At 68.8% G+C, this 53511-nt stretch carries 67 protein-coding genes and 2 pseudogenes (2 of these 69 running past the window's edge); 18 read left to right on the top strand and 51 right to left on the bottom strand.

All coding sequences use genetic code 11. The features are described 5' to 3' along the window. The 4 genes from glmM to ACZ4VI_RS03900 form a co-directional block, all read right to left on the bottom strand. On the bottom strand, positions 1–841 hold the 5' portion of the coding sequence (gene glmM / locus ACZ4VI_RS03885; protein WP_467996379.1) for a phosphoglucosamine mutase. Its footprint begins 518 nt before the window's first position; the window shows 841 of its 1359 coding nt (coding positions 1–841); the start codon lies at positions 839–841; the stop codon falls past the left edge of the window. 163 nt (positions 842–1004) lie between these two features. Next, the gene (rpsI, locus tag ACZ4VI_RS03890; RefSeq protein WP_467996381.1) at positions 1005–1523 is read right to left on the bottom strand and encodes a 30S ribosomal protein S9; all 519 of its coding nucleotides are present in this window, start codon (positions 1521–1523) and stop codon (positions 1005–1007) included. A gap of 44 nt (positions 1524–1567) precedes the next feature. Further along, a complete protein-coding gene (rplM, locus tag ACZ4VI_RS03895) occupies positions 1568–2011 on the bottom strand; it encodes a 50S ribosomal protein L13 (RefSeq protein WP_467996383.1) in 444 nt (147 codons plus the stop codon). Positions 2012–2238: 227 nt separating this feature from the next. After that, positions 2239–3861, bottom strand: coding sequence for an ABC-F family ATP-binding cassette domain-containing protein (locus ACZ4VI_RS03900; protein WP_467996384.1), 1623 nt, complete (start codon positions 3859–3861; stop codon positions 2239–2241). A gap of 56 nt (positions 3862–3917) precedes the next feature. Here ACZ4VI_RS03900 and ACZ4VI_RS03905 point away from each other — a divergent pair, with 56 nt between their 5' ends. Continuing rightward, positions 3918–4886 (top strand): hypothetical protein, encoded by a 969-nt coding sequence (locus tag ACZ4VI_RS03905; protein WP_467996386.1) that lies wholly within the window; start codon positions 3918–3920, stop codon positions 4884–4886. Here ACZ4VI_RS03905 and ACZ4VI_RS03910 read toward each other — a convergent pair. The 38 genes and pseudogenes from ACZ4VI_RS03910 to ACZ4VI_RS04095 all read right to left on the bottom strand — a co-directional run bounded on the left by ACZ4VI_RS03910 (position 4832) and on the right by ACZ4VI_RS04095 (position 30344). Further along, complete coding sequence (locus ACZ4VI_RS03910; RefSeq protein ID WP_467996387.1) at positions 4832–6583, bottom strand: glycosyltransferase family 39 protein; 1752 nt, start codon at positions 6581–6583, stop codon at positions 4832–4834. The two genes, ACZ4VI_RS03905 and ACZ4VI_RS03910, sit on opposite strands and share 55 nt — an antisense overlap. Positions 6584–6603: 20 nt before the next feature. Further along, entirely contained in the window at positions 6604–8187 is a 1584-nt protein-coding gene (locus ACZ4VI_RS03915) for a glycosyltransferase family 39 protein (protein WP_467996389.1), read from the bottom strand. Beyond that, positions 8187–9161 carry a glycoside hydrolase family 26 protein gene (locus ACZ4VI_RS03920; protein WP_467996391.1) on the bottom strand — a complete coding sequence of 325 codons (975 nt, stop codon included), beginning with the start codon at positions 9159–9161 and terminating at the stop codon, positions 8187–8189. The genes ACZ4VI_RS03915 and ACZ4VI_RS03920 overlap by 1 nt, the downstream gene beginning before the upstream one ends. A gap of 35 nt (positions 9162–9196) precedes the next feature. Beyond that, entirely contained in the window at positions 9197–10702 is a 1506-nt protein-coding gene (locus ACZ4VI_RS03925) for a glycosyltransferase family 2 protein (RefSeq protein WP_467996393.1), read from the bottom strand. Between the two features lie 246 nt (positions 10703–10948). Then, positions 10949–11803 carry a tRNA pseudouridine(38-40) synthase TruA gene (gene truA, locus ACZ4VI_RS03930; RefSeq protein ID WP_467996395.1) on the bottom strand — a complete coding sequence of 285 codons (855 nt, stop codon included), beginning with the start codon at positions 11801–11803 and terminating at the stop codon, positions 10949–10951. A gap of 78 nt (positions 11804–11881) precedes the next feature. Further along, entirely contained in the window at positions 11882–12379 is a 498-nt protein-coding gene (rplQ, locus tag ACZ4VI_RS03935; RefSeq protein WP_361965454.1) for a 50S ribosomal protein L17, read from the bottom strand. A 139-nt stretch (positions 12380–12518) separates the two neighbouring features. Next, positions 12519–13541 (bottom strand): DNA-directed RNA polymerase subunit alpha, encoded by a 1023-nt coding sequence (locus ACZ4VI_RS03940; RefSeq protein WP_003966937.1) that lies wholly within the window; start codon positions 13539–13541, stop codon positions 12519–12521. Between the two features lie 146 nt (positions 13542–13687). Continuing rightward, complete coding sequence (gene rpsK, locus ACZ4VI_RS03945; RefSeq protein ID WP_006376016.1) at positions 13688–14092, bottom strand: 30S ribosomal protein S11; 405 nt, start codon at positions 14090–14092, stop codon at positions 13688–13690. Between the two features lie 66 nt (positions 14093–14158). Beyond that, positions 14159–14539, bottom strand: a complete 381-nt coding sequence (rpsM, locus tag ACZ4VI_RS03950) for a 30S ribosomal protein S13 (protein ID WP_007265919.1) — start codon at positions 14537–14539, stop codon at positions 14159–14161. Between the two features lie 187 nt (positions 14540–14726). Beyond that, a complete protein-coding gene (rpmJ, locus tag ACZ4VI_RS03955) occupies positions 14727–14840 on the bottom strand; it encodes a 50S ribosomal protein L36 (RefSeq protein WP_003956441.1) in 114 nt (37 codons plus the stop codon). A 62-nt stretch (positions 14841–14902) separates the two neighbouring features. Next, the gene (infA, locus tag ACZ4VI_RS03960; protein WP_003956442.1) at positions 14903–15124 is read right to left on the bottom strand and encodes a translation initiation factor IF-1; all 222 of its coding nucleotides are present in this window, start codon (positions 15122–15124) and stop codon (positions 14903–14905) included. Positions 15125–15288: 164 nt separating this feature from the next. Then, positions 15289–16125 carry a type I methionyl aminopeptidase gene (gene map / locus ACZ4VI_RS03965; RefSeq protein ID WP_467996397.1) on the bottom strand — a complete coding sequence of 279 codons (837 nt, stop codon included), beginning with the start codon at positions 16123–16125 and terminating at the stop codon, positions 15289–15291. Between the two features lie 125 nt (positions 16126–16250). Next, positions 16251–16901: an adenylate kinase gene (locus ACZ4VI_RS03970; protein WP_467996399.1), complete on the bottom strand. Its 651-nt coding sequence runs from the start codon at positions 16899–16901 to the stop codon at positions 16251–16253. Further along, on the bottom strand, positions 16901–18220 hold the full coding sequence (gene secY / locus ACZ4VI_RS03975; RefSeq protein ID WP_467996401.1) for a preprotein translocase subunit SecY: 1320 nt from the start codon (positions 18218–18220) through the stop codon (positions 16901–16903). The genes ACZ4VI_RS03970 and secY overlap by 1 nt, the downstream gene beginning before the upstream one ends. A gap of 212 nt (positions 18221–18432) precedes the next feature. Then, positions 18433–18888 carry a 50S ribosomal protein L15 gene (rplO, locus tag ACZ4VI_RS03980; RefSeq protein ID WP_315891601.1) on the bottom strand — a complete coding sequence of 152 codons (456 nt, stop codon included), beginning with the start codon at positions 18886–18888 and terminating at the stop codon, positions 18433–18435. 1 nt (position 18889) lies between these two features. Then, positions 18890–19072, bottom strand: coding sequence for a 50S ribosomal protein L30 (gene rpmD / locus ACZ4VI_RS03985; protein ID WP_005313525.1), 183 nt, complete (start codon positions 19070–19072; stop codon positions 18890–18892). Further along, the gene (rpsE, locus tag ACZ4VI_RS03990; protein ID WP_030201551.1) at positions 19072–19677 is read right to left on the bottom strand and encodes a 30S ribosomal protein S5; all 606 of its coding nucleotides are present in this window, start codon (positions 19675–19677) and stop codon (positions 19072–19074) included. Before rpsE ends, rpmD begins: the two co-directional genes overlap by 1 nt. 46 nt (positions 19678–19723) lie before the next feature. Beyond that, positions 19724–20107 (bottom strand): 50S ribosomal protein L18, encoded by a 384-nt coding sequence (gene rplR, locus ACZ4VI_RS03995; RefSeq protein ID WP_015035587.1) that lies wholly within the window; start codon positions 20105–20107, stop codon positions 19724–19726. A 3-nt stretch (positions 20108–20110) separates the two neighbouring features. Continuing rightward, the gene (gene rplF / locus ACZ4VI_RS04000; RefSeq protein WP_467996403.1) at positions 20111–20650 is read right to left on the bottom strand and encodes a 50S ribosomal protein L6; all 540 of its coding nucleotides are present in this window, start codon (positions 20648–20650) and stop codon (positions 20111–20113) included. Positions 20651–20671: 21 nt separating this feature from the next. Continuing rightward, entirely contained in the window at positions 20672–21070 is a 399-nt protein-coding gene (gene rpsH, locus ACZ4VI_RS04005; protein WP_467996405.1) for a 30S ribosomal protein S8, read from the bottom strand. A gap of 211 nt (positions 21071–21281) precedes the next feature. After that, entirely contained in the window at positions 21282–21467 is a 186-nt protein-coding gene (locus ACZ4VI_RS04010) for a type Z 30S ribosomal protein S14 (protein ID WP_003956452.1), read from the bottom strand. Between the two features lie 5 nt (positions 21468–21472). Continuing rightward, a complete protein-coding gene (gene rplE, locus ACZ4VI_RS04015; protein ID WP_137993931.1) occupies positions 21473–22030 on the bottom strand; it encodes a 50S ribosomal protein L5 in 558 nt (185 codons plus the stop codon). Next, entirely contained in the window at positions 22030–22341 is a 312-nt protein-coding gene (rplX, locus tag ACZ4VI_RS04020) for a 50S ribosomal protein L24 (protein WP_467996407.1), read from the bottom strand. Before rplX ends, rplE begins: the two co-directional genes overlap by 1 nt. A gap of 2 nt (positions 22342–22343) precedes the next feature. Then, on the bottom strand, positions 22344–22712 hold the full coding sequence (rplN, locus tag ACZ4VI_RS04025; RefSeq protein WP_003956455.1) for a 50S ribosomal protein L14: 369 nt from the start codon (positions 22710–22712) through the stop codon (positions 22344–22346). Between the two features lie 97 nt (positions 22713–22809). Next, positions 22810–23094: a 30S ribosomal protein S17 gene (gene rpsQ, locus ACZ4VI_RS04030; RefSeq protein ID WP_467996409.1), complete on the bottom strand. Its 285-nt coding sequence runs from the start codon at positions 23092–23094 to the stop codon at positions 22810–22812. Then, a complete protein-coding gene (rpmC, locus tag ACZ4VI_RS04035) occupies positions 23094–23318 on the bottom strand; it encodes a 50S ribosomal protein L29 (RefSeq protein ID WP_028797851.1) in 225 nt (74 codons plus the stop codon). Before rpmC ends, rpsQ begins: the two co-directional genes overlap by 1 nt. Continuing rightward, positions 23318–23737, bottom strand: a complete 420-nt coding sequence (rplP, locus tag ACZ4VI_RS04040) for a 50S ribosomal protein L16 (protein ID WP_015035580.1) — start codon at positions 23735–23737, stop codon at positions 23318–23320. The genes rpmC and rplP overlap by 1 nt, the downstream gene beginning before the upstream one ends. 5 nt (positions 23738–23742) lie before the next feature. Continuing rightward, the gene (gene rpsC, locus ACZ4VI_RS04045) at positions 23743–24576 is read right to left on the bottom strand and encodes a 30S ribosomal protein S3 (RefSeq protein WP_467996411.1); all 834 of its coding nucleotides are present in this window, start codon (positions 24574–24576) and stop codon (positions 23743–23745) included. Beyond that, entirely contained in the window at positions 24576–24923 is a 348-nt protein-coding gene (gene rplV, locus ACZ4VI_RS04050; RefSeq protein WP_058848120.1) for a 50S ribosomal protein L22, read from the bottom strand. Before rplV ends, rpsC begins: the two co-directional genes overlap by 1 nt. A 42-nt stretch (positions 24924–24965) precedes the next feature. After that, entirely contained in the window at positions 24966–25247 is a 282-nt protein-coding gene (gene rpsS / locus ACZ4VI_RS04055) for a 30S ribosomal protein S19 (RefSeq protein ID WP_019888752.1), read from the bottom strand. Positions 25248–25259: 12 nt separating this feature from the next. Then, positions 25260–26096, bottom strand: coding sequence for a 50S ribosomal protein L2 (gene rplB, locus ACZ4VI_RS04060; RefSeq protein ID WP_467996413.1), 837 nt, complete (start codon positions 26094–26096; stop codon positions 25260–25262). Between the two features lie 39 nt (positions 26097–26135). Further along, positions 26136–26459, bottom strand: a complete 324-nt coding sequence (rplW, locus tag ACZ4VI_RS04065; protein WP_467996414.1) for a 50S ribosomal protein L23 — start codon at positions 26457–26459, stop codon at positions 26136–26138. After that, the gene (gene rplD, locus ACZ4VI_RS04070; protein ID WP_385145136.1) at positions 26459–27109 is read right to left on the bottom strand and encodes a 50S ribosomal protein L4; all 651 of its coding nucleotides are present in this window, start codon (positions 27107–27109) and stop codon (positions 26459–26461) included. The genes rplW and rplD overlap by 1 nt, the downstream gene beginning before the upstream one ends. A 4-nt stretch (positions 27110–27113) precedes the next feature. Next, positions 27114–27758, bottom strand: a complete 645-nt coding sequence (gene rplC / locus ACZ4VI_RS04075; protein ID WP_361965481.1) for a 50S ribosomal protein L3 — start codon at positions 27756–27758, stop codon at positions 27114–27116. 13 nt (positions 27759–27771) lie between these two features. Continuing rightward, positions 27772–28080: a 30S ribosomal protein S10 gene (rpsJ, locus tag ACZ4VI_RS04080; protein WP_003948644.1), complete on the bottom strand. Its 309-nt coding sequence runs from the start codon at positions 28078–28080 to the stop codon at positions 27772–27774. A 418-nt stretch (positions 28081–28498) separates the two neighbouring features. Then, positions 28499–29215 carry a YoaK family protein gene (locus tag ACZ4VI_RS04085; RefSeq protein ID WP_467996416.1) on the bottom strand — a complete coding sequence of 239 codons (717 nt, stop codon included), beginning with the start codon at positions 29213–29215 and terminating at the stop codon, positions 28499–28501. A gap of 68 nt (positions 29216–29283) precedes the next feature. Then, positions 29284–29481 carry a DUF397 domain-containing protein gene (locus ACZ4VI_RS04090; RefSeq protein ID WP_467996418.1) on the bottom strand — a complete coding sequence of 66 codons (198 nt, stop codon included), beginning with the start codon at positions 29479–29481 and terminating at the stop codon, positions 29284–29286. Beyond that, positions 29478–30344 (bottom strand): annotated as a pseudogene (locus ACZ4VI_RS04095) (helix-turn-helix domain-containing protein). The gene ACZ4VI_RS04090 and the pseudogene ACZ4VI_RS04095 overlap by 4 nt, the downstream one beginning before the upstream one ends. Before the next feature lie 92 nt (positions 30345–30436). Between ACZ4VI_RS04095 and ACZ4VI_RS04100 the strand changes: the two are divergent. Next, a pseudogene (locus ACZ4VI_RS04100) lies at positions 30437–30738 on the top strand (ATP-binding protein); the annotation flags it as partial. 230 nt (positions 30739–30968) lie between these two features. Beyond that, complete coding sequence (locus tag ACZ4VI_RS04105; RefSeq protein WP_467996419.1) at positions 30969–31838, top strand: helix-turn-helix domain-containing protein; 870 nt, start codon at positions 30969–30971, stop codon at positions 31836–31838. Positions 31839–31847: 9 nt separating this feature from the next. Here ACZ4VI_RS04105 and ACZ4VI_RS04110 read toward each other — a convergent pair whose 3' ends face one another. Then, a complete protein-coding gene (locus ACZ4VI_RS04110; RefSeq protein WP_467996421.1) occupies positions 31848–33275 on the bottom strand; it encodes a hypothetical protein in 1428 nt (475 codons plus the stop codon). Positions 33276–33450: 175 nt separating this feature from the next. Here ACZ4VI_RS04110 and ACZ4VI_RS04115 point away from each other — a divergent pair, with 175 nt between their 5' ends. After that, positions 33451–34323, top strand: coding sequence for an RNA repair domain-containing protein (locus ACZ4VI_RS04115; RefSeq protein WP_467996423.1), 873 nt, complete (start codon positions 33451–33453; stop codon positions 34321–34323). 12 nt (positions 34324–34335) lie between these two features. On the opposite strand, the gene ACZ4VI_RS04120 is transcribed toward ACZ4VI_RS04115, so the two are convergent. Next, on the bottom strand, positions 34336–35349 hold the full coding sequence (locus ACZ4VI_RS04120) for a hypothetical protein (protein ID WP_467996425.1): 1014 nt from the start codon (positions 35347–35349) through the stop codon (positions 34336–34338). A 239-nt stretch (positions 35350–35588) separates the two neighbouring features. Between ACZ4VI_RS04120 and ACZ4VI_RS04125 the strand changes: the two genes are divergently transcribed. Further along, a complete protein-coding gene (locus tag ACZ4VI_RS04125; RefSeq protein WP_467996427.1) occupies positions 35589–37637 on the top strand; it encodes a PIG-L family deacetylase in 2049 nt (682 codons plus the stop codon). Positions 37638–37780: 143 nt separating this feature from the next. On the opposite strand, the gene tuf is transcribed toward ACZ4VI_RS04125, so the two are convergent. The 5 genes from tuf to ACZ4VI_RS04150 form a co-directional block, all read right to left on the bottom strand. Next, entirely contained in the window at positions 37781–38974 is a 1194-nt protein-coding gene (gene tuf / locus ACZ4VI_RS04130) for an elongation factor Tu (protein ID WP_467996429.1), read from the bottom strand. Positions 38975–39123: 149 nt separating this feature from the next. Next, positions 39124–41253 carry an elongation factor G gene (fusA, locus tag ACZ4VI_RS04135; protein WP_467996431.1) on the bottom strand — a complete coding sequence of 710 codons (2130 nt, stop codon included), beginning with the start codon at positions 41251–41253 and terminating at the stop codon, positions 39124–39126. Positions 41254–41292: 39 nt separating this feature from the next. Next, on the bottom strand, positions 41293–41763 hold the full coding sequence (rpsG, locus tag ACZ4VI_RS04140; protein WP_003966970.1) for a 30S ribosomal protein S7: 471 nt from the start codon (positions 41761–41763) through the stop codon (positions 41293–41295). 2 nt (positions 41764–41765) lie between these two features. Further along, positions 41766–42137 carry a 30S ribosomal protein S12 gene (gene rpsL, locus ACZ4VI_RS04145; RefSeq protein ID WP_003948652.1) on the bottom strand — a complete coding sequence of 124 codons (372 nt, stop codon included), beginning with the start codon at positions 42135–42137 and terminating at the stop codon, positions 41766–41768. A 475-nt stretch (positions 42138–42612) separates the two neighbouring features. Continuing rightward, complete coding sequence (locus ACZ4VI_RS04150; protein ID WP_467996433.1) at positions 42613–43065, bottom strand: helix-turn-helix domain-containing protein; 453 nt, start codon at positions 43063–43065, stop codon at positions 42613–42615. Positions 43066–43297: 232 nt separating this feature from the next. Here ACZ4VI_RS04150 and ACZ4VI_RS04155 point away from each other — a divergent pair, with 232 nt between their 5' ends. The 3 genes from ACZ4VI_RS04155 to ACZ4VI_RS04165 are packed head-to-tail and all read left to right on the top strand — an operon-like array spanning position 43298 to position 44503. After that, on the top strand, positions 43298–43585 hold the full coding sequence (locus ACZ4VI_RS04155) for a WhiB family transcriptional regulator (RefSeq protein WP_467996435.1): 288 nt from the start codon (positions 43298–43300) through the stop codon (positions 43583–43585). Continuing rightward, positions 43578–44306 (top strand): hypothetical protein, encoded by a 729-nt coding sequence (locus tag ACZ4VI_RS04160; protein WP_467996437.1) that lies wholly within the window; start codon positions 43578–43580, stop codon positions 44304–44306. Before ACZ4VI_RS04155 ends, ACZ4VI_RS04160 begins: the two co-directional genes overlap by 8 nt. Then, positions 44300–44503, top strand: a complete 204-nt coding sequence (locus tag ACZ4VI_RS04165; RefSeq protein WP_467996439.1) for a MerR family transcriptional regulator — start codon at positions 44300–44302, stop codon at positions 44501–44503. Before ACZ4VI_RS04160 ends, ACZ4VI_RS04165 begins: the two co-directional genes overlap by 7 nt. 52 nt (positions 44504–44555) lie before the next feature. On the opposite strand, the gene ACZ4VI_RS04170 is transcribed toward ACZ4VI_RS04165, so the two are convergent. Next, complete coding sequence (locus tag ACZ4VI_RS04170; protein WP_467996440.1) at positions 44556–44852, bottom strand: hypothetical protein; 297 nt, start codon at positions 44850–44852, stop codon at positions 44556–44558. A gap of 406 nt (positions 44853–45258) precedes the next feature. On the opposite strand from ACZ4VI_RS04170, the gene ACZ4VI_RS04175 reads away from it, so the two are divergent. The 4 genes from ACZ4VI_RS04175 to ACZ4VI_RS04190 all read left to right on the top strand — a co-directional run bounded on the left by ACZ4VI_RS04175 (position 45259) and on the right by ACZ4VI_RS04190 (position 47200). Further along, positions 45259–45666: a hypothetical protein gene (locus tag ACZ4VI_RS04175; protein ID WP_467996442.1), complete on the top strand. Its 408-nt coding sequence runs from the start codon at positions 45259–45261 to the stop codon at positions 45664–45666. A gap of 130 nt (positions 45667–45796) precedes the next feature. Continuing rightward, positions 45797–46408: a phage tail tube protein gene (locus ACZ4VI_RS04180; protein WP_467996443.1), complete on the top strand. Its 612-nt coding sequence runs from the start codon at positions 45797–45799 to the stop codon at positions 46406–46408. 88 nt (positions 46409–46496) lie between these two features. Further along, on the top strand, positions 46497–46787 hold the full coding sequence (locus ACZ4VI_RS04185) for a hypothetical protein (protein WP_467996444.1): 291 nt from the start codon (positions 46497–46499) through the stop codon (positions 46785–46787). A gap of 95 nt (positions 46788–46882) precedes the next feature. Further along, a complete protein-coding gene (locus tag ACZ4VI_RS04190; protein ID WP_467997250.1) occupies positions 46883–47200 on the top strand; it encodes a hypothetical protein in 318 nt (105 codons plus the stop codon). A gap of 45 nt (positions 47201–47245) precedes the next feature. Here the strand turns inward: ACZ4VI_RS04190 and ACZ4VI_RS04195 are convergent, their stop codons facing one another. Then, the gene (locus ACZ4VI_RS04195; RefSeq protein WP_467996446.1) at positions 47246–48061 is read right to left on the bottom strand and encodes a hypothetical protein; all 816 of its coding nucleotides are present in this window, start codon (positions 48059–48061) and stop codon (positions 47246–47248) included. 304 nt (positions 48062–48365) lie between these two features. Between ACZ4VI_RS04195 and ACZ4VI_RS04200 the strand changes: the two genes are divergently transcribed. From ACZ4VI_RS04200 to ACZ4VI_RS04225, 6 genes are all read left to right on the top strand, one after another. Continuing rightward, positions 48366–48560 carry a hypothetical protein gene (locus ACZ4VI_RS04200; protein ID WP_467996447.1) on the top strand — a complete coding sequence of 65 codons (195 nt, stop codon included), beginning with the start codon at positions 48366–48368 and terminating at the stop codon, positions 48558–48560. Positions 48561–48680: 120 nt separating this feature from the next. Further along, the gene (locus tag ACZ4VI_RS04205) at positions 48681–49355 is read left to right on the top strand and encodes a hypothetical protein (protein WP_467996449.1); all 675 of its coding nucleotides are present in this window, start codon (positions 48681–48683) and stop codon (positions 49353–49355) included. Between the two features lie 49 nt (positions 49356–49404). After that, positions 49405–50610, top strand: coding sequence for a phage tail protein (locus ACZ4VI_RS04210; RefSeq protein ID WP_467996451.1), 1206 nt, complete (start codon positions 49405–49407; stop codon positions 50608–50610). Between the two features lie 11 nt (positions 50611–50621). Continuing rightward, positions 50622–51857, top strand: coding sequence for a phage tail family protein (locus tag ACZ4VI_RS04215; protein ID WP_467996452.1), 1236 nt, complete (start codon positions 50622–50624; stop codon positions 51855–51857). Positions 51858–51915: 58 nt separating this feature from the next. Then, positions 51916–52842, top strand: coding sequence for a phage distal tail protein (locus ACZ4VI_RS04220; RefSeq protein WP_467996454.1), 927 nt, complete (start codon positions 51916–51918; stop codon positions 52840–52842). A 67-nt stretch (positions 52843–52909) separates the two neighbouring features. After that, a protein-coding gene (locus tag ACZ4VI_RS04225; protein WP_467996455.1) for a hypothetical protein crosses the window boundary here: on the top strand, positions 52910–53511 show its 5' portion. It continues 592 nt past the right edge of the window; 602 of the gene's 1194 nt are visible here — the first part of the coding sequence; the start codon lies at positions 52910–52912; its stop codon lies beyond the right edge, outside the window.

The raw sequence follows: 53511 nt of genomic DNA on the forward strand, positions 1-53511 counted from the left end.
GCGTCCCGGCCTCGCGCATGGCCAGCGCCAGTACGGCGAGGATCTGGTCGCCGTCGACCTCCTCGCCGGACGCGTCGACGGCGAGGCAGCGGTCCGCGTCGCCGTCGTGGGCGATGCCGAGGTGGGCGCCGTGCTCGACGACGGCGGCCTTGAGCAGCTCCAGGTGGGTGGAGCCGCAGCCGTCGTTGATGTTGAGGCCGTCCGGCTCCGCGCCGATCGTGACGACCTGGGCGCCGGCCCGGGAGAACGCCTCGGGCGACACGTGCGAGGCCGCGCCGTGCGCCTCGTCGAGGACGACCTTGAGCCCGTCGAGCCGGTTCGGCAGGACGGCGATGAGGTGGGCGACGTACTTGTCGAAGCCCTCGTCGTAGTCACGGACCCGGCCGACGCCGGCGCCGGTCGGCCGCTCCCATGGGGCGCCGGTGCGGTGTTCCTCGTAGACGGACTCGATCCGGTCCTCGAGATCGTCGGCGAGCTTGTGGCCGCCGCGGGCGAAGAACTTGATGCCGTTGTCGGGCATCGCGTTGTGCGATGCGGACAGCATCACGCCGAGGTCGGCGCCGAGTACCCCGGTGAGGTACGCCACGGCGGGGGTGGGCAGGACGCCGACGCGCAGGACGTCGACGCCCGCGCTCGCGAGGCCCGCCACGACGGCGGCCTCCAGGAACTCTCCCGACGCACGGGGGTCACGCCCGACCACCGCGGTCGGCCGATGGCCCTCGAAGGTCCCCGCCTCGGCGAGCACATGCGCCGCCGCGACCGACAGGCCGAGCGCGAGCTCCGCCGTCAGATCCGCGTTGGCAACACCGCGCACACCGTCCGTGCCGAAGAGTCGTCCCACAGCTGTCCTCCGAAACTGCTCCGAAAATGCGATCCCCTGAACGCCTGATGCCCGTTTTCACGTCACACCTGCCCGAAAAGGCCCAGGGGGAGGAAAAGACGTACGCCCCGGCAGCACGGGCAGTGCCGCCGGGGCGTACGTGCAAAGCAGACCGAGCAGGCGATTAGCGCTTGCTGTACTGCGGGGCCTTGCGGGCCTTCTTGAGACCGGCCTTCTTGCGCTCGACCGCACGGTCGTCGCGGGAGAGGAAGCCGGCCTTCTTCAGCGCCGGGCGGTTGTTCTCGACATCCGCCTCGTTCAGCGCGCGGGCCACACCGAGGCGCAGGGCGCCGGCCTGGCCGGAGACGCCGCCACCCGAGATGCGGGCGATGATGTCGTAGCGGTTGTCGAGCTCGAGCACCTTGAAGGGCTCGTTGACTTCCTGCTGGTGCACCTTGTTCGGGAAGTAGTCCTCGAGCGTACGCCCGTTGATCTTCCACTTGCCGGTGCCCGGAACGATCCGGACGCGGGCGATGGCGTTCTTGCGACGGCCCAGGCCGGCGGCCGGCTGCGGCTCGCCGAAGCGGGACGCCAGGGACTCCGAGGTGTACTCACCCTCGACGGGGACCTCGGACTCGAAGGTGGTGACCTCGGCGTAGGTCTCCTCGCCCTCGATGGGGTTCTCAACAGTGGTCTCGGCCACGATTCTCCTCAGATTTCTTTCGTTCTTAGGGGGTGTGGCCGGAACTACTGCGCGACCTGGGTGATCTCGAACGGGACCGGCTGCTGGGCAGCGTGCGGGTGGTTCTCGCCCGCGTAGACCTTCAGCTTCGAGAGCATCTGACGGCCGAGGGAGTTCTTGGGGATCATGCCCTTGATGGCCTTCTCGACGGCCTTCTCGGGGTTCTTCTCCAGCAGCTCGTCGTAGCGGACGGAGCGCAGACCACCCGGGAAGCCGGAGTGGCGGTACGCCAGCTTCTGGGTCTTCTTGTTGCCGGAGAGGTGGACCTTGTCGGCGTTGATGATGATGACAAAGTCGCCCATGTCCATGTGCGGCGCGTAGACGGGCTTGTGCTTACCCCGGAGGAGGTTCGCAGCCGTCGTCGCCAGACGGCCCAGGACAACGTCCTGCGCGTCGATGATGTGCCACTGGCGAGTGACATCGCCGGGCTTGGGGCTGTACGTACGCACTTCGTAGCCTTCGCTTCTTCAGTGGATGGAGTCCAGACACACCTGAAGCGATCATGCAGCTGGGGCCTGCACTGCCGGGAACACCGCCCGTATGCGAGCCACTGGTAACTGCTCCAGGGAACCTGCGTAAGGGCCCGTCGTGTGAGAACGACGAAGCCAATACGCATAACAAACCGCAACAGTACCCGCGCCGCCCCCGACGGGTCAAAACGGCGCGAGACACCAGGTCAGCGCACCCGCTCGACCCGTCGCTCGTCCCACACCGGCTCGGACGTCTCCCGTACGACCCCGTCCGACCCGAAGACCAGGAACCGGTCGAAGGACTTCGCGAACCACCGGTCGTGCGTCACCGCAAGCACCGTGCCGTCGTACGACTCCAGGCCGTCCTGCAGCGCCTCCGCCGACTCCAGGTCCAGGTTGTCCGTCGGCTCGTCGAGGAGCAAGGCCGTCGTGCCGGACAGCTCAAGCAGCAGGATCTGGAAGCGGGCCTGCTGGCCGCCGGAGAGCTTCTCGAAGGGCTGGTCCCCCTGCCCCTCCAGCTCGTACCGCCGCAGCACCGACATCGCGCCGCCCCGGTCCTTCGCATGCTCCGACCAGAGGATGTCCACCAGGGACCGCCCCTGGAGCTCCGGGTGGGCGTGGGTCTGGGCGAAGTGGCCCGGGACGACCCGCGCGCCCAGCTTCCACTCGCCCGTGTGGGCCACGGACGGGTCCCCGGCGAGCAGCCGCAGGAAGTGCGACTTGCCCGAGCCGTTCGAACCGAGGACGGCGACCCGCTCCCCGTAGAAGATCTCCAGCGAGAACGGCTTCATCAGGCCGGTCAGCTCAAGGTTCGCGCAGGTCACGGCCCGCACACCGGTCCGGCCGCCGCGCAGCCGCATCCGGATGTCCTGCTCCCGCGGCGGCTCCGGCGGCGGGCCGGCCTCCTCGAACTTCTTCAGCCGGGTCTGCGCCGCCGCGTACCGGGACGCCATCTCATGGCTGACCGCGGCCGCCTGCCGCAGGTTGATCACCAGCTTCTTCAGCTGCGCGTGCTTCTCCTCCCAGCGCCGCTTCAGCTCCTCGAAGCGGGCGAACCGCTCCCGCCGCGCGTCGTGGAAGGTCTCGAAGCCGCCGCCGTGCACCCAGACGTCCGACCCGGCCGGGCCCGGCTCGACCGCGATGATCTTCTGTGCGGCCCGGGCGAGCAGTTCCCGGTCGTGGGAGATGAAGAGCACGGTCTTACGGGTCTCCCGGAGCCGCTCCTCCAGCCACCGCTTCCCGGGGACGTCGAGATAGTTGTCCGGCTCGTCGAGCAGCAGCACCTCGTCCGTGCCGCGCAGCAGCGACTCCAGGACCAGCCGCTTCTGCTCGCCGCCGCTGAGCGTGCGGACCTCCCGGAACTGCGCCTTCTCGTACGGCACGCCGAGCGCAGCCATCGTGCACATGTCCCAGACGGTCTCGGCCTCGTACCCCTGGACCTCCGCCCAGTCGCTGAGGGCCTGCGCGTACTTCATCTGGGCGGCCTCGTCGTCGACCGTCATGATCAGGTGCTCGGCCTCGTCGACCGCCTTCGCGGCCTCGCGGATGCGGGGCTGGGCGACGGAGACCAGCAGGTCACGGACCGTACGGTCGTCCCGCACCGAGCCGACGAACTGCGGCATCACGCCGAGCCCGCCGCTCACGGTGACCGAGCCGCCGTGCGGCTGGAGCTCCCCGGAGATCATCCGGAGCAGCGTGGTCTTCCCGGCGCCGTTGGCGCCGACCAGCGCGACGACCGCGCCCTCCCCGACCCGGAAGGAGGCGTCCGCGAGCAGGACCCTCCCGTCGGGAAGGTAGTACTCCAGATGCGCGGCCTCGACATGTCCCATGAGGGGCATTGTCGCCGCCCGCACCGCTCTGTCCCAACCGGTTTAGGATGCGCGGCATGAGCTTTGGGGGACCCCAGTGGCCGCAGGAGCCGCAACAGCCGTACGGACAGCCGCAGTACGGGCAGCCGCAGTACGGGCAGCCGCAGGGACAGCAGCCGGGACAGCCGCCGTACGGGCAGCAGCCGTACGGACAGCAGCCGAACCCGTTTCCGGCCGCACCGGATGCGGGGACGCCCGACTGGGGCGCCCTCGCCGACGCCTCCGCGGCCGGCCGGCGCCGTAAGCGCCTGCTGGTGGTCGGCGGTGGCGTGCTCGCGGCGCTCGTGGTCGGCGCGATCGTCGCCACGGCGGTCGTGAACAGCAACCGGTCCACCACCACGGGCAAGAACGGCGAGGTCACCCCCACCGGCTCCGCCTCCCCCAGCGACTCCCCCACCCCCGGCCCGACGTTCTCCTCCGTCGCCCCGCCGCCCCCGCCCAACCCCAAGGACTTCATCTCGGACGAGAAGAAGGACAAGGCCCCGCTCAGCGCCGAGGGGCTCTTCCCGGGCAAGAAGCTGACGATGAACGGCCGCGCCTACACGAAGGGCGCGACCTCCTCCACGACGAACTGCGCAAGCGTCGCGCAGGGCGGTCTCGGCGCGGTCCTGTCGAAGAACGGCTGCGACCGGGTGATCCGCGCCACGTACGTGAAGGACGGGGTCGCCCTCACCGTCGGCGTGGCCGTGTTCCCGAACGAGGCGGCGGCGCTGAAGGCGAAGAACCAGGCGAGCGGCGGCATCGCCCCGCTCGCCGGGTCGGGCGTGAAGGACTTCTGCCGCGCGACGGTCTGTCTGCGCCGGGCGAACTCGATCGGCCGGTACGCCTACTTCACCCAGGCCGGCTTCACCGACGGCAAGAGGGTGACCACCTCCGACAAGGCCGTCTTCCAGGCCAGCGACGACCTGGGCACCTTCGCCTTCAACCAGATCTACGCCCGCGGCCGCGCCCAGGCGTCGGCGGCCGCGGGCGCACCGGCGGGCTGAGCCCGCACGCCCGCCGCGGGACGCGAAGGGACGGCCACGCCCGCCGCAGGACGGGCCGGGGCGGCCACGCCCGCCGCGGGACGCGAAGGGACGGGCCCCGCGGGACGGCCGGGGGCGGCCACGCCCGCCGCAGGACGGGCCGGGGCGGCCACGTTCGCCGCGGGACGCGACGGGACGGGCCTCGCGGGACGGGCCGGGGCGGCCGTACGCCGCTCCAGCAGCTGCACCGTCACATGGCGCAGCCGCTCGGTGCGGGCCACCGTGAAGCCGTCCTTCAGCGCCTTCTCCTTCGCCCGTGGCATGTACGCGTAGGCATCGCCGTCCCCGGGCGAGATGAACCACACGCGGGGGGTGCCGGCCAGGTGCTTGCCGGGCGGCTCGTACTCGTGTCCCCAGTACCAGCCGGTCTGCTGCGGCGCCCGCTTCATGAGGACGTCCTTGGGCCGGGCTCCGTCGCGGGCGTCGCGCAGCTCGTACGCCAGGGCCAGGCGCGAGTTCAGGGCGTGGTGGAAGACGATGCCGTCGCCGGGGCGCTGCCCGGCCTCCACGACGCGCGCCGCGCCCGCGTAGTCGGGCTCCCATTCGAGGTCCCGACGGGCCTTGTGCAGGGCGGGCAGCACGTGGACCACGACGACGGCCGACACCGCGGTCAGCACGAGCATGCCGCGCGCCCACCACCAGAGGCCCTTCCGGCCCGCTCCGGTGAGCAGGTCGTAGCACCGGACCGCGCCGGCCGCCGCGAGCAGCAGCCAGGCCGGGACGGTGAACAGCATGTACCGGGGCAGGAAGAGATGGAGCCAGGCCCCCGTGGCGGCGGTCACCACCGGCGGCAGCACCGCCCACGTCACCAGGAAGGCCCGGGTCGCCGGGAACGGGGCCCGGTGGCGCGCGGCCCACAGCCCCACGAGCGCGAGCACGGCCACCGTGCCGAACACGACGTCGGACCCGAACAGGTCCACCCCGTACATCCGCAGGTCCCTGTCGGTGACGTCGTTCCAGCCGATCTGGCCGCTCTGCGCCGCCCCCCGGTAGAGCATGGGCACGACGGCGGACGTCCCGGCCAGGACCGCGCAGCCGAACGCCCAGTGCGCGATCGGGTCCCCGCCCCGTCTGGCCCGCAGGACGGGCAGGACGTGCGCCGCGAGGACGGCGAGCGCGACCATGTGGCTGAACCCGGTCAGCGCGACCGCCAGCGCGTAGCCCGACCAGACGCCCAGGGTGGGCCGGTCCAGGGCGCGCAGCAGCAGGAGCGTGGCCAGCAGCGCGAAGAACATCGCGAAGGCGTACGGCCGCGCCTCCTGCCCGTACCGCGTGACCGTCGGTACCAGCGCGAAGATCAGCCCGGCGACGACCCCCGCCCGCGCGGAGAACAGCCGGCGGCCGATCAGGGCCACCAGACCCGCCGAGGCCGCCATGGCGAGGGCCTCGGGCAGCCTCAGGGTGGCCGCCGAGGCCCCCACCAGCCAGGTCCAGGCCCGCATCGCGGAGTAGAAGGGCACGAAGACGAGGTCGATGTTCCCGGTCAGCCGGCTGAAGTCCCGGTACGAGAGGGAGGTCGCCCACCAGGTGGCGTGCTCGTCGAACCACATCTGGCGGCGGCCGAGGCCGGGGACGATGACGGCCAGCGCGAGGGCCGTGGGCAGCAGGAAGTACGCGAGAGTGCCGCGCGGCGAGCTCCGTACCGCTGAGTTGGTCATCGCTGAGGTCATCGCTGAGGTCATCGCTTCACCCAGATTCGGTAGAAGCCCGCACTCCAGCCGCGCTCGTACGGGATGCGTCCGAGCAGGCGGTAGTGGGCGTTGTCCTTGAGGGCCTTGGCGATGACCCAGTCCCGCGGCGTGCGCCCGTCAAGGACGACCAGGTCGAACCAGCCGTCGGCGAGCGCCTTGCGGTAGCCGTCGTCACCGCGGTGCAGGGTGCCTCGGGCGTCGCGGTACCCGATGCCGTAGAGCGAGGTCCAGCGGGTCTGGTCGGTGATGTCCCGCAGGTAGTAGACGGCCACGTTCGGCTGCGAGGCGAGATAGCGCCCCGAGCCCGGGGTCACGAGCTGCCGGAGCGCCACGTTCAGCCGGTTCGACTCGGGCCAGGAGGCGAACCGCTCGGTCGACTGGGAGATGCCGAGGCAGAGCATGACGACCCACAGGGCGCAGGCCAGCTGTGGCTGGCGGAAGTGGGCGCCGACGAGCCGGGTCAGCCCGACGCCGGCCATGGGCGCGGCGAAGAGGAGCCCGAACCCCAGGTGCTTGTAGAGGGCCACGGAGGTGGCGAGGTGGATCTGGTAGGCCGGGGCGAGCAGAGCGGTGCCGCACAGCACCAGGCCGAGCAGCACGCGCCAGGTCCGGCCGGGGACCGGGACGCCCCGGGTCTGCGGCGATTCGTTCATGCGGCCGCGGACGGCGTACGCGACGGCGCCTCCGCACGCGGTCAGGAACAGCAGACCGCTCCACCACGCCGACTTCACCAGCAGGTCCAGGGCCGCGTCGGTGCCGTGCGCGCGCTGCGTGGTGGTGACCCGTACACCGTCGAGTACGTCCGTCAGGTACAGCCCCGCCACCAGCGGCCCGGCCACTCCGAGCCCGAACAGGACGGCCCGTACGACGCCCGCCGTGCCGCTGCGGTGCGGCCAGGCGACGAGCGCGGCGAGGAGCGCCAGGGTCGGCAGATAGAGCGCGGAGGCGTACTTGGTGCCGACCGCGAGCGCGGCGACCGGTGCGGCGAGGAGCACCAGTGCGGGGTGGGCCCGGGCGGTCCGTACGACGATCCAGGTCGCGAGGGCGAGCAGGAAGATCGCCGCCGCGTCGTACGTGGCGAAGTAGCCGAGCACGACGGTGGACTGGGTCACGGCGAACAGCGCGGCCGCGGCGAGCGCCGCCCGCTCGTTGAAGAGCCGCTTGGTCGTCGCGTACAGCAGCGTGGTGGCGGCGAGCATGAACAGCAGGCTGAGCACGCGGGCGCCGGCCAGACCGAACCAGCTGTCGACCAGGGCGGCGAGGACGGGGTAGAGGACAGGGGAGCCGGAGAAGTAGCTCGCGTAGTCCGTCGGCACCGGTGTGCCGTGCAGCAGATGGGCCAGCTGCACATGGCCGGAGCTGAGGTAGAGGGCCTCGTCCTGGAAGGCGGTGTTGTCCAGCCGGAGCGAGAGCACCGCCTGCAGGGCCAGGATCGCGAGCAGGACCACCCGGGCGACCCAGGTGCGCCGGGGGCTGCCGGCCGCGCTCCACGCCGCTTGCGGGGGTCTGGGGACGCGGTACGCGACGGGACGTGACTCTGTGGACGCCAGGCGTGCCTCTGTGGACGTCATCAGACCTTCCGCACGTCGAAGCCGTAGATGTCGGCGGCGGCCTGCCGCCGGAACTCGGTGAGGGCGGCCGGGGGGCCCGCCGAAAGACGCCAGTCGGCGCGGGGCGCCTTGTGGTCGAACCAGACGAAGCCGACGATGTCGCGGGCCGCCGCGACGCCCTCGAAGAGCTGGCGCACATCGGCGGGCCGGCGGCTGCCGGGCTCGGCCGCCGTCTCCAGGACGATCAGCGGCTTGGCGGTGAACGTACGGACCTGCGTGATGGTCGGCCCGAAGAGCTCGTCGAAGTCGTCCGGCTCCTCGTCATAGGTGAAGTAGCCGATCAGGCCGATCCAGTCGACGTAGGCGTCGCCGGGGTAGTACGGCTTCAGGGCGACGTGCTTCACCGGGTTGACCACGTTCGGCGACCAGGCCCAGATCACGTTGGCCGCGCCGACGTCGGTGAAGATGTCGTGGATGTGCCGCCAGGCCCTCACGTACTCCTCGGGTGTGGTGTTCTCCGTCCCCCACTTCTCCCAGGCGCCGTTCATCTCGTCCGCGAAGGTGATCGCGACGGGCAGGTTCAGCCGGCGCACCGCCCTGGCGTACTCCTCGATGTACGTGTCGGAGGCGCCGGCGGCGATCTCTCCGAGGGTCGTGTCGAACGGCTCCCAGGACAGGATCGTCAGCGCGCCGGACTGCCAGGCGTTGCGCACCCCCGTGATGTTGAACCCGTCGCCCCAGGCCGCGTAGTACTCGATGAGGTTGGGCCGCTTGCCCACCATCGCGGTGTAGTCGTCCACGGCCTTCATGTTGTGCGGGGCCTTCGGCACGGCGGTGCCGAAGTACTTCTTCGCCGGATGGATCAACGGCCGTACGTCGAAGGGAAGCTCGACGGCGGCCCGTGTCGGGCCGGCCGCCTTCCTCGGCGGCGCGGCACTCGGCCGCGGGTCCGCGGAACACCCGGTCAGGGCGAGCGTCACAGCGACGAGCAGCATGGCTGACGTCCGGACGCATCGGCGCATCAGGGGCATCAGTGCTCTCCTCCCGTCCGGGGCTGCACGAGGGCACGCCCGACGATCAGCGCGTAGAACAGCCCGGAGGACAGCAGGAGGGCGAAGTCGTACGCGTTCATGGTGAACATGCGCCAGACGGAGGCCACGACCCACAGCAGGGCGGTCCCCCCGCCCCACACCCACAGGCCGATCCAGAACCGTCTCGTCCCGTTCCGCTTGGCGTGGGACGACCCGGTGGCCTGCCAGCCCATACGGTTGCCGCCGAGGATGTCCCAGATCGCGAAGACGTGCGCCCAGCCGTACATCATGCGCACGGCCCAGGCCTCAAGGCGGTACGGGACCCGGTGCCACATCGGGAAGACGATCGTGGTGTAGACGACGCTGGGCAGCACCAGCCACAGGAACTCGGCCCTGGGCTTGTCGGGGAAGGCGAGGAGCAGCACGATCGGCACCAGCGGCGCGACGAAGGTGAAGAGCGCGGTGTGGATGTAGTAGAAGAAGCCGGACAGGTAGCAGAGCCGACTGGTGAACCGGAGCCTGGCCTGCCAGAACTTCTTGCTGCCCAGCAGGCTCATCGAGCCGGCGCACCAGCGGTACTGCTGGTTGAAGAAGGCACCGGCGCTGTCCGGGCACACCCCCGCCGACAGCGCGACCGGCACATAGCGCAGGTCCCAGCCGAGGCGCCGCAGGTCGAAGCCGGTGTGGACGTCCTCGGAGTGCTCGATCAGGGTGGTGCCGCCATTCTCCTCCAGCGCCGCGCGCCGGTAGACGGCGCAGCTCCCGACGCAGATGGCGCCGTCCCGCCGCTGCCGCGAGACCTGGACCGCCCGGTAGAACAGCTCCTGTACGGCTCCGGCCCCGCGCTCGATCCAGTTCTGGGCGTCGAGCACCCGGAAGAACTGCGGGGACTGGACGATGGCGGTCCGCTCGTCCGCCTCCATGTACGGAAGCAGCTCCTCGAGGAGGTCGGCGCGTGGGGCGAAGTCGGCGTCGAGGATGAGGATGTACGTGCCCTCCGACTGCCCGAAGCCGAAGTGGAGGTTTCCCGCCTTCTTGAACCATCCGCGGTTCGGGCGGCTGCCGTAGCGGAACCCGAAGTCGGCCGCCATCGCCCGCAGTTGCGGACTGGCCGAGTCGTCGAGGACGAACGGCTCGCAGACGCCCGGGTAGCGGTCGGCCATGGCCCGCACATGGGTCCAGGTGTTGTGCAGGACCTCGATGGACTCCCCGCACACCGGCAGGAAGACATCGACCGACGGGTGGAGCGCCGGGCGCCACTCCCGCACGAGCCGGCGGTGGCCCGCGAGGTCGAAGTCGCCGCTGAAGGCGTTCACCCTCAGCGAGATCAGGTAGTAGACGACCGTGAACGCGAGCAGCGGGGCGAACATCCACAGCAGCGGGGTGGAGGACGCCAGCCTGAACTGACTCACCGCCAGGCAGCTCATGCTGATCAGCGAACTGACCGTCAGCAACCAGAGGCGGCGTCTGGCATACCCGTATCGCTCGTCGTCCGATGGCGGCATGGGCAGTAGCCCGACCGGCCCCGCTCCCGGGCCATCCGCGACCGGCCGTGGTTCCGGCTGTCGCTGCCCTACGCCGACCCCGGCCACATGCCGGGCCTCAGTTGCACTCATCACAGACTCCCGCCCGCCGTCCTCGCACGGAACGAGGTGACGTGACGGGAATCTATGACGTTATGTGACAAACCCCACCGCGACGTGACTGCGGGAGAACGGCATTTAACCCGAAATGCCGGAAAAGCTGAAAAGTCAGCAGCAGCCACTTCCGGGCAGCGACCGCTTGTTCCTGGCCTCACGGTTCCGGGCGGCCAGCAGCCCGTCGGCCGGGTAGCCGACCTCCTCGAGGGTGAGCCCGTGCGGGCGGACGACGTGCACGGCCGAGTCCCGCACACCCGCCGCAAGGACCTTCGCGGGCCAGTCCACCGGGCGGTGTCCGTCGCCGACGAACAGCAGCGCGCCGACGAGCGAGCGGACCATGTTGTGGCAGAAGGCGTCCGCCTTCACGGTCGCCTCGAGGATCCCGCCGGGCCGCCGCTCCCAGCGGAGCTCCTGGAGCGTACGGATGGTGGTGGCGCCGTCGCGCTTCTTGCAGTACGCGGCGAAGTCGTGCTCGCCGACGAGCCGCTCGGCGGCGGCGTTCATCGCGTCCATGTCGAGGGTCCAGTCGTGCCACAGGACGTGGCCGCGCAGGAGCGGGTCGACACCGCCGGGGTTGTCGGTGACGCGGTAGGCGTAGCGACGCCAGATGGCGGAGAACCGCGCGTTGAAGCCGCTCGGGGCCTCGGTCAGCCTCCACACCCGTACGTCGTGGGAGAGCCGCCCGGCGAGCCGCCGCAGCAGCTTGTCCTGGTGCTCGGCCCACAGCTCGACGGGCAGATCGACGTGCGCGACCTGGCCGCGGGCGTGCACACCGGCGTCGGTGCGGCCGGCGACGGTCAGCTCGTACGTCTCCTTGGAACGGGTCACGGTCTTCAGGGCGTCCTCGATGTCGCCCTGGACGGTCCGCTGCCCGCGGGCCTGCTTGGCCCAGCCGGAGAAGTCCTTGCCGTCGTACGAAAGGTCGAGCCGAATTCGTACGAAACCGGGCTGCACGTCGTCACTCACGCGATAAATCCTCTCAAAACACGGGAGCGGGCCCGCACCCCTGAGGGTGTGGGCCCGCTCACGAGATCGTCAGAACGCTCAGGCGTCCTTCGACTCCTCGGCCGGGGCCTCAGCGGCGTCCTCGACCTTGGTGTCCTCGACCTTGGCGGCCTCGTCGGCCTCCTTGACGGCGCGCTTGGCGGCGGCCTCGGCCTCGGCGACGGTCGCCTTCTTGGCGATCTCGCCCTCGACCAGCTCGATCACAGCCATCGGGGCGTTGTCGCCACGACGGTTGCCGATCTTGGTGATACGGGTGTAGCCACCCGGGCGCTCGGAGTAGCGCGGGGCGATCTCGGTGAAGAGCGTGTGGACGACGCCCTTGTCCGTGATCGTCTGCAGCACCAGGCGACGGTTGTGGATGTCGCCCTTCTTCGCCTTGGTGATCAGGCGCTCGGCGACCGGACGCAGGCGGCGGGCCTTGGCCTCGGTCGTGGTGATGCGGCCGTGCTCGAAGAGGGACTTCGCCAGGTTGGCGAGCAGCAGACGCTCGTGAGCGGCGCTGCCACCGAGGCGGGCACCCTTGGCGGGACGCGGCATGGTGTTTCTCCTTGTGATCTGCACCGGCCGTATGAGGTACCGGTGTCAGTGTCCGAGCGAGCGGTTACCCGTCGGAGACCCCGCGCCCCATAGGGGCGCGGGGAACTGCGCGACCAGCCGAAGCCGGCCCGCAGACGAACTAGTACTGCTCGGTCTCCACGAAACCCGCATCCGCATCGTCGTCGGCGCCGAAGGCGTCCGCCGCAGCGGTCGGGTCGAATCCGGGCGGGCTGTCCTTGAGGGCCAGGCCCATGCCGGCCAGCTTCGCCTTGACCTCGTCGATCGACTTCGCACCGAAGTTGCGGATGTCGAGCAGGTCGGCCTCGGAGCGCGCCACGAGCTCACCCACGGAGTGGATGCCCTCACGCTTGAGGCAGTTGTACGAACGAACGGTGAGCTCGAGCTCCTCGATCGGCAGCGCCAGGTCGGCGGCCAGGGCGGCGTCCGTCGGGGACGGGCCCATGTCGATGCCCTCGGCGTCGATGTTGAGCTCGCGCGCCAGACCGAACAGCTCGACCAGGGTCTTACCGGCGGACGCCATGGCGTCACGCGGGCGCATGGCCTGCTTGGTCTCGACGTCGACGATCAGCTTGTCGAAGTCGGTGCGCTGCTCGACACGGGTCGCCTCGACCTTGTACGTGACCTTGAGCACCGGCGAGTAGATGGAGTCGACCGGGATACGGCCGATCTCCTGGCCCACCTGCTTGTTCTGCACGGCGGAGACGTAGCCGCGACCGCGCTCGACGGTCAGCTCCATCTCCAGCTTGCCCTTGCCGTTCAGCGTGGCGAGCACCAGGTCGGGGTTGTGCACCTCGACACCGGCCGGCGGGGCGATGTCAGCAGCGGTGACCAGGCCGGGGCCCTGCTTGCGCAGGTACATCACGACCGGCTCGTCGTGCTCCGAGGAGACGACCAGCTGCTTGATGTTCAGGATGAGGTCGGTGACGTCCTCCTTGACGCCCGGCACGGTGGTGAACTCGTGCAGGACACCGTCGATACGGATGGACGTGACAGCCGCACCCGGGATCGAGGAGAGGAGCGTACGACGGAGGCTGTTGCCGAGCGTGTAGCCGAAGCCCGGCTCCAGGGGCTCGATGACGAACCGCGAACGGAACTCGTCGACGACCTCTTCGGTCAGCGAGGGACGCTGAGCGATCAGCATGGTGTGAATCCTTCGGTTGTGGACGCCCACTATTTGACGTCCGACAGAGGTACTACCAAGGGTACGGGCGGCACGCCTCCGAAGAGCCGTACCGCCCAACCCTCAAACCAACCGTTACCGGTCGCCGTGCGTGAGACGCGACAGCGTCAGACGCGGCGGCGCTTCGGCGGACGGCAGCCGTTGTGCGGCGTGGGGGTGACGTCCTGGATCGAACCGACCTCGAGGCCCGTGGCCTGGAGGGAGCGGATCGCGGTCTCACGGCCGGAGCCGGGACCCTTGACGAAGACGTCGACCTTGCGCATGCCGTGCTCCTGCGCGCGGCGAGCGGCCGACTCGGCGGCCATCTGCGCGGCGAACGGGGTCGACTTGCGCGAGCCCTTGAAGCCGACGTGGCCGGCGGAGGCCCAGGAGATCACGTTGCCCGCGGGGTCCGTGATCGAGACGATCGTGTTGTTGAACGTGCTCTTGATGTGCGCGTGGCCGTGAGCGACGTTCTTCTTTTCCTTGCGGCGCACCTTCTTGGCAGCGCCCTGACGACCCTTGGGGGGCATCTATATCTCCTACGGGAGGTGGTCGGTCCTACAGCGAAGACCGTGTGGTCAAGCGTCCGCTGAGGACTACTTCTTGCCCGGCTTCTTCTTACCGGCGATCGCGCGACGCGGGCCCTTGCGGGTACGCGCGTTGGTGCTCGTGCGCTGACCGTGCACCGGCAGGCCGCGACGGTGGCGGATGCCCTGGTAGCACTGGATCTCGATCTTGCGGCGGATGTCGCCCTGGATCTCGCGGCGGAGGTCGCCCTCGGTGCGGAGGTTGGCGTCCACGTACTCGCGGATCTTGACCAGGTCCTCTTCGGCCAGGTCACGAACGCGGGTGTTCGGGTTCACGCCGGTGGAGGCGAGGATCTCCTTGGACCGGGTACGCCCGATACCGAAGACGTAGGTGAGTGCGATCTCCACGCGCTTTTCGCGCGGGATGTCAACACCGGAAACGCGTGCCATTCAATGGCTCCTGTGTGTTCGGGGGTCTGCCACAGAGCCGCTCCCGACGTGCCGTATGAGGTACAGGTCGGGTCCCCGGCCCCCGCCGGAGGTGCCGCCGACCCTTGCGGGCTGGGCGGGCTCTGCGTATGTACGTACTGCTATGCGTCGCGCGAAGAACTGCGAAATGCAGGTCGGTCGGCGTGCGTCAGCCCTGGCGCTGCTTGTGGCGCAGGTTGTCGCAGATGACCATGACCCGACCGTGGCGGCGGATCACCTTGCACTTGTCGCAGATCTTCTTGACGCTCGGCTTGACCTTCATGGGTGTGAGGTTCTCCGGGTCAGTGCCACCACCCGCGCGCGGAGGCGGGGTGCGGGCAAGATCTACTTGTAGCGGTAGACGATCCGGCCACGCGTCAGGTCGTACGGAGAGAGCTCCACGACGACCCGGTCGTCCGGGAGGATTCGGATGTAGTGCATCCGCATCTTGCCGGAGATGTGCGCGAGGACCTTGTGACCGTTCTGGAGCTCCACCTTGAACATCGCGTTCGGGAGGGACTCGATCACGGTGCCCTCGATTTCGATGGCACCTTGCTTCTTGGCCACGCTTCGCCTTTCGAATCGGCTACCTTGATCGACTCTCGACCCCGAATGCGGACACACGGGTACACGAGAGCCGACGCATCAGTCTACGTCAGGCCCCTGGAAAAGACGAATCCGGGAAGAATGCCCACCTCGGATGATCCTTACGCAAGGCCCCACGCCGCACTTCACACCAGCGGGTCCGGCGCCGCCACCACGCCCAGCTCCGCCAGCTTCGCCTTGCCGCCGTCCGGGGCGGTCAGGACCAGGGGGCCGGCTTCCGTCAGGGCCACCGAGTGCTCCCAGTGCGAGGACCAGGTGCCGTCCGTGGAGACGACCGTCCAGTCGTCCGACAGGACCTCCGTGTGCGGGGTGCCGAGCGAGACCATCGGCTCGATCGCCAGGCAGAAGCCGGGGACCAGCTTCGGGCCCTTGCCGCGCTTGCGGGCGACGTAGTTCAGCAGGTGCGGGTCCATGTGCATCTCGGTGCCGATGCCGTGGCCGCCGTAGTCCTCGACGATGCCGTACTTGCCGCCGCCCGGCTTCGGCTGGCGGCGGATGTACGTCTCGATCGCCCGCGAGATGTCCACCAGCCGGTTGCCGTTCTTCATCGCGGCGATGCCGGCCCACATCGACTCCTCGGTCACCCGCGAGAGCTCGATCAGCTCCGGAGCGTGACCGGTGCCCACGAACGCGGTGTAGGCCGCGTCGCCGTGCCAGCCGTCGACGATCGCGCCGGCGTCGATGGAGATGATGTCGCCGTCCTTGAGGACGGTCTTCTCGTCGGGGATGCCGTGGACGACGACCTCGTTCACCGAGGTGCAGATCGTGGCGGGGAACCCGCCGTACCCGAGGAAGTTCGACTTCGCCCCGTGGTCCGCGATCACCTTCCGCGCGACCTCGTCCAGGTCCTTCGTCGTGGCGCCCGGCACAGCCGCCTCACGCGTCGCCGCATGGATGGCCGCGACGACCAGCCCCGCCTCGCGCATCTTCGCGATCTGCTCGGGGGTCTTGATCTGCACCATCGTGACGGGGGCCTTTCCTTGTGCCTTGTGCGCGAGTACGCGGGACAGAACAACGATACGGCCGCGGCGCCCACCAGGGGCACCGCGGCCGTATCCGTACAACCGTGGCGAGCGTCAGCTCACCTTCAGCTCTTCTTCAGCGCGGCCATGGCGCGGCCGGTGACCTCGTCGACCTTGCCGAGCGCCGAGATCGTCACGACCAGGTTCTGCGCCCGGTAGTAGTCGATGATCGGCTCGGTCTGCGTGTGGTAGACCTCCAGGCGCCGGCGGACGGTCTCCTCGGAGTCGTCGTCGCGCTGGTAGAGCTCGCCACCACACACGTCGCACACGCCCTCGGTCTTCGGCGGGGTGTACGTGACGTGGAACACGTGCGCGCTGTCGTTGCGGCAGATGCGGCGACCCGCGATCCGCTTCACGACCTCGTCCTCGGGGACCTCCAGGTCCAGGACCGCGTCCAGCTGCATGTCCTCGGCCTTGAGGACCACATCCAGCGCCTCGGCCTGGGCCACGTTCCGCGGGAACCCGTCGAGCAGGAAGCCGTTGGCGGCGTCGGGCTGCTCCATGCGGTCCTTGGCCATCCCGATGGTGACCTCATCCGGCACCAGGTCACCGGCGTCCATGAACGCCTTGGCCTTCATGCCCAGCTCCGTGCCCTGCGAGATGTTGGCACGGAACAGGTCACCCGTGGAGATGTGCGGAATGTCCAGGTTCTTGGCAAGGAACGCGGCCTGCGTACCCTTGCCGGCCCCGGGCGGTCCGACGAGGACGATTCGCATCAGCGGAGGAACCCTTCGTAATTGCGCTGCTGGAGCTGGCTCTCGATCTGCTTCACGGTCTCCAGCCCCACACCCACGATGATGAGGATGCTCGTCCCGCCGAACGGGAAGTTGGCATTGGCACCGCCGAAGCCTGCCAACGCCATCGTCGGCACAAGAGCGATCAGACCCAGATACAGCGAGCCCGGCCAAGTGATCCGGTTGAGCACGTAGCTCAGATACTCGGCAGTAGGTCGACCAGCCCGGATACCCGGGATGAAGCCACCATACTTCTTCATGTTGTCCGCGACTTCCTCGGGGTTGAACGAGATCGCCACGTAGAAGAAGGCGAAGAACACGATCAGGAGGAAGTACGTAGCGATGTAGTAGGGGTGGTCACCCTTGACGAAGTGGGCTTCGATCCAGGTCTTCCACCCCGCGGTGGAGTTCGAGAACTGGGCGATCAACGCCGGGATGTAGAGCAGCGACGAGGCGAAGATGACAGGAATCACACCTGCCTGGTTCACCTTGAGCGGGATATAAGTGGACGTTCCGCCGTAGGACCTGCGGCCGATCATCCGCTTCGCGTACTGCACCGGGATGCGGCGCTGGGCCTGCTCGACGAAGACGACGAGCGCCACCATCACGAAGCCGATCAGGATGACGGTGCCGAACTCGATCCAGCCCTTGGCGAGCTTGCCGCTCTCCTTGATGGCCCACAGGGCGCCCGGGAAGCCGGCGGCGATCGAGATGAACATCAGGATCGACATACCGTTGCCGATGCCGCGGTCGGTGATGAGCTCACCGAGCCACATGACGACGCAGGTACCCGCGGTCATCGTGATGACCATCGTCGCGGTCACGAAGATGGACTGGTCGGGGACGACCTGGTTGGCCACCGTGCAGCCGCTGAAGAGGGCGCCGGTACGGGCCGTCGCCACGAGGCCGGTGCCCTGGAGGATCGCGAGCGCGACCGTCAGATAACGCGTGTACTGCGTGATCTTGGCCGTGCCGGACTGTCCCTCCTTCTTGAGGGCTTCGAGGCGCGGGATCACGACGGTCAACAGCTGCAGGATGATGCTCGCCGTGATGTACGGCATGATGCCGAGCGCGAAGATGGTGATCTGCAGCAGCGCCCCGCCACTGAACATGTTCACCAGGCCGAACAGGGAGTTGTTGCCCTGGCTGGCCTGGTCCACACACTGCTGTACGGCCTGGTAACTGACACCGGGGACGGGGATGTGTGCCCCGAGCCGGTACAGCACGATGATGCCGAGTGTGAAGAGCAGCTTCTTGCGCAGGTCGGGCGTCTTGAACGCCCGGGCGAACGCGGTGAGCACGGTGCCTCCTGCGACCCCCGCGCTATGCGTCAGAGGTGACGGTCTTGAGGTTCGACGAATAGATACCGGTCAATGAAAACGTGCGGGCATACCGCACGGAGCATAGACGTGCACGCCACCTTACCGGCGGACATGCCCCCCTAGGAACGACCAACCGGGGATGCCCCTTTTGGGAGGCATCCCCGGTCGGATGTTCAAGCCATCGAGTCGTCTCAGACGAGCTCGGTGACGGTGCCGCCGGCAGCGGCGATCTTCTCCTTGGCGGAGCCGGAGACGGCGTCAACCGAAACCTGCAGCGCCACGGTGATCTCGCCGGTGCCGAGCACCTTGACGAGGCTGTTCTTGCGCACCGCGCCCTTGGCGACCAGGTCGGCCACCGTGACCTCTCCACCCTCGGGGTAGAGAGCGCCGAGCTTGTCCAGGTTCACGACCTGGAACTCGGTGCGGAACGGGTTCTTGAAGCCCTTGAGCTTCGGCAGACGCATGTGGAGGGGCATCTGCCCACCCTCGAAGCGCTGCGGAACCTGGTAACGGGCCTTGGTGCCCTTCGTACCACGACCGGCCGTCTTACCCTTCGACGCCTCACCACGACCCACACGGGTCTTGGCGGTCTTGGCGCCCGGGGCGGGACGGAGGTTGTGGACCTTCAGCGGGTTGTTCTCCGCCATGTCAGTCGACCTCCTCGACCGTCACGAGGTGGCGGACGGTGTGCACCATTCCGCGGAACTCGGGGCGGTCCTCCTTGACGACCACGTCGTTCAGGCGCTTGAGCCCGAGCGAACGCAGGGTGTCGCGGTGGTTCTGCTTGCTGCCGATGTACGACTTCGTCTGCGTGATCTTGAGGCGAGCCATTACGCACCCGCTCCCGCACGTGCACGGAGCAGAGCCGCGGGGGCGACGTCCTCGAGCGGCAGACCACGGCGAGCCGCAATCTCCTCGGGACGCTGCAGGCCCTTGAGGGCCTCCACGGTCGCGTGCACGATGTTGATCGCGTTGTCGGAGCCCAGGGACTTCGACAGGATGTCGTGAACGCCGGCGCACTCGAGCACGGCGCGCACCGGGCCACCGGCGATAACACCGGTACCGGGGGAAGCAGGCTTCAGCAGGACGACGCCCGCAGCCTTCTCGCCCTGGATCGGGTGCGGGATGGTGCCCTGGATACGGGGGACCTTGAAGAAGTGCTTCTTGGCCTCCTCAACACCCTTGGCGATGGCGGCCGGCACCTCCTTGGCCTTGCCGTAACCGACACCCACGGTGCCGTCACCGTCGCCCACCACGACCAGCGCGGTGAAGCTGAAGCGACGACCACCCTTGACAACCTTGGCGACGCGGTTGATCGCGACAACGCGCTCAACGTAAGCGGTCTTCTCGGCGGCAGCTGCGCCGCCGTCACGGCCCTTCCGGTCCCGCCGCTCGCCGCCACCGGCACCGCTTCCGCGGCGCTGGGGTCCAGCCATTGGATTTACCTCTCTCTGTTACGTCCGTTAGTCCCGGAACCGGGGCTTAGAACTTCAGCCCGGCTTCGCGGGCGGCGTCAGCCAGAGCGGCAATGCGCCCGGCGTACCTGTTGCCACCACGGTCGAACACGACAGCCTCGACACCCGCGGCCTTGGCGCGCTCGGCGACGAGAGCGCCGACCTGCTTGGCCTGCGCCGACTTGTCACCCTCGCCACCACGGATCGACGCGTCCAGGTTCGACGCGGACGCAAGGGTGTGACCCTTGAGGTCGTCGATGACCTGAGCGGTGATACCGCGGTTGGAACGCGTCACGACGAGGCGCGGACGCTCCGCCGTACCCGACACGTTCTTGCGGATGCGGATGTGACGGCGGGCCTTGGCCGCACGCTTGTAAGCGTCGCCCTTGGCGATCTTCACACCGTATGCCATGGCTTACTTACCAGCCTTTCCGACCTTGCGGCGGATGACCTCGCCGGCGTACTTGACGCCCTTGGCCTTGTACGGGTCGGGCTTCCGCAGCTTGCGGATGTTCGCCGCGACCTCGCCGACCTTCTGCTTGTCGATGCCCTCGACCGAGAACTTGGTCGGCGACTCGACCTTGAACGAGATGCCCTCGGGCGCCTCGATCAGGATCGGGTGGCTGTAGCCGAGCTGGAACTCCAGGTTGGAGCCCTTCGCGGCAACGCGGTAACCGACACCGCTGATCTCGAGCGCCTTCACGTAACCCTGGGTCACACCGGTGATCATGTTGGCCACCAGCGTGCGGGACAGGCCGTGGAGGGCCTTGTTCTGACGCTCGTCGTTCGGACGGGTGACGTTGAGAACGCCGTCCTCGCCCTTAACGATCTCGATCGGCGCGGCGACGGTGTGGCTCAGGGTGCCCTTGGAACCCTTCACCGTGACCGTGCGGCCCTCGATGGTGACGTCCACGCCGGCGGGAACCTGGATAGGCAGCTTGCCAATACGCGACATTAGCTATTCCTCCGTTCCCGACTACCAGACGTAGGCGAGGACTTCCCCACCTACGCCCTTCTTGCCTGCCTGCTGGCCGGTCAGGAGACCGTGGGACGTGGAGATGATCGCCACGCCCAGGCCGCCGAGAACCTTCGGCAGGTTGGTGGACTTCGCGTAAACCCGGAGGCCCGGCTTCGAGATCCGCTTGATGCCCGCGATGGAGCGCTCACGGTTCGGACCGAACTTGAGCTCGAGAACGAGGTTCTTGCCGACCTCGGCGTCCTCGACCCTCCAGCCCGTGATGAAGCCCTCCTGCTGGAGGATTTCCGCGATGTGAGACTTGATCTTGCTGTGCGGCATCGTCACGGTGTCGTGGTACGCCGAGTTCGCGTTACGCAGACGCGTGAGCATGTCTGCGATGGGATCAGTCATGGTCATGAATTGGCCTTCGGCCTCTCTCGCCGGGGTTTCCTGTATGCGCCATCCCTCTCCCCACACAGGGGCGGGACGGGTGCGGCGCGGGGACCTACGGCGTAGTAAGTCGTATCGGGCGACGGACGCCCAACCCTCCTAGCCTAAGCCATGGAGGGAAGGGCATCCGCCAACCCAGTGCTTACCGAGAGACTCCGGTTAACCCGTAAGTACGGGGTTACCAGGAGCTCTTGGTCACGCCCGGCAGCTCGCCACGGTGAGCCATCTCACGAAGGCACACGCGGCACAGGCCGAACTTGCGGTACACGGAGTGAGGGCGACCGCAGCGCTGGCAGCGGGTGTACGCACGCACACCGAACTTGGGCTTGCGGGCAGCCTTCGCGATGAGAGCCTTCTTCGCCATCTCGCTTACGCCTCCTTGAACGGGAAGCCGAGGTGACGCAGAAGGGCACGGCCCTCGTCGTCGTTGGTCGCCGTGGTGACCACGGTGATGTCCATACCCCGGACACGGTCGATCTTGTCCTGGTCGATCTCGTGGAACATGACCTGCTCCGTGAGACCGAAGGTGTAGTTGCCACGGCCGTCGAACTGCTTGGGGGACAGACCACGGAAGTCGCGGATGCGCGGGAGCGCGAGCGACAGGGTGCGGTCCAGGAACTCCCACATGCGGTCGCCACGGAGCGTGACGTGGGCACCGATCGGCTGACCCTCACGCAGCTTGAACTGCGCGATGGACTTGCGGGCCTTGGTGACGGCCGGCTTCTGACCGGTGATCGTGGTGAGGTCGCGGATGGCGCCCTCGATCAGCTTGGAGTCGCGGGCGGCGTCGCCCACACCCATGTTGACCACGATCTTGACGAGGCCGGGGATCTGCATGACGTTCTCGTACGAGAACTCCTCACGCAGCTTGCCCGCGATCTCCTCGCGGTACTTCGTCTTGAGACGCGGAGTGGTGGTGGTAGCCATCAGATGTCCTCACCCGTCCGCTTGGCAACGCGGATCTTGTTGCCCTCTTCGTCGAAGCGGTAACCGACGCGCGTGACGACCTTCTTGCCGTCCTTCTCCACGACGAGCTGAACGTTGCTCACGTGAACAGGGGCCTCGGTCGTGACAATGCCACCAGCCTGCGAGGGGCCGGCCTTGGTGTGCTTCTTGACCCGGTTGACACCCTCGACCAGGACGCGGTTCTCGCGGGGGAAGGCCGTGATGACCTTGCCCTGCTTGCCCTTGTCCTTACCGGTGATGACCTGGACCAGGTCGCCCTTCTTGATCTTCATGCTTACAGCACCTCCGGCGCGAGCGAGATGATCTTCATGAACTTCTTCTCGCGCAGCTCACGGCCCACGGGGCCGAAGATACGGGTGCCGCGAGGGTCGCCGTCGTTCTTGAGAATGACAGCGGCGTTCTCGTCGAAGCGGATGTACGAGCCGTCCTGGCGGCGGCGCTCCTTGACGGTGCGAACGATGACCGCCTTGACGACGTCACCCTTCTTCACGTTGCCACCGGGGATCGCGTCCTTGACGGTGGCGACGATGACGTCACCGATGCCCGCGTAGCGGCGACCGGAACCACCGAGAACACGGATGCAAAGGATCTCCTTGGCACCAGTGTTGTCGGCGACACGCAGTCGCGACTCCTGCTGGATCACGTCTATCTCCTGATTGTCTGCCGGTTCCCGGCGGGGGCACCGAAGTGCCCCCACCGAGCCTGGCGGAACGAACTCGAAGGGTTACCCCTTCAAGTAATTACTTGGCCTTCTCGAGGATCTCGACGACGCGCCAGTGCTTCGTGGCGGACAGCTTCCGGGTCTCCATGAGGAGGACGCGGTCGCCGATGCCGGCCTGGTTCTGCTCGTCGTGAGCCTTGAGCTTGTTCGTACGGCGGATGACCTTGCCGTACAGCGCGTGCTTGACGCGGTCCTCGACGGCGACGACGACGGTCTTGTCCATCTTGTCGCTGACGACCAGGCCCTCACGGACCTTGCGGGCGTTGCGCTCGGTCTTCTGCTCAGTCACGTTGCTCTCGCTCATCAGGCGCTCTCCACCGTCTCGATGCCCAGCTCGCGCTCACGCATCAGGGTGTAGATCCGCGCGATGTCCTTGCGGACGGACTTGAGCCGCCCGTGGTTCTCGAGCTGGCCCGTCGCCGCCTGGAAGCGGAGGTTGAACAGCTCTTCCTTGGCCTCGCGGAGCTTGGCGACAAGCTCCTCGTTGCCCAGCTCGCGCAGCTCGGACGCCTTGGTACCGGCGGTCATCACAGCTCACCTGCTTCGCGCTTGACGATCTTGCACTTCATCGGCAGCTTGTGGGCCGCACGGGTCAGGGCCTCGCGCGCGATCTTCTCGTTCGGGTAGGACAGCTCGAACATCACCCGACCGGGCTTGACGTTCGCGATCCACCACTCCGGCGAACCCTTACCGGAACCCATGCGGGTCTCGGCAGGCTTCTTGGTCAGCGGGCGGTCCGGGTAGATGTTGATCCAGACCTTGCCGCCACGCTTGATGTGGCGGGTCATCGCGATACGAGCCGCCTCGATCTGGCGGTTGGTCACGTACGCCGGAGTGAGGGCCTGAATGCCGTACTCGCCGAACGCAACCTGCGTACCACCCTTGGACATACCGCTGCGCTTCGGGTGGTGCTGCTTGCGGTGCTTGACCCTACGGGGGATCAGCATTTCGGTCAGGCCTCCGTTCCGGTGCTCTCAGCCGGAGCAGCGGCGGCAGCCTCGGCCTTGGGGGCCTCGGCGGCGGGAGCCGACTGCTGCGGCTTGCGACCGCGACCGCCACGCTCGCCACCACGGCCACCACGGCCGGCGGGGCGCTCAGCGCCACCGCGGGCCGGACGGTTGCCGGCGCGGGCAGCGGCGTTCTCGGCGCGAACCTCGGCGATGTTCTTGACGTCGCCCTTGTAGATCCAGACCTTCACGCCGATACGGCCGAAGGTGGTCTTGGCCTCGAAGAAGCCGTACTCGACGTTCGCGCGCAGCGTGTGCAGCGGCACACGACCCTCGCGGTAGAACTCCGAGCGGGACATCTCGGCGCCGCCGAGACGGCCGCCACACTGGATCTTGATGCCCTTGGCGCCGGCCTTCATGGCGGACTGCATGCTCTTACGCATGGCCCGACGGAAGGAGACGCGGGAGGACAGCTGCTCGGCAACGGCCTGGGCCACGAGCTGAGCGTCGACCTCGGGGTTCTTGACCTCGAGGATGTTCAGCTGGACCTGCTTGCCCGTGAGCTTCTCGAGGTCGCCGCGGATGCGGTCGGCCTCGGCGCCACGGCGGCCGATGACGATGCCGGGACGCGCGGTGTGGATGTCCACCCGCACGCGGTCACGGGTGCGCTCGATCTCAACCTTCGAGATGCCGGCGCGCTCCATGCCGGACGTCATCATCCGACGGATGGCGACGTCTTCCTTGACGTAGTCCTTGTACAGCTTGTCGGCGTACCAGCGGGACTTGAAGTCCGTGGTGATGCCGAGCCGGAACCCATGCGGGTTAACCTTCTGGCCCATTACCGGGTTCCTTCCTTGCTGCTGACGACCACGGTGATGTGGCTGGTCCGCTTACGGATCCGGTAGGCACGGCCCTGAGCACGCGGACGGAACCGCTTCAGGGTCGGGCCCTCATCCACGTACGCCTCGCTGATGAACAGCGAAGAGGCGTCACTGTGGTCGTAGTTGTGCGCGGCGTTGGCAATGGCGCTGTCCAGCACCTTGCCGACCGGCACGCTCGCGGCCTGCGGGGCGAAACGCAGGACCGCCTGAGCCTCCGTGGCGTCCATGCCACGGATAAGGTCCACCACGCGGCGGGCCTTCATGGGCGTGACGCGGATGTACCGCGCCTGGGCCCTGGCTTCCATGGTTGTCCTTCCGATGTCTGTCATGGTCATTCCACCCCGCTACTAGCGGCGCTTCGACTTCCGGTCGTCCTTCACGTGACCCCGGAAGGTGCGCGTCGGCGAGAACTCGCCGAGCTTGTGGCCGACCATCGACTCGGTGACAAACACCGGAATGTGGGTCTTGCCGTTGTGCACCGCGATCGTGTGGCCGAGCATGGCCGGGATGATCATCGAGCGACGGGACCAGGTCTTGATGACGTTCTTGGTGCCGGCTTCGTTCTGGGCGTCCACCTTCTTTACGAGGTGGTCGTCGACGAAGGGCCCCTTCTTGAGACTGCGCGGCATCTAAACCCGCTCCTAGCGCTTCTTGTTCGTCTTGCGGCGGCGGACGATGTACTTGTTCGAAGCCTTCTTCGGCGAACGAGTACGACCCTCCTTCTGACCCCACGGGGAGACCGGGTGGCGACCACCGGAGGTCTTGCCCTCACCACCACCGTGCGGGTGGTCCACCGGGTTCATCGCCACACCGCGAACGGTCGGGCGAACGCCCAGCCAGCGCTTACGGCCGGCCTTGCCCCAGTTGATGTTCGACTGCTCGGCGTTGCCGACCTCACCGATGGTGGCGCGGCAGCGAGCGTCGACGAGACGGATCTCGCCGGACGGCATACGAAGGTGGGCCATCGTGCCCTCCTTCGCGAGCAGCTGCACGGAGGCACCCGCGGAACGGGCGAACTTGGCGCCACCGCCGGGACGGATCTCGATCGCGTGGATCGTGGTACCGACCGGGATGTTGCGGAGGGCCAGGTTGTTGCCGGGCTTGATGTCGGCCGTGGGGCCGTTCTCAACCCGGTCGCCCTGCGAGAGACCACGCGGGGCGATGATGTAGCGCTTCTCGCCGTCCGCGTAGTGGAGCAGCGCGATGCGAGCGGTGCGGTTCGGGTCGTACTCGATGTGAGCGACCTTGGCCGGCACGCCGTCCTTGTCGTGGCGACGGAAGTCGATCAGACGGTAGGCACGCTTGTGGCCACCGCCCTGGTGACGGACGGTCACACGACCGGTGTTGTTACGGCCGCCCTTGCTGTGCAGCGGGCGGACCAGCGACTTCTCCGGCGTGGACCGCGTGATCTCGACGAAGTCGGCTACGGAGGAGCCACGACGGCCCGGCGTAGTCGGCTTGTACTTGCGGATTCCCATTTCTCAGTCCTCGTCCGATTCCGGACGACTCGACCGCCGTCAGGCGGTCGGGCCGCCGAAGATGTCGATACGGTTGCCCTCGGCAAGGGTCACGATGGCGCGCTTGGTGTTGGCGCGCTTGCCGAAACCGGTGCGGGTGCGCTTGCGCTTGCCCTGACGGTTGATCGTGTTGACCCCGATGACCTTGACCGAGAAGACCGCCTCGACGGCCTGCTTGATCTGGGTCTTGTTGGATCCGGGCGCGACGATGAACGTGTACTTGTTCTCGTCGAGCAGCGCGTAGCTCTTCTCGGAGACAACCGGCTTGACGAGGATGTCACGCGGGTCCGTGAAGGTCTTGCTGGTGATCGTGGCCTCGGACATCAGGCCTCGCTCCCTTCGTTGTCAGCGGCCTTGGGGCCAGACACGAAGGACTCGAGGGCGGCCTGGGTGAAGACCACGTCGTCGGATCGCATCACGTCGTACGTGTTCAGCTGGCCCGGCTCCAGGATGTGCACCTGGGGCAGGTTGCGGGCGGACAGCCACGCGGCCTCGTCGGAGCGCTCGACGACCAGGAGCAGGTTCTTGCGCTCCGAGATCTTGCCGAACAGCGTCTTGGCGGCCTTGGTGGAGATGCCACCCTCGACCACGCCGGAGACGACGTGGATACGGGAGTGGTTCGCCCGGTCGGAGAGGGCACCGCGGAGGGCGGCGGCCTTCATCTTCTTGGGGGTCCGCTGCGAGTAGTCACGCGGCACGGGACCGTGCACGACGCCACCACCGGCGAACTGCGGGGCGCGGGTCGAACCCTGACGGGCGCGGCCGGTGCCCTTCTGGCGGTACGGCTTCTTGCCACCACCGCGGACCTCGCCACGCGTCTTGACCTTGTGCGTGCCCTGACGGGCGGCGGCCAGCTGCGCGACGACGACCTGGTGGATCAGCGGGATGCTGATCTTGGCCTCGAAGATCTCGGCCGGGAGCTCGACGGTCCCGGTCTTGTCGCCGGAGGGCGACAGAATGTCAATGGTGCTCATATCCTCAGGCCCCCTTGGCCGCGGTGCGGACCAGGACGAGGCCGCCGTTCGGACCAGGAACCGCACCCTTGATCAGGAGCAGGCCCTTCTCCGCGTCAACGGCGTGAACGGTCAGGTTCTGGGTGGTCACGCGCTCGTTGCCCATACGGCCGGCCATGCGCATGCCCTTGAAGACACGGCCCGGGGTGGCGCAGCCACCGATCGAACCGGGCTTGCGGTGCACGCGGTGGGCACCGTGGGAGGCCTTGCCACCACGGAAGTTGTGGCGCTTCATGACACCGGCGAAGCCCTTGCCCTTGCTCTTACCGGTGACGTCGACCTTCACACCGGCCTCGAAGACCTCAGCGGTGATCTCCTGGCCGAGCGTGTACTCGGAGGCGTCAGCGGTGCGGAGCTCCACAAGGTGACGGCGCGGGGTGACGTCGGCCTTGGCGAAGTGGCCCTTGAGGGGCTTGTTCACCTTGCGCGGGTCGATCTCGCCGAAGGCGATCTGGACCGACTCGTAGCCGTCGATGTCGTTCGTACGCACCTGGGTCACGACATTGGGGCCGGCCTTGACGACGGTCACCGGGACGACCCGGTTGTTCTCGTCCCAGACCTGCGTCATGCCGAGCTTCTCGCCCAGGATGCCCTTGATGTTCTTAGCCATCTCGCGCGTCACCTCAGAGCTTGATCTCGATGTCGACGCCCGCCGGCAGGTCGAGACGCATGAGCGAGTCGACCGTCTTCGGCGTGGGGTCGAGGATGTCGATGAGGCGCTTGTGCGTGCGCATCTCGAAGTGCTCGCGCGAGTCCTTGTACTTGTGCGGCGACTTGATGACGCAGTACACGTTCTTCTCAGTGGGCAGCGGCACCGGGCCCGCGACCGACGCACCAGTGCGCGTCACCGTCTCGACGATCTTCTTCGCCGAGGAGTCGATGACCTCGTGGTCGTAGGCCTTGAGCCGGATGCGGATCTTCTGTCCCGCCATGGCTACTCAGTAGTCCTGTCTCTTGTATTAACGCTCTGGACTCGGGGGTTCTCATGACCTCCACCTCCGACCCACGCGGTCGGGCGTGTCGCACTCCCTCTACGCAGAAATCCCGAGGGATCTCCCAACCAAGGGGGTGCGGTCACCATGACCGCGAGTCGGGGGCGGAACACCCACCGAGTGCCTGGCCGGCACCCCGCTGACGCTTCCCGGAAGATTCCCGTACGTCCGCTCCTGAGAAGGAGCGACGAGTACTGTGGGACTCGCTTCCGGTCCTCCCGACGGGAGGCGCGCAGCATCGGCACTCAACCGAGCAACCCCGACAGTCTGCCATACGGCGCGCCGGGCTGGCCAATCGAGCCGGAGAGAATACCCCGGACGTGATCCAAGTCAAACGCCGACCCTCCGAGCACACCGGTCACCCCGGCTCTGACGTCCGTCTCTCCGGCACCACCCAGAACGCCGCGCCGATGAGCAGGACCAGCGCACAGGGAGCGCCCAGGACCGCTGCCGGACGCACCCCCTCGTGCAGCAGCCAGGCGCCCAGCACTCCACCCGCGAACATCGCCCCGATGGAGGCGAACCGGCGGCCCTCAGAACGGGCCCCCGTGCCGATGCGGGGGTCCGCGACGTGCGGCAGACCACCCAGGAACGCCGTGAGGGCACGGGTGGACACCGTCGTGGGCACGTCGGGGACCCGCACCCGCATGGTCGTGACGTTGCGCACCCCCATCGCGGCGGCGACCAGCGCGATCACGGCGAAATGGTGACCGGCCACGGATCCGCCCGGCCCGTCGACACCGGTACACCACGCGACCAGCGTGCCGAGGCCCAGGAGCAGCCCCTCGCCGAACAGCGCGGAAACGAACCAGCGGCGGCCGTGGACGTCCACGCGAGTCTCCAGCCATGACCCCAGCACCGCGCCGACCACGAAACCGGCGCAGGAGACTCCGGCGGCGGCTGGGGAGAGGCCTGCGGCGCCGGTGAGCGCGAAGGCGAGCAGGAGGATGTTCCCCGTCTGCATCGCGGCGAAGACCGGGCCCAGCGTGAGGAAGCTGACGGCCTCGATCATGCCGGTCGTCACCGTGAGCACGATCATGATCGAGGTGAGCACGCCCCCTGCCCTGGGCTTCATACCCGGACCCTAAGACGCGAACGATCACCCCGCGCGGCGACAGCACGGCCGCGAGGACGGACCGACGCTCAGCGCTCGCTCCCCGAGGCGTACGAGACGAAGGCGACCCAGGCGGAGGACGCGAGGCCGAGCTGTGGGCCCTCCACGTTCTTGGAGTCGCGGACGTGGATGGTGCCGGGGGTGGTGGCGACCTCGACGCAGTCTTCGCCGTTGGCGCTGCTGCTGTAGCTGCTCTTGAACCACTCCAGCTCGGGCTTGCGGATCATGTCTCTCCCAGCAGTCGTTCGATGAAGGCCCGCGACTCCCCGGGGGTGAGAGCCTGAGCCCGGATGATGCCATAGCGCAGTTCCAAGATCCGGAGCCTTTTGGGGTCGGACACCGGGCGACCGTGGAAGTCGGCGTCGGTGCGCCCCACGGCGGTGCCGTCCTCGAACTTCAGCACCTCGATCAGCCCGGCCGTACCGGGATGGTCGGCGCGCTCGGTCGGCATCACCTGGATCTCGACATTCGGCAGCTCCCCCACCTCCAGCAGTCGTTCGAGCTGTCGGCGCAGCACCATTCTGCCCCCGGTGGGGCGCCGTAGTGTCACCTCTTCCTGGACAAAGCTGAGCTCGGGTCCGGGCGACCTCTCGAACACCGACTGACGATCGAGACGTGCCGCCACCAGCCGCTCCAGCTCCTCCGGCCCGTACGCAGGGCGCCAGGTTCGCAGCAGCGCCCAGGCGAACTCCTTCGTCTGGAGCAGACCGTGGATGTTGCTGGTGCTGTAGAGCCCGAACTCGACCGCTCGCGCCTCCAGCTTCTTCAGGTCCCGCACCTTCTTCGGGTACCGGACCTCCACCACGTCCTGCTTCATGGCCGAGATCAACCCGCCCGCGCCGAGTTCCTGGTCCACCTTGTCCAGGAACTCGGGGCGCGGGATCCGGGCCCCGCGCTCGATCTTGCGGATCATGTCCTCGCCGTACCCGACCCGCTCGCCGAACTCCGCCGCCCGCAGGCCCTTGGCCTCACGCCACAGCTTGATCTAGCGGCCCACCGTCGCCACGACCGCCGCTCCGGACTCGTCCTCCGGGTCGACCTCCCAGCCGGGCTCTTCCGTCCCCGTACCGTCCACACCGTTCACGCTCATGCGCGCCCACCTCCTTCGGCGGCCCCTACCCGAAGCGTGGCGCCGGACAGCCGGGACAAGACCGGACAGTCTCGGCACAGCTGGAGGCGGTGTCGGAGGCAGCGGCGCATGTCGTCGCCGAGCTGGCCGCGAACGCCGTCACCCACGGCCGGGTCCCCGGCAGGGACTTCCGCCTGGCGCTCCTCGCCACGGACGCCACCCTCCTCATCGAGGTCACGGACACACGCAGTGACCGTCTTCCGTCCGTCGGCCGGCCGACGGACGGGCCATCGGGGCGGGGGCTGATCCTTGTCGAAGCGCTCGCGGACAGTGGGGCGTCACCTCGGGGCCCGTTCCGCGCAAGACGGTCTGGGCGGAGATCGGGACCGCATCGCGGGGGGTCGTGATGCGGTGACACACGACGCATAAAGACCAAAGAACCGAGGGCAAATACCGCTCCCAACCCCTCCAGCCTCCCCGCCGCTCACCCGTCACCCACACGGGTGATCTGTGCCAACTGGGCTGGATTTGGGGCCGGTTGCGTGGCATATGCTCACGCCGACCACCCCAGACATGCGTCGGCCCCCGACCGGGACTAGCACTCCCGACCGAGGGCCTGACCACCACGGAAGTAGAGCCTTCCTGATGGCTTCCTCGCAGCCTAGCGCGCCCCGTCGCGCCTCCGGACTCATTCACGTCAACGTCACTCACACGACCCGCTACACGGTCGTCGGCAACCACCTCGCCCAGCACCGCAAGCTCTCACTGCTTGCCATCGGGCTCGCCGTCCACCTCCAGTCGCTGCCCACCGGGGCCTCCGTCGGCATCAAGGCCATCGCCGAGCGGTTTCCCGAGAGCGAGCTGCGCATCGCCGCCGCCATGCGGGAGCTGGAGACCCACGGCTACCTGGAGCGCTTCAACGAGCGACTGCCCAGCGGGCGGTTGGCCCCGCGCACGATCTCGTACAACCGCCCAGGGGCTGAACCCTCCCCCGCGCCGGAGACGCCGGGACCGCCCCCGGACGACGGACCGCCCCCACCGCCGGAGACGCCGGTGCGGGAGACACCTCCGGAGCCCCCGGACGCCCCGCCCCCAGTCCCGCCACAGCGCCCGAAACCCGCGCCCCGCCCCGTAACCCCGGCGTCACTGCCGCTCCCCCAGGCCCATCGGCCCGCTGCCGACCTGCTCGCCCGCCTCCGCCTCCACGAGCCCCGGCTCCTCCTCGCCGAGCGGGACATCCACCGCCTCGCCCCCGCCGTCACCAGCTGGCTCCAACGCGGCGCCCGCCCTGACGCCGTCCTGCGCACCCTCGCCGCGAGCCTCCCCGACGACCTGGTCCACCCGGCAGGCCTCCTCGCCCACCGCCTCACCGCCCTGCTTCCACCGCCCCTACCGGCCAGTCCGCAGGCCCTCGCTCCCTTCCAGGACTGCGACGGCTGCGACCGCCCCTTCCGCTCACCCGAGCCAGGCCGCTGCCGCGACTGCCGCCCCGTCGGCGAGGCGTGTGCCGCCTGAATCTGCCGCTCAGCCGGTGCAGCCGGGGACGGTGTCCGGCGGGGCACAGTTGTTCGGCTGGTTGCCCTGGACAACGGTGTCGTTCAGCGTGACCGTGCCGGACTCCTCGAAGATGCCGCCCCCGTCGTCGGCACGGTTGGCGGTGACGGTGCTGTGGTTCAGGGTCGTGGCACCGGTTTCGTTGAAGTGGCCCCCGCCCTTGGCGGTGCCGCCGTCCGGAGCCGTGACCGTGTTGTTGCTGATCCTCGACCGCTCGATCGTCATGGTGCCGCCCAGTGGGTTGGAGGTGCCGCCTCCCCGGGCGGTGCCGCCGCCAGGGGCGCTGGCGGTGTTGCCGTGAACGATGCTGTCGATCAGGGTGAAGTTGGCGAAGCGCCCGGTGCTGAGCCCGCCGCCCCGGGCGGTGCCGCCGTTCGGGGCGGTGGCGAGGTTGCCGGTGAGGCGGGTGCGGATCAGGGTGGTCGTGCGGGTGGTCGCGGTTCCGGCGCCGCCGGCGAAGCCGCCCGGAGAACTGCTGGTGTTGTCGCGGATGACGGAGTCGACCACGGTCATCTTGGCTGGGGGCCGTGCATTGTTGACCAGAGCGCCGCGCGCGATTCCGCCGGGGGCGCTGGTGTAGTTGTCGCTGATGACGGTGTGATCAATCGTGCTGTTGGCCCACGCGACCAAGCCTGCGGCCTCCGCTTGGCTGTTGGTGCCCTCGTGGACAACACGGGCGGTGTTGTGGTGCACGTGGCTGTGGTTGACCGTCAGCGGACCGTCAGCGGCGATTCCTCCGCCCGGGGTATTGGTGAGGGCGCTTCTTCCGGTGTACTCGACGGTGTTGCCGCTGACCTCGGTGTCGTTCACGGTGCCTGTGCCCTCGTTGTCGATGCCGCCGCCCTGGGCGAAGAGATCGGAGGTGGCGATGTTGTCGATCACCCGGCTCTTGTTCACCGTCATCGTGCCTGCATTGAGGAGGCCGCCACCGCAGGTCCCTTGCCCGGGAAAGAGGGGACAGTCCGTTGTCGTCGCCCTGCCGCCGCTGATGGTGGTCCTGTTGAGAGTCAGGGTGCCCGTGCGGTCCACGAAGAGGATGCGGAAGGCCGGGGCGGACGAGTCGCGCGTGATCGTCGCATCGTTGCCGTCGATGGTGATGTCGCTGGTGATGACCGGCAGACCGTTGGCGGCGTTGTCCTGGTCAGGCGCCGTCAGCCTGTAGGTGCACCTGCGGGCCAGGTGCAGGGTGTCGGCCTCCGGAGAGCCGTTGGCCTCCTTGATCGCCTCGATCAGGGCCGGGACCGAACACGGCACGTTCACCTCGGCGGCGTGGGCGAGCGGGGCCGGAAGCACCGCTCCGGCCAGGGCCGCCAGTCCGGCTGCGGCCGGCAGTCGGCCGGGCCGCCATCGCCGGGCACCGAGGACCGCACTCTGCGCTCGGACATAGTGCCAGGGCATCACGTGCTCCTCCTTCTGTACCGGAAGGCACCTCCCTCGGGCGCGCTCCGAGCTGCGACCCCGTCCTCCGCGGCGGCAGGCCGTCACTGTGGGAGCCGGAACCAGCCGATCACGGTCTCCTGCCGCCGGCTCCCTGACATGGCCCGTTCGAGCGAGCGGCACACAAGGAGCCGGAGTGAGGCACGCGCCGCGCGGGCAGTCGCCGGGCATGCATACGAGTGACGAGATCTACCACCGGGTGCTGTGGGATCCCCGCTTCGATCCCGAGCGCTTCGTGATGGGGATCGCCGAGCGCGGCGCGGGCGAGCCGACGCGGGTGGCGCTGGAGGACTTCGTGCCCGGTGGGGACATCCCCTGGCACCGGGTCGTGTTCTTCGAGGCCGACGGGGAGCTGGTCTGGGACCGGGCGAGCGGGGTCGACCGGCTCGACGAGACCGTGGCGGCGGAGGAGCCGCTCGTGCCGCCCGTGGAGGTCCTGGCCGTGCCCCCGACCAACCGCACCGCCGTCGCCTGGCTCCCGCCGCGCGAGCTCTGGCCGGCCATCCAGCACATCCGGCGCGCGCACGACCGCCAGATCCACCGCTGGCCGCCGCATGTCAACGTCCTCTTCGGGTTCGTCCCGGAGGCCGAATTCGAGCGGGCGGCGCCGCTCGTGGCGGCGGCGGTGAGCGAGACGCCGCCGTTCCGGGCCCGCCTCGAGGGCGTCCACTGGTTCGGCCACCGCGAGGACGCCACCGTGTGGCTCGACCCCTGCGCGGCCGGGGAACAGCCGTGGACCCGCCTGCGGGAGTCCCTGGAGTCCCGCTTCCCCCTCTGCGGCGGGCACGCCAGAGGCTTCACCCCCCACCTCTCCCTCGGCCGGAGCACCGACCCCCACGAGCTCGCCATCACCTCCGAGGCACTGCTCGGCTCGATGACCGCCCGGGTCCGGGAGCTGGTGCTCCTCTCCCGGCGCGAGGACGGACCGATGCGGGTACGGGCGACGGTCGCGCTCGGGACGGGCGAGGTGCGCTGGGCCGACGAGGCCGACGCCGAACGGCGTGCGTGACCACCGACCGCCTCACGTCCGAGAGGACGTTCCGCACTCCTGCTGCGGCAACGCACCCAGGTCCTGGCTGCGGTCGTACGGGTCCACAGCCGGGCCGCCCGAGTCCCCGGCGCCCGGGACGGTCATCAGGTCCTCGTCGAACTGGGGGTGGAAGAAACCGTCCGCGGGTCGCTCGCAGTCGTCGTTGCCGACGTTCGAGCTCCACTCGCTCACCGACAGCTTGCCCTTGGTCACCACGTACTTCTCGGGGTCGGGCAGCGCGAACGTGACCTGACGGCGTACGACCGTCCGCGCCACCTCGTCGGCGCCCGGCCGGGCCTTCACGACCGGGTAGACGAAGGTGAAGTCGGTGTGGATCAGGACCTCGTCGCGGTCCTCGCCCTTGCCCGCCTCCACGGTCATCCGGCCCCGGGTCTTCACCACGGAGCCGACGAGCCGGACCTCGGCCGGGCTGAACCGGCTGAACAGGAGGGTCGGGTCGTCCTCCTCGGTGGGCTTGGCCAGGCCCTTCTCCATACTCGAGCGGACGTCCGGCTGCTGCGGGTCGAGGAGCGCCAGCGCCTTGGCGGGCTTGTCGCCCTTGATCACAGCCGGGTCGAGGTTCGCCGCGACGAGGAACTCCTTCGTCGTCTTCAGCGCGGCGGCGACCTGGTCCTTCGACATCCAGCCGACGGCCTTCGCCTGCGGCAGCTGGATCCCGACCGCCCCGTCGGCCCACCGTTCCGCCGGCGATCCCTTGAAGGGCTCACTCGGCGTCGGCGTCTCGGCGAACGCCTGCGCGTCCGGCGCCTCGGTCGGGCGCGCGGTCTCGGCGGCGAGCGGGGTGGTGTCGGCGGGCTCCGCGCCGATGATGGCCTTGTCCATCAGCTCCGGTCGTACGACGAGCGTCACCAGACCGGCGACCACGAGGATCCCCAGGACCGCCTTCACGCGGCGCCCCACCGTGCGGTGGTCCTTGATCTCCCGCCACGCGGGCTCGGTGCTCCGTCTCCCTGGCTCCCCGCCGGACTGCTGCGTGTCGTTCATATTCCCCACCCCTTGATCGTGTTGTGCGGAGCGGAGACTCTCATGGGCCAGCGGCAGCGGAAGAGGCGGGTCCGGGGCTGTTGATCACTTTGTGATGCGCCGACTGTGCGCTCGCACGCAACCTTCACTCTCGAAAGCCCGTCTAGCCAGGCGCGGATCTCGGCCTCCACCCGGCCGTCCGCCGTCTTCAGGGACTTTCGGTGACCGGTGGGGACCGGTACGGCGTGGGGGAAGCAGCAGTGGACGACATATCCGAGCCCGGGACGGGTGCGCTCCGTCGACGCGGTGTTCTCGCGACAGCCGCCGCGATCGGGGCCGCCGCCCTCGCCGGGTGTTCCGTGCCCGCGCCGCGGCGTGCCGGGCCCGTCGCGGATCCGGCGCCCGGGGTGCCGATCGCGTCCACGCGTCGCGCGCAGCTGATGCAGTTCGTCGCGCACCCGGACGACGACCTGTACTTCATGAACCCGGACACCCACCGCATGCTCGACGCCGGTGTCCCCCTGGTCTCCGTCTACGTCACCGCCGGCGAGCACGTCGGCGTGAACCTGATCAAGGGCATGCCCAAGATCCCGCCCGACCGGGCCGCCTACTCCTCCTCGCGCCACCAGGGCCTGCGCCAGGCGTACGCGTCGATCCTCGGGCTCGACGCGTTCGCCCCCTGGCAGAAGGGCGTCACCACCCTCCACGGCGGACGGCAGGCCGAGATCAACACGCTCGTGCACGCCGGCCGCCGCGTCGAGCTGATCTTCCTCAACCTGCCCGAGCACGCCCCCCGGCGCTACATGGCCCTGTCCTCCCTCTGGCAGGACCGCGCGCTCGAACTGCGCACGCACCTCTCGGCCGGCTCCCCCGTCGACCGCTCCGACACGTACGACCACGACCAGCTCATCGACGTGCTCGTCGGCCTCCTCGACCGCTACCGGCCGACCGTCGTGCAGACCCTCGACCCCGACCCGGACATCCAGGTCAGCAGCGAGGCCGCCCGCAAGAGCGACGCCGAGCAGCCCGGCTACTCCGACCACGGCGCGCACACCGCCGTCGCCTGCTTCTCCTGGGCGGCGCTCATACGCTGGGTCGCCGAGGAGCAGAAGGGCCCGGGGCAGATACCCGCCTTCACGGCGACCGCCTTCCGCGGGTACTACGCCCGGCACTGGCCCAAGAACCTCCCCCCGCAGGTCCTCAAGGAGAAGGCGGGCCATCTCCTCAAGTACGGCGGCGACCCCGCCTGGGAGTGCGGCAACCCCTCCGGTTGCGGCGACTACGGCGTCGGCGGCGGGCGCCCCCTCAAGAACAGCAAGGGCTGGGTGCGGTCCACGCACCACCGCTGGCCCGGCGCCGGCCCGGCCGTCGTCGCCCGCCCCGACGGACGGCTCGACGCCTACGGTGTGCTGGGGCTGCGCGCGGTGCGCTGGCGGGAGACGGAGCGGGGCTCCGGACTGTGGGACGAACCGAAGGACCTGGGCGGCGGGCCGCTCGTGCCCGCACTCGGCTCGGCCACGCTCCCTGACGGCCGGGTCCTGCTGTTCGGCGTACGCTTCGCCGCGCTCGCCGGCCACGGCGGGCCGAACAAGCGGGAGGTCGTCCTCCTCGAGCAGCGCTCCCCCGACGGCCCGTTCCTCGCCTGGCAGGGCCTGGGCAACCCGGAGCGCAAGGACGACCGAGGCCGCCGGATCGGTGTGCCGGTGGCGGTCACCACACCCGACGGCCGGGTCCACCTCTTCGTACGCAATGCGGACAAGGGAGTGTCGACGCGGGTACGGAGCACCGACGGCACCTGGTCCCCGTGGCGGGCGCTCCCCGCCACCGAGGAGATCCAGGACGGCCTCCACGCCGTGGTCGATGCCCAAGGACGCGTCCACGTCCTCGGCGCCGGCCGGACGTCCGTCCAGCACTGGATCGACTCCGCCCCGGCCGCCCCGCTTCCCCTCGCGAGCGGCCCGGTCGCCGCCGTACCGGCGAAGGGCCGCACCGGGCTCGACGTGTACTACCGCCGGCCCGCCGCCAAGGAGCTGCTGTCGCAGCGCGGGAACGCGTCCTTCGACGGGTACGGCCCCGTCGCCGCGGCGGCCGACGCGGAAGGAACGGTTCTGCTCGGCCGCGACCTGCGGGGCCGGATCCAGCTGCGCAAGGGCGACCGGCTCTGGACCCGTACGCAGGGAGCGGCGGCCGTGCACGCGGCGGCCCTGCGGCTGCTGCCGGGCGGACCGGTCGCCGTCGGCCTGGGCGCGGACGCCCACCCGTGGGTGTGGCGCCCGGCGAAGCAGTCCGGGGCGACCTCGAATTCGTAAGAACTCGTAAGAACCCGTAAGAACTCGTCAGACTCATAAAGCCGGAACAACAAAGAAAAGGGCCCCCGCCCCGCCGCGAACGGCGGGCCGGGGGCCCTTTCATGACGCTCCGTCAGGAGCGGCACAGGTCAAGCGATCGACAATTACTTGTTGATCTTGACGACCTGGCCGGCGCCCACGGTCCGGCCACCCTCACGGATGGCGAACTTCAGGCCCTCCTCCATGGCGACGGGCTGGATCAGCTCGACGGTCATGGCGGTGTTGTCGCCCGGCATGACCATCTCGGTGCCCTCGGGGAGGGTCACGACGCCGGTCACGTCCGTGGTACGGAAGTAGAACTGCGGGCGGTAGTTGTTGAAGAACGGGGTGTGACGGCCACCCTCGTCCTTCGACAGGATGTAGGCCTGGGCCTCGAAGCTGGTGTGCGGCGTAACCGAACCCGGCTTGATGATGACCTGGCCGCGCTCGACGTCCTCGCGCTTGATGCCACGGAGGAGCAGACCGACGTTCTCACCGGCCTGGCCCTCGTCGAGCAGCTTGCGGAACATCTCGATGCCGGTGACCGTGGTGGTGGTCTTCTCCGGCTTGATGCCCACGATGTCGACGGTCTCGTTGACCTTGAGGACACCACGCTCGATACGACCGGTGACGACGGTGCCACGACCGGTGATCGTGAAGACGTCCTCGATCGGCATCAGGAACGGCTTGTCGACGTCACGCTCGGGCTGCGGGATCGCCTCGTCGACGGCGGCCATCAGGTTCAGGACCGACTGGCCCCACTCCTTGTCGCCCTCGAGCGCCTTGAGCGCCGAGACCTTGACGACCGGCAGGTCGTCGCCCGGGAACTCGTACTCGGAGAGGAGCTCACGCACCTCGAGCTCGACGAGCTCCAGGATCTCCTCGTCGTCCACCATGTCGGCCTTGTTCAGGGCGACGACGATGTACGGAACGCCGACCTGGCGGGCCAGGAGCACGTGCTCCTTGGTCTGCGGCATCGGGCCGTCCGTGGCGGCGACCACGAGGATGGCGCCGTCCATCTGCGCCGCACCCGTGATCATGTTCTTGATGTAGTCCGCGTGACCGGGGCAGTCGACGTGGGCGTAGTGACGCGACTCGGTCTGGTACTCGACGTGCGCGATGGAGATGGTGATACCGCGCTGGCGCTCCTCAGGAGCCTTGTCGATCTGGTCGAAGGCCGAGGCCTCGTTCAGGTCCGGGTACGCGTCGTGCAGCACCTTGGTAATGGCGGCCGTGAGGGTCGTCTTACCGTGGTCGATGTGACCGATGGTGCCGATGTTGACGTGCGGCTTAGTCCGCTCGAACTTCGCCTTCGCCACTGGGGTCCTCCTGTGGAGTGGTTCTGTACGCCTTACTCATCGGCGCCAGGTGATCTTTGCTGGGATGCCGTCCGCCGGGGGCTCATTCCTCGGGTTGAGGGCCGAGCCCCGGCGTACGGTGTCAAGCCTAAAGCGTGCACTCGGGTGAGTTATTCGCCCTTGGCCTTCGCGATGATCTCCTCGGCGACGTTCCGGGGAACCTCGGCGTAGGAGTCGAACTGCATCGAGTAGCTTGCGCGACCCGAGGTCTTGCTGCGGAGGTCTCCGACGTAGCCGAACATCTCCGAGAGGGGCACGAGGCCCTTCACGACGCGAGCGCCGCTGCGCTCCTCCATGGCCTGAATCTGACCACGGCGGGAGTTGATGTCACCGATGACCTCACCCATGTAGTCCTCGGGCGTGACGACCTCAACGGCCATCATCGGCTCAAGGATGACGGGGGAAGCCTTGCGCGCGGCCTCCTTGAAGGCCTGCGAACCGGCGATCTTGAAGGCGAGCTCGGAGGAGTCGACCTCGTGGTAGGCACCGTCGAGAAGAATGACGCGGACGCCAGTCATCTCGTAGCCGGCCAGGATGCCGAACTGCATGGCCTCCTGCGCACCGGCGTCGACCGAAGGGATGTACTCCTTCGGGATGCGGCCACCGGTGACCTTGTTCACGAACTCGTACGAGGCGTCGCCGCCCTCGATGGGCTCGATCGCGATCTGCACCTTGGCGAACTGACCGGTACCACCGGTCTGCTTCTTGTGGGTGAAGTCCACGCGCTCGACGGCCTTGCGGATCGTCTCACGGTACGCGACCTGCGGCTTACCGACGTTCGCCTCGACCTTGAACTCGCGACGCATACGGTCGACGAGGATGTCGAGGTGAAGCTCGCCCATACCACCGATGATGGTCTGGCCGGTCTCCTCGTCCGAGTGGACCTGGAAGGAGGGGTCCTCCTCCGCGAGACGCTGGATGGCGACACCCAGCTTCTCCTGGTCACCCTTGGACTTGGGCTCGATCGCGACCTGAATGACCGGCGCCGGGAAGTCCATGGACTCCAGGATGACCGGGTTCTTCTCGTCGCACAGCGTCTCACCGGTGGTGGTCTGCTTCAGGCCCATGACGGCGACGATGTCGCCGGCGCCCACCGAGTCGATCTCCTCACGCTTGTTCGCGTGCATGCGGTAGATCTTGCCGATGCGCTCCTTCTTGCCCTTGACGGAGTTCAGCACCGAGGTGCCGGCCTCCAGGCGACCGGAGTAGATCCGGACGAAGGTGAGCTTGCCGAGGTGCGGGTCGCTCGCGATCTTGAACGCGAGGGCCGACAGCGGCTCCTGGTCGGACGGCTTGCGCTTGACGACCGTCTCCGCGTCCTTGACGTCGTGGCCCTCGATGGCCTCGACGTCCAGGGGGGAGGGGAGGTAGCGCACGACCGCGTCGAGCAGGGGCTGAACACCCTTGTTCTTGAACGCGGTGCCACAGAAGACGGGGGTGATCGTCTTCTCGCCGCCACCCTTGCCGGAGGCAATGGTGATACGACGGATCGCGGCGTACAGCTGCTCCTCGGTGGGCTCCTGGCCCTCGAGGAAGAGCTCCATGATCTCTTCGTCGTTCTCGGCGACGGTCTCGACCAGCTTGCCGCGCCACTCTTCAGCGGCCTCGGTGTGCGTGGCCGGGATGTCGACGACGTCGTACATCTCGCCCTTGGTCGCCTCGGCGGACCAGACCAGAGCCTTCATGCGGACGAGGTCCACAACACCCTGGAAGTCCATCTCGGAACCGATGGGGAGCTGCATGACGATCGGGACGGCGCCGAGGCGGTCCACGATCATGTCGACGCAGCGGTGGAACTCGGCACCCGTACGGTCGAGCTTGTTGACGAAGCAGATACGCGGCACGCCGTAGCGGTCCGCCTGACGCCAGACAGTCTCGGACTGGGGCTCGACACCGGCGACGCCGTCGAACACCGTCACGGCACCGTCGAGCACGCGGAGCGAACGCTCCACCTCGACGGTGAAGTCGACGTGGCCCGGGGTGTCGATGATGTTGATGGTGTGGTCGACGTCCTCGAGCGGCCAGTGGCAGGTCGTCGCGGCGGACGTGATCGTGATGCCGCGCTCCTGCTCCTGCTCCATCCAGTCCATCGTGGCAGCGCCGTCGTGGACTTCACCGATCTTGTACGAAACGCCGGTGTAGAACAGGATCCGCTCGGTGGTGGTCGTCTTGCCCGCGTCGATGTGAGCCATGATGCCGATGTTGCGCACCTTGGCAAGGTCAAGCGAAGTGGTAGCCATATCGGCTCAGTCTTCTCTCGGTCTCGATGTGGGTTGCGACTACCAGCGGTAGTGCGCGAAGGCCTTGTTGGACTCGGCCATCTTGTGCGTGTCCTCACGCTTCTTGACCGAAGCACCGAGGCCGTTGGAGGCGTCGAGGAGCTCGTTCATGAGGCGCTCGGTCATGGTCTTCTCGCGGCGGGCGCGGGAGTAACCCACGAGCCAGCGCAGAGCGAGGGTGGAGGCGCGACCGGGCTTGACCTCGATCGGCACCTGGTAGGTGGCGCCACCGACACGGCGGGACTTGACCTCGAGAGACGGCTTCACGTTCTCGAGGGCGCGCTTCAGCGTGATGACCGGGTCGTTGCCGGTCTTCTCGCGGAGGCCTTCCATGGCACCGTAGACGATGCGCTCGGCGGTGGAGCGCTTGCCGTCCAGCAGGATCTTGTTGATCAGCGAGGTGACAAGAGGAGAGCTGTAGACCGGGTCGATGATGACCGGGCGCTTCGGGGCGGGGCCCTTACGAGGCATTCTTACTTCTCCTTCTTGGCGCCGTAGCGGCTGCGAGCCTGCTTACGGTTCTTGACGCCCTGCGTGTCGAGGGAACCGCGGATGATCTTGTAACGAACACCCGGCAGGTCCTTCACACGGCCACCACGCACGAGCACGATGGAGTGCTCCTGCAGGTTGTGACCCTCACCCGGGATGTAGGCCGTGACCTCGATACCCGAGGTCAGACGCACACGCGCGACCTTACGGAGGGCCGAGTTCGGCTTCTTCGGGGTGGTCGTGAACACACGCGTGCAGACGCCGCGACGCTGAGGGGAACCCTCGAGTGCGGGCGTCTTGTTCTTCTCGACCTTGTCCTGCCGGCCCTTCCGGACCAGCTGCTGGATCGTAGGCACTACTTCTCCGGTTTCTGTGTGCCGTCGTAAAACTAACCTGGAACACTGCGCCGACCCACGCGGTCGGGTGTGTCGAATACTGCGGACCTCCGCCGAGGGCGGAAAAGGCGCAGATTGCGGTGGCCAATGACGGACTCGCCATGCGGTTGAGGACACGCACACGAGCCCAGGCACACCCCAGGCACAAGGTCTGAGCGTACCTATCGCATGGACTCCGGTCAAAACAAACTCCCACGCGTACGGGGGCCCGGCCGACGTGGGAGAACACCGACGGGGCCGGGGCGCGCGGGAACGGGCGTCGCGGGCGGAGCCGGGTGGCGCCGGGAGAGGCGCCGCGGGCGGAGCCTGGGTGCGCCGGAACGGGCGTCGACCGCGGAGCCGGGTCTGCCCTAACGGGCGCCGCGGGTCGGGGTCTTGGCGCGCGGCGGCGGGCCCGCGGCACCCCCGCGGCGGTCCGTCGCGCGCCCCGCGTCGGTCAGTCGCGGGCCGCGCGGCGCGGGTCCGGGGTGTCGTCGGCGTCCGGCTCCTCGGCCTCCGCCGGCTCCAGGAACTGGTTCACCACCTTGATGAAGACGCCGAGCCTTTCGTCGGGGACGCCGAGCCAGCGCGCGAAGTCCTCCATGGTCGGCTGCCAGTCGTTCGGCGGGAGAAGATCCGCAGCCATGGGCAGCTCCTCCGGGGTCACCCGGCCCGACCGGATCAGCATGTCGCGCACGGACACGCCGAGCAGCGGGGCGATCCGCCGCATGGTCTCCAGGTCGGGCATGCTCTGCCGCTGCAGTAGCCGCGTCACGGCGGCACGGTGCACCCCGGCCTCGTCCGCGATCCGGGACTTCCCGCCGCCGCGCGGGCTGTCGATGTCGTAGCCGCGCTCTCTCATCAGGCCTTCGACCCAGCCTGCGAACTCGTCCAGCCCACGAGTGGTCATGTACCGCTCCTCACTCCTCCAGGCGCCACACTCTAGCGTGCTTGCGCGCACGGAATTACGTGCTTTCGGGCACGCAACCGTGTCGAATCCGTAAAGGTGTCTCCACATTCTTGTTGCGCGCCCGCACGCAACATGCGAGTCTGGCGCTCGCCGCCGCCCGCATCGGCCTCCTGAGCCCCAGGGACCTCACTGGCCCCGCGGGACGCATTGGCCCCGGAGTCTGGAGAACACCTTGCCCCTGCCCGACCTGCCTTCCTGGTCCCCCTCCTGGCACTTCGCCGCCGCGTGCGCCGGCCTCTCCCCGGCCGTCGTCTTCGCCCGCCGCGTCCAACAGGCCGCTCCGGCGCTACGAGCATGCGAGGCCTGCCCCGTCCGCCGCGAGTGCGAGGAGACGGTCGCCCCGGCGGAGAGCTACTTCGACGGCGTCTGCGCCGGTCGCCTGTGGCGCAACGGCCGCGCCGTGCCCGAGTCGCGTACGACAAAGGTCATGGGCACCACCACCGGAGGCGTCCGTGGCTGAGCCCGCCGTCGAACGGATCCTCACCGACATCGTCCTGTGGACCGCCTCCCTCGCCCGGCAGTTCCCCGAGCTCGCCGAGGAGCTCGCGCCCGGACGCCGCTCCCCCACCGGCGCCGCGCCCACCGCCCCGCACCCCGGCCGTGACGAGCTCATCCGCGAGGAGCGCCGCGAGGCGCTGCTGCTCCAGCAGCGGCACGGCCTGGTGGTCCCGGGCCATGGCGCGGCGCCGATCCGGCTGCACGTGTCCGACGCGATCCGCGACATCACGGACGGCGTGGTGGAGCTGGAGGAGGCGGTACGCGCCCGGCTCGGCCTCCCCCGTCCCGGCCGCGCCGGAGTCGTGGAGCGCCTGCGGCGGACGGCGGCACTGCTCGACGACATCGCGGACCACCCCGACCTGGCCCGCCACGTGCGCGACGAGCTGCGCCGGATGGCGCGGCGGTGCGCGCGGACGCTGGGCGACACGGAGACGGTCGTCCGGGTCGCGGGGCGCTGCCCGTGGTGCGACTCGGTGTCGCTGCGGGCGTTCCCCGACCGACGGGCAGTGCTGTGCGTCAACCCGGCCTGCACGTGCACCGTGGAGGACTGCGGCTGCCAGGACGACCCCACGTACCGGCATCTGTGGCCCGAGGCGGAGTGGGGCGAACTGGCGGACGCGGCGGGCTGCCGTACCGAGGAACTCGAAGCCGCGATGGACGACACGAAGGAGACCTCATGCTGAGCTCGCCCGCACTGCCGACGCTGATCCCCGGCCCGCTCGCCGCCGAGGAGGCCGGGGTGGCTCCGGCGACGATCCGCAAGTGGGTCCAGCTGGGCCATCTGCGGGCCGCGGGCAAGGCGGGCCGGGCCCAGCTCTTCCGCCTGGAGGACGTCTTCGCGGCGGAACGGTCGGCCCGCCGCCGCCCTCGTACCGCGTAAGACCGCACCGAAGTGCGCGGTCGACAACAGACAACAGCCCGGGGGAGCCGCCTCAGGCGACCAAGTGAACGGCCACCGTGGTCAGGGCGACACCGGCCGCTGCCCCCAACACCATGGCGGCGATGGCCGCCGCCCGGCCGACACCCTGCTCGTACGGGACGCTCGGCACGATCTTGTGCAGGGCGGGCGCAACCAGCGCGATGAGGCCGAAGCCGACTCCGAGGCGCCAGTACACCTCACCAGAGCACGATGCGCGAAAGCGCCCTCCGCAGCCACTCGGTTCCACGGCGAAGCCCGTCACCACGAGGAACAACGCACTGGCGTACACCGCGCCGAACAGCACGGTCACTCCGAAGTCGACACGCCGCGCTCTCCCAGCGCTCTCGCCGTCACCTGCCACGTCGGACCGCCCCCATAGCTCGCTGGACCAGGAGCGCGGAGTCTAACGAAACACCCTGGCGCCCCGTATCCCTCATTGGGATACGGGGCGCCTTGTCATGCCTGTCCTTCCTGCAGGAATCCGCGCCCGCCGTAGCCGGCCGGCTCCTCTGATCGAAGTCGACCACCGAACTAGTTGCGTGCGCGCACGCTCTCTGTCACAGTTGGTGCAGCGGCGGAGCTGTGCCCGCAAGACGGGCCGCAGTCTCCGCCGTTCGCCGTCCGGGAGCGCTCCGCGCCCCTTCCCCCTTCGCCCGCGTCGAGCGCCCCGGACGGCACCTCACCCACGCAACGCCCCGTCTCCGAGGAGAACCGTCATGACCACTCCCCCGAGTGCTTTCCCGGACGTCGAGAAGCTGGTCGTCGACGTCCTCAAGGCCGACCCGGCCCTGGCCGGCGCCACGGTCGCCGTCTCCCCGCCGGCCGGTTTCGACGGCACCCAGAGCGCCGTCCTGGTCAACCGCCGCGGCGGCGCCTGGATCGGCGATCTGCACGTCGACATGCCGATGATCGAGTTCGAGGTGTACGGGCCGAGCAAGAACGCCGCCCACACCCTTGCGAACGCGGCCCGGCAGGCGCTGCTCGCCACCATCGGCAAGCAGGTCGGCAGCAACGTCTTCCAGGACATCGAGGAGCAGGACGGCCCGCGCTGGATGCCCGACTACCTGTACCGCGGCGCCAACCGCTACGTGTGCCTCATCCGCCTCTCCCTGAGCGTCTTCTGAGCCCTCCCGGCTCCCTGACGGACCGCTCACCCCACAGACCAGGCCTCGCCGTCCGGCGGGGCCTTTGCCGTACCCGGGCCCGATGCCCGGGGACGGCGCGCTCCCTCTCAACCCAAGGAGAAACCCCACCATGGCAGGAAACAACTCCGCCGAAATCCGCGTCGCAGGCATCGGCAAGCTCTACGTGGCCGACGCCGGCACCTCCGCCCCGGCCGCCTTCGGCACCGACTCCGCCGCCGACTGGTCCGGCGCGGGCTGGAAGGACCTCGGCTTCACCTCCGGCGACGGTGTCACGTTCTCGAAGAAGGACAAGCTGGAGGCCATCGACTCGTGGCAGTCGGTCTCCCCGATCCACTACATCTACTCGAGCCGTGACCTGTCGCTGAAGTTCTCGCTGCTCCAGTTCAACGAGGACACGCTGCCGTTCTTCATGGGCGGCGACGCGGTCAAGGCCGAGCCGACCCCGGCGGTCGACACCTACCGCTACGAGATCGCCGAGCGTCCCTTCGCCGACGTGCGCGCCCTCGGCCTGGAGTTCACCGACGTCAAGGCCGGTGGCACGACCGCGGTCCGGTACCGCTTCATCATCCCTCGCGGCCAGGTCACCGCGACCGACGACATCAAGCTGGCCCGCAAGGCGGCCTCCCAGCTGGGCGTCACCTTCTCCGCCATGTCGAAGGGCGACGGCAAGCCGCTGGCGACCTTCCTCATGAAGGACAGCCAGTACTCCGCGACCGTCTGATCCTTCTGCACCCGGGGCGGGACGGCCGACCGCCGTCCCGCCCCACCCCTCTCCTCTTCACTCACTCGAACAAGGAGTACGCATCACCATGGCCCGTTTCGACGTCAACGCCGCCCGCGCCCAGCGCCTGGAGGCCCACGGCCGCACCTGGTCCTTCGAGCTGGACGGCGAGTCCTACACGCTTCCCACCGAGCTGTCCCGCAAGACCGCGAAGGCCCTGCGCAAGCTCGACGACAACGACGTGGACGGTCTGCTCGCGCTCCTGATGGGTGAGGCGCAGTTCGCCCGCTTCGAGGAGCACGACCTCACGATGCAGGACGTCGCCGCCATCCTGGAGGCCTACGGCAAGGAGACCGGGCTCGGCCTGGGGGAAGACTGAGCCTCGTCGAGTTCGTCGACGAACACGCCGAGGCCCTTGAGGCGGATCTCCTCCGCTATTACCGCGTCGATCTCCTCGACTGGCACCGGGGCGAGCTGTCCAGCCGACGGCTGACGACGCTGATCACACATCTGCCGCGGGACAGCGCTGTGCAGCGGGAGTTGCACGGCGAGGCCGCGGAGTGGTCGGTCACCGACCATCTCCTCGCGGCGGCGGTGGACCATCTGGCCGTCGCCAACTGGATGTTCCAGTGCGTCAACACCGGCGAGGACGGTGAGCAGCCCGAGTTCCCGAAGCCCGTCCCCCGTCCCGACGTCAAGGACGAGGACGGGGAGGAACAGGACGAGGGCTCCACCGAGGCGAGCACCGACAAGGCGATCTCCCCCGGAGCGCTCGCCCGGTTCTTCGGCTGATCCCGCATCCGCCGATGCCCCCGCGGCCCCCGGAGCCCGTTCCCGTCAGGGATCGGTCTCCGGGGGCGCTTCCTGTGCTCGCTCGGCGACCAGTTCCCCCTCGAGGGCCCTGGCCCGCTCCGACAGCCTGCGCCCCGTGCGCGCGCGTCCGTCCGGCGGCTCCGCCGGCTCGGAGGTGCCGCGGTCGCTTCCGGATCCCGTCTGTACGGGGACCCCGGCAAGCGGCGGCACGATCGGGCGGCCGCCCTTGCCGCGTACGACCTTCCGCACGGGCTGGGCGGTCCTGCGGGTGCGGCTCTCCTGGGCGGTCAGCAGGACGTCGGGGTCGGCGCCGGGTTCTTCGGCGTGCGGACGGGAGTCGTCGTGCTGCGACGGGGCCGCGGTCGCGTGCTGCGGCTCGTCCTGCGGAGGGTCCTGCTCCGGTCTTCGGTCGATCAGTTCGCGCTCCCTGCGCATCCGCTCCTCGGCCTGGACCACGACGGCGGGCGGTGCGAGGAGCCGTGCGAAGGGCAGCGGGATGACGCGGGCACCGTCGCCCTCGCCGGCGTCCACGCGCCGCTGGGGACGGCGGACTCCACGCGCGTCACGCTGGCCCTGCGCGTAGGCGTCGGCCACGCGCTTCTCGTACTCGCGTCGTATGCGCGGGAGTTCCTCCGACATCGCCTCGGCCCAGCCGGCGGTGAAGGCGGTCGCCTCGCGACGGTCGACCTCGGCTCGCGGCATCATTACGAGGTCCTCGGGTGCGTACCCGTACACGTGGACCAGTTCGGCGAGCCGTGCGAAAAGATGCGGCAGATCCGGGTGGGATTCGAGCCAGTCGATGGCTCGCTCCCGCCGGTCAGTGGCCGGCTCGGTGTCCATGAGTCAGCAATGCCTTCCAACCCCCTGGGGTCCCCACGCGCCCCTCGGCGTCCCCCCGGCTCCCCGACTGCGTCAGGTCCGGGGAACGCGCCATCCAGAGTACCCCGGTCGAACACAAGCTCCTATCCGGGACCAACCCGCCCAGGAATCCATCAGGCAGACACGCCGTCAGACGTATGCCGCTCGACAAACCTCAAACACATGTTCCACACTCTGTTCGCACAGTAGTTCGAACATGTGGCGCCCCCGCTTCACTCGCGGCGCCGCCACGCACGCACGGGCAAGCAACCGGAAGGCAGGCGTCATGACCCAGCAGGCCGAGGCATCGCGACCGCACATCCCACTCCAGGACCGCCTCCGCCAGCTCCTCGACGGCCCCGTCGCCCTCGACAAGAGAGCGTTGCTCGGCACGCTGTACGCCGAGGTCTCCCGCTGCGAGACCCTCGCCTACGCGGCGGGCTGGAACGACGCCCTCGCCTCGGCACCGCGCGACTCGTAACCCCTCCCGCCCGAAAACACCCCACCGCACGACGACCAGGCCTCTGCCGACCCCGGCAGGGGCCTGTCTCATGCGCGGGTGTCCGGCGGAACGCGAAGCCTCTCCGAGAAGGGAGAAACCGTGACTGAACCGACTCCCGAGCAGAAGATCGCCACCCTCCGCACCGACATGACCAAGGCGGACAACCAGCTCCTCGAGCAGATCAAGGCGAAGCTGGACCAGGCATCCCTCGACTTCGTCCTCCAGGAAAAGGACGAGCAAGGAAAGATCAAGAACACCTTCAAGACCTACGACGAAGGCCTCAAGGCGTACGTCAAGAAGGAAATCGATACCGCGGGGGAGATGACCTGGACGCCCCAGCGAGAGTGGTACAAGACCCCCGAGTTCATGGGATTCGTCACCGGACTCACAGGCTCGATGCTCGGCCTGATGCTGGTCAAGGTCGATGTCGCCATCTTCGACTTCAGCGAACAAGTCGCCAACTACTTCCGCCGCCCGGTCTACAAGCACTTCGTCAGCCGGATCGCCAGGCGCGAGATCAAGACTCCGATGGACCAGGCCAAGCACGAGGCCAAGCTCCTCGATCAGCGGATCCAGCGCATCGAGACACACCTCAGGCGACTCACCCCGCTCGTCCGGAACGCGCGCAACAGAATCCGTGCGCTTGAGGCGCGGGACAGAAACGTCCGCCAGGCGGTCCAGAACATCCCGAACGACTCCTCCGTCACCAGCTCCACCAACCGGATCACCAAGCTCCGCGCCGAGGTGGACCTGCTGCGAGCCGCCCTGGCCTGACAGCCGCTCACCCGCCCTACCCGAATCCAGTTAGCAGAGGTGGACGTGCATGTCCCTCGTACGTTCTCTGAACAACTCCTCCGGAGCCCTCAGACAGTTCAAGTCCGCGTCTGACTCCGCCGATCGCGCCGCGCAGACCCTCGGTCAGCGCGCCTCGACGGCCGGCAAGAACATCAGCGGCGTCAAGGGCGCCGCGCAAGGGTCCGCCAAGGAACTCAAGAATCTCAAGACCGCTTCCGACCAGGCCGAGCGCTCCATGGCCAAGGCCGGCCAGACCGCCCAGTCCGCCGGCACCAAGATGGGCAAGTACGAGTCCGGCGCCGGCAAGGCCGCCAAGGGCCAGGACAAGCTCAACAAGTCCATGAAGGGCAACTTCCTCGTCCGCCTGATCGAGCTGTTCATGCCGCTCATCGAGAAGATCGTCGAGATGGCGATGCGCTCGAAGACCATGCAGACGATCATGAAGAAGGCCTTCAGCGCCATCAAGACCGTGATCAGCTCGGTCATGAAGGCCATCGGCCCGATCATGAAGAAGGCCGGCCAGCTGATCAAGACGGTCTGGAACGGCATCAAGAAGGCCATCTCCGTCGTCGTCAAGGCGGTCGCGACCGTCATCAAGACCTACGTGAAGATCTGGAAGACGGTCATCACCACGGTCATGAAGGCGATCAAGACGGTCATCAGCACCGTCTGGAACGGCATCAAGGCCGTCATCACCCCGGTCGTCAACTGGATCAAGACCGCGATCCCGAACGCCTTCCGGGCCGTCAAGGACAAGATGTCGTCCATCTGGAACGGCCTCAAGGACATCGCGTCCCGGGCGTTCAACGGCATCAAGAGCGGTGTGTCGGGCCCGATCAACGCCGTGATCGGCCTGATCAACCGGATGATCGGCAGCCTGAACCGGGTCAAGGTCAGCGTCCCCGGCTGGGTGCCCCTCGTCGGCGGCAAGACCTTCGGCGTCAACATCCCGACCATCCCGATGCTCGCCACCGGTGGTGTCGTCATGCCCCGCCACGGCGGTGTCCCGGCGATCCTCGCCGAGGCCGGCGAGGCCGAGGCCGTCCTCCCGCTCTCCAAGCTGGACCGGCTGCTCGCCCTCACCGCCCGCCGCGCCCAGATGACGGCCCACAAGGGCCTGGGCGCCGGCGGCGCGGGTGCCGGGCTGCACATCGAGCACTACCACGCGGCCCGGGGCAGTGACCCGCAGTCGACGGCGGACGCGCTGATGTATCTGGCGAAGGCCCGCGGATGAGTGCCGCCGCGATGCCCCTGCACCCACTCGCGGGCAGCGCGGCGGCGTTCTCCGCCTTCGCGCGAAACGCCGGACAGGCATCCGACACCCTGCGGCGGATCAGGCAGAAGGTGCAGCGCGTCGCCGCCGGGGCCGACCGTCTCCGTGACGGAGCCCGGACGGCGGCCGGCTCGGTGCGCAACTTCGGCCAGAACGCCGGCTCCGCCGCCACGGCCGCCGCGAAGCTCGGCAACTCGCGCGCGGCCACCGGTGTCAGGTCCTTCGGCGACAAGGCCCGCAAGGCCAAGCCGGGGCTCGCCAAGCTCGGCACCGGCATCGGCATCGGCATCCTCGCGATCCTCCTGCCGCTGCTGCCCATCACCGATGTCATCGCCGGCCTGATGGGCACCTTCGGCACCGTCATGACCGTCGCGGCGGTGGCCATGACGGCCATCAACGTCGCCATGCGCGCCAACCCGATCGGCTTCCTCGTCGGCATCATCGTGCCCATCGCCGCGTACCTCATCGAGTTCGCCATGAACTCCGAGACCGGCCAGAAGATCATGAAGCAGGTCTTCGACCAGGCCCTGAAGGGCTTCCAGGCGGTCTGGACCTTCCTCCAGCCGATCATGAAGCTGCTCGGCCAGGCCGTCGGGACGTACGTCAAGGGCTACCTGGCCCTGTTCACGGCCGCGCTGCGCATCATCGGCTCCGCCATCAACGGGTTCTCGGGCGTCCGCTCCGCCGTCACCTCCGCCTCCAACGCCCTGCGCGGCATCGCCTCCGGCACCATCGGCGGGATCCGCGGCGTCATCCAGCCGTTCCTGTCCTTCTTCACCAGCACCGTCCCCGGCTTCTTCCGTACCGCCAAGGACGCGGTCAGCGGCGCCCTGCGCGGGATCGGGGATCTGATCAAGGGCGCGCTGAGCGCCGTCATCGGCGTCGTGAAGGGACCGATCAACGGCCTCATCGCCTTCGCCAACTGGATCATCGACGGCCTCAACAAGCTGAGCTTCAGCCTCCTCGGCAAGAAGTTCGGCGTCGACCTCGACAAGATCCCCATGCTCGCCGACGGCGGTGTCGTCTTCCCGGGCGCCGCGGACGCCCCGCGCATCGACCCGCTCACCGTGCTTGAGCACCGCCGCGTCCCGGCGCTCACCGAGGCTGCCCGACCGCCGCACCGCGTACGGGACTTCTACGAGCAGCCCGGCGCCGGACCTCGGTCGACCGCCGAGGACCTGCTCTTCCTCGCCGCCGCCCACCGCTGATCCGCCCCCGCTGATCCGCCCACCCTGACACCCCCTCAGAAGTGAGGTGACGGCCCCCATGGCCGAGACCACAACCGCATACGCCACCGGAAACGCCTACACCGCCGACGTCGCGCCCGGCTCGCTGATCACCCAGGACGGGCAGATCCAGTGGGCCGGGCTTCTCATCGGCCCCGGCACCCCGTTCGCCGTCGACCGCTCCGGCCTCACCGGCTGGGAGGACCTGCCCGAGTACGACTCCTCCGACGCCGACCGCCCCACCTCCCACGGCGCCTGGCCGGGCTCCCGGTACGCCAAGCCGCGCAAGGTCGGCGGCACGATCGTGCTGATGCCGGAGTACAGCGCGGCGCCCGAGGCCATCCGTGCCCTGCGCCAGGCACTCGCCCTGCTCGACGAGGAGCGCTGGCTGACCGTACGGCTGCACGGCGAACTGCTCGCCGTACGCGCCCGGATCGCCCAGCGCGTCGTCCCCGCCGACCAGGGCTTCGCCACCCAGGGCACGTCCAAGATGTCCATCCAGTGGCTGGCGGCCGACCCGCGCCGCTACGTCGTCAACGAGCAGCTCGCGGCCACCACGGCCCCGCAGCCCGAGTCCGGGCTGACCTGGCCGCTGACCTGGCCGCTCAACTGGGGCCAGGCGAAGAGCACCGGCTCCGCCGTCGTCGAGAACACCGGCTCCGCGGCGACCCATCCGGTGATCGTCTTCCGCGGCCCGTGCTCCATGCCGACCGTCACGGAGCGGGTCAGCCGGCGCCGGCTGCGGTACGCGATCGACCTGGCGGCCGGCGACGAGCTCACCGTCGACACGGCCGCGGGCACCGTCATGCTCAACAACACCGCCTCCCGCCGCCACACGGCGATGGCGGACTCCAGCCCTGAGGAGCTCTTCCTCCTGGAGCCGGGCCGCACCGAGCTCTCCTTCCGGCCGGACGAGGCGACCCCGGACGCGCTGATGACAGTGCGCTGGCGCAGCGCCGAGTGGTGACCCGCACCACCTGAACCCCAGCGCCGCCCACACCGATGCCCACGAACCCCTCCCGAAGAGGTGACCCATGACCGTACGTGCCTCATGGCTGCAGCCCACCGGCCAGACCCGCGAGGACACCCGCCTCACCCTCGCCGCCCTGCTCACCCCCAGTGGCCAGTCCCCCGAGGAGACCCCGCTGCGCTCGCGGCCGGGCATCGTGCCGGGCGGCTTCGTCCTGACCGGGACCTCGCCCATGCAGTGCTCGATCGGCACCGGCCGCGCGATCGTGCAGGGCAAGGACACCGACCAGGGCGCGTATCTGGTCGCCGTCACGACGCCGGAGACGCTCACCATCGCCGACGGCGACCCCCAGCACGGCCGGATCGACCTGATCGAACTGGCCGTCGTCGACAACGACTACGACAACACCGGCGCCACCGAGGCCGTCGTACGCCTGGTCAAGGGCACCCCCTCGGCCACCCCGGCCGCCCCGCCGAGCGGTCCGGGCAGCACCATCCCGCTGTACACGGTCAGCGTCCCGAAGGGCGCCTCCGCCGGCACCGGCGGCATCGCCTGGACCGCCGGCGGGGTCACCCAGCAGCACTGGCCGACGGTGGCGCTCGGCGGCATCATGCCCACCAGCGGCTTCAAGGGCGCCTACGTCGGCCAGTACCGGGACGCGGGCAG

The sequence above is a fragment of the Streptomyces sp. NPDC029169 genome (assembly GCF_055563935.1).

What these genes read in the sequence shown, in the direction of transcription:
- ACZ4VI_RS03900 (WP_467996384.1), bottom strand. Translation starts at nt 3,861, where the DNA reads ATGGGACATGTCGAGGCCGCGCATCTGGAGTACTACCTTCCCGACGGG.
- ACZ4VI_RS03905 (WP_467996386.1), top strand. Translation starts at nt 3,918, where the DNA reads ATGAGCTTTGGGGGACCCCAGTGGCCGCAGGAGCCGCAACAGCCGTAC.
- ACZ4VI_RS03910 (WP_467996387.1), bottom strand. Translation starts at nt 6,583, where the DNA reads ATGACCAACTCAGCGGTACGGAGCTCGCCGCGCGGCACTCTCGCGTAC.
- ACZ4VI_RS03915 (WP_467996389.1), bottom strand. Translation starts at nt 8,187, where the DNA reads ATGACGTCCACAGAGGCACGCCTGGCGTCCACAGAGTCACGTCCCGTC.
- ACZ4VI_RS03920 (WP_467996391.1), bottom strand. Translation starts at nt 9,161, where the DNA reads ATGCTGCTCGTCGCTGTGACGCTCGCCCTGACCGGGTGTTCCGCGGAC.
- ACZ4VI_RS03925 (WP_467996393.1), bottom strand. Translation starts at nt 10,702, where the DNA reads ATGCCGCCATCGGACGACGAGCGATACGGGTATGCCAGACGCCGCCTC.
- rplQ (WP_361965454.1), bottom strand. Translation starts at nt 12,379, where the DNA reads ATGCCGCGTCCCGCCAAGGGTGCCCGCCTCGGTGGCAGCGCCGCTCAC.
- ACZ4VI_RS03940 (WP_003966937.1), bottom strand. Translation starts at nt 13,541, where the DNA reads ATGCTGATCGCTCAGCGTCCCTCGCTGACCGAAGAGGTCGTCGACGAG.
- rpsK (WP_006376016.1), bottom strand. Translation starts at nt 14,092, where the DNA reads ATGCCCCCCAAGGGTCGTCAGGGCGCTGCCAAGAAGGTGCGCCGCAAG.
- rpsM (WP_007265919.1), bottom strand. Translation starts at nt 14,539, where the DNA reads ATGGCACGCGTTTCCGGTGTTGACATCCCGCGCGAAAAGCGCGTGGAG.
- rpmJ (WP_003956441.1), bottom strand. Translation starts at nt 14,840, where the DNA reads ATGAAGGTCAAGCCGAGCGTCAAGAAGATCTGCGACAAGTGCAAGGTG.
- map (WP_467996397.1), bottom strand. Translation starts at nt 16,125, where the DNA reads ATGGTGCAGATCAAGACCCCCGAGCAGATCGCGAAGATGCGCGAGGCG.
- ACZ4VI_RS03970 (WP_467996399.1), bottom strand. Translation starts at nt 16,901, where the DNA reads ATGCGAATCGTCCTCGTCGGACCGCCCGGGGCCGGCAAGGGTACGCAG.
- rplO (WP_315891601.1), bottom strand. Translation starts at nt 18,888, where the DNA reads ATGGCGGAGAACAACCCGCTGAAGGTCCACAACCTCCGTCCCGCCCCG.
- rpmD (WP_005313525.1), bottom strand. Translation starts at nt 19,072, where the DNA reads ATGGCTCGCCTCAAGATCACGCAGACGAAGTCGTACATCGGCAGCAAG.
- rpsE (WP_030201551.1), bottom strand. Translation starts at nt 19,677, where the DNA reads ATGGCTGGACCCCAGCGCCGCGGAAGCGGTGCCGGTGGCGGCGAGCGG.
- rplR (WP_015035587.1), bottom strand. Translation starts at nt 20,107, where the DNA reads ATGGCATACGGTGTGAAGATCGCCAAGGGCGACGCTTACAAGCGTGCG.
- rplF (WP_467996403.1), bottom strand. Translation starts at nt 20,650, where the DNA reads ATGTCGCGTATTGGCAAGCTGCCTATCCAGGTTCCCGCCGGCGTGGAC.
- rpsH (WP_467996405.1), bottom strand. Translation starts at nt 21,070, where the DNA reads ATGACCATGACTGATCCCATCGCAGACATGCTCACGCGTCTGCGTAAC.
- ACZ4VI_RS04010 (WP_003956452.1), bottom strand. Translation starts at nt 21,467, where the DNA reads ATGGCGAAGAAGGCTCTCATCGCGAAGGCTGCCCGCAAGCCCAAGTTC.
- rplE (WP_137993931.1), bottom strand. Translation starts at nt 22,030, where the DNA reads ATGGCTACCACCACCACTCCGCGTCTCAAGACGAAGTACCGCGAGGAG.
- rplX (WP_467996407.1), bottom strand. Translation starts at nt 22,341, where the DNA reads ATGAAGATCAAGAAGGGCGACCTGGTCCAGGTCATCACCGGTAAGGAC.
- rpsQ (WP_467996409.1), bottom strand. Translation starts at nt 23,094, where the DNA reads ATGAGCGAGAGCAACGTGACTGAGCAGAAGACCGAGCGCAACGCCCGC.
- rpmC (WP_028797851.1), bottom strand. Translation starts at nt 23,318, where the DNA reads ATGACCGCCGGTACCAAGGCGTCCGAGCTGCGCGAGCTGGGCAACGAG.
- rplP (WP_015035580.1), bottom strand. Translation starts at nt 23,737, where the DNA reads ATGCTGATCCCCCGTAGGGTCAAGCACCGCAAGCAGCACCACCCGAAG.
- rpsC (WP_467996411.1), bottom strand. Translation starts at nt 24,576, where the DNA reads ATGGGCCAGAAGGTTAACCCGCATGGGTTCCGGCTCGGCATCACCACG.
- rplV (WP_058848120.1), bottom strand. Translation starts at nt 24,923, where the DNA reads ATGGAAGCCAGGGCCCAGGCGCGGTACATCCGCGTCACGCCCATGAAG.
- rpsS (WP_019888752.1), bottom strand. Translation starts at nt 25,247, where the DNA reads ATGCCGCGCAGTCTCAAGAAGGGGCCCTTCGTCGACGACCACCTCGTA.
- rplB (WP_467996413.1), bottom strand. Translation starts at nt 26,096, where the DNA reads ATGGGAATCCGCAAGTACAAGCCGACTACGCCGGGCCGTCGTGGCTCC.
- rplW (WP_467996414.1), bottom strand. Translation starts at nt 26,459, where the DNA reads ATGTCCGAGGCCACGATCACCAGCAAGACCTTCACGGACCCGCGTGAC.
- rplD (WP_385145136.1), bottom strand. Translation starts at nt 27,109, where the DNA reads ATGAGCACCATTGACATTCTGTCGCCCTCCGGCGACAAGACCGGGACC.
- rplC (WP_361965481.1), bottom strand. Translation starts at nt 27,758, where the DNA reads ATGGCTAAGAACATCAAGGGCATCCTGGGCGAGAAGCTCGGCATGACG.
- rpsJ (WP_003948644.1), bottom strand. Translation starts at nt 28,080, where the DNA reads ATGGCGGGACAGAAGATCCGCATCCGGCTCAAGGCCTACGACCACGAG.
- ACZ4VI_RS04085 (WP_467996416.1), bottom strand. Translation starts at nt 29,215, where the DNA reads ATGAAGCCCAGGGCAGGGGGCGTGCTCACCTCGATCATGATCGTGCTC.
- ACZ4VI_RS04090 (WP_467996418.1), bottom strand. Translation starts at nt 29,481, where the DNA reads ATGATCCGCAAGCCCGAGCTGGAGTGGTTCAAGAGCAGCTACAGCAGC.
- ACZ4VI_RS04105 (WP_467996419.1), top strand. Translation starts at nt 30,969, where the DNA reads ATGGCTTCCTCGCAGCCTAGCGCGCCCCGTCGCGCCTCCGGACTCATT.
- ACZ4VI_RS04110 (WP_467996421.1), bottom strand. Translation starts at nt 33,275, where the DNA reads ATGCCCTGGCACTATGTCCGAGCGCAGAGTGCGGTCCTCGGTGCCCGG.
- ACZ4VI_RS04120 (WP_467996425.1), bottom strand. Translation starts at nt 35,349, where the DNA reads ATGAACGACACGCAGCAGTCCGGCGGGGAGCCAGGGAGACGGAGCACC.
- fusA (WP_467996431.1), bottom strand. Translation starts at nt 41,253, where the DNA reads ATGGCTACCACTTCGCTTGACCTTGCCAAGGTGCGCAACATCGGCATC.
- rpsG (WP_003966970.1), bottom strand. Translation starts at nt 41,763, where the DNA reads ATGCCTCGTAAGGGCCCCGCCCCGAAGCGCCCGGTCATCATCGACCCG.
- ACZ4VI_RS04150 (WP_467996433.1), bottom strand. Translation starts at nt 43,065, where the DNA reads ATGACCACTCGTGGGCTGGACGAGTTCGCAGGCTGGGTCGAAGGCCTG.
- ACZ4VI_RS04165 (WP_467996439.1), top strand. Translation starts at nt 44,300, where the DNA reads ATGCTGAGCTCGCCCGCACTGCCGACGCTGATCCCCGGCCCGCTCGCC.
- ACZ4VI_RS04175 (WP_467996442.1), top strand. Translation starts at nt 45,259, where the DNA reads ATGACCACTCCCCCGAGTGCTTTCCCGGACGTCGAGAAGCTGGTCGTC.
- ACZ4VI_RS04180 (WP_467996443.1), top strand. Translation starts at nt 45,797, where the DNA reads ATGGCAGGAAACAACTCCGCCGAAATCCGCGTCGCAGGCATCGGCAAG.
- ACZ4VI_RS04185 (WP_467996444.1), top strand. Translation starts at nt 46,497, where the DNA reads ATGGCCCGTTTCGACGTCAACGCCGCCCGCGCCCAGCGCCTGGAGGCC.
- ACZ4VI_RS04195 (WP_467996446.1), bottom strand. Translation starts at nt 48,061, where the DNA reads ATGGACACCGAGCCGGCCACTGACCGGCGGGAGCGAGCCATCGACTGG.
- ACZ4VI_RS04200 (WP_467996447.1), top strand. Translation starts at nt 48,366, where the DNA reads ATGACCCAGCAGGCCGAGGCATCGCGACCGCACATCCCACTCCAGGAC.
- ACZ4VI_RS04210 (WP_467996451.1), top strand. Translation starts at nt 49,405, where the DNA reads ATGTCCCTCGTACGTTCTCTGAACAACTCCTCCGGAGCCCTCAGACAG.
- ACZ4VI_RS04215 (WP_467996452.1), top strand. Translation starts at nt 50,622, where the DNA reads ATGCCCCTGCACCCACTCGCGGGCAGCGCGGCGGCGTTCTCCGCCTTC.
- ACZ4VI_RS04220 (WP_467996454.1), top strand. Translation starts at nt 51,916, where the DNA reads ATGGCCGAGACCACAACCGCATACGCCACCGGAAACGCCTACACCGCC.